This is a genomic window from Pseudomonas sp. WJP1, assembly GCF_028471945.1.
Taxonomy (GTDB): Bacteria; Pseudomonadota; Gammaproteobacteria; order Pseudomonadales; family Pseudomonadaceae; genus Aquipseudomonas.
In genome coordinates this window covers 4542506-4597299 of the sequence record NZ_CP110128.1, presented here as the reverse complement: position 1 = coordinate 4597299, position 54794 = coordinate 4542506, and the positions used below count along the sequence as shown (strand labels likewise).

The following is a 54794-nucleotide window of genomic DNA, read 5'->3' as shown; positions in this document are numbered from 1 at the left end:
CGACCTGGGTACGGCTGAAGGCGCGGAAAAATTGTTCGCCGCCGAACCCCGTGCCGACGTGCTGGTGAACAACCTCGGGATCTACAACGATGTGGACTTCTTCGAGACCCCGGACAGCGAGTGGACACGCTTCTACGAAGTCAACGTGATCTCCGGTGTGCGCCTGGCCCGGCATTACGTGCCGGACATGGTCAAGCAGGGCTGGGGCCGGGTGATTTTCCTGTCTTCGGAATCCGGCGTGGCGATCCCCGCCGAGATGATCAACTACGGCGTGACCAAAAGCGCCAACCTCGCCGTGTCCCATGGCCTGGCCAAGCGCCTGGCGGGCACCGGGGTGACCGTCAACTCGATCCTGCCGGGGCCGACCCTCACCGACGGAGTGGAGGAAATGCTCAAGGATGCCATCGCCGCTTCCGGACGCAGCGTTCGGGAAGAAGCCGATGCGTTCGTGCGCAAGGCCCGGCCGAGCTCGATCATCCAGCGCGTGGCGGATGTCGAGGAGGTGGCAAACCTGGTGGCGTACATCGCTTCGCCTTTATCCTCGGCCACCACCGGCGCCGCCCTGCGGGTCGACGGCGGCGTCGTCGACAGCCTGGCCATCTGAACCTTTTTCAATCTGGAGTCTATTTTTCATGGCAACAACCTCAGCATCCATCGACATCCCGGCCTCGGCCGATCAGGTCTGGCAATTGATCGGCGGTTTCAATTCGCTGCCGGACTGGCTGCCGTTCATTCCCAAGAGCGAGCTCAGCGAAGGCGGACGGGTGCGCAGCCTGCAGACGGCGGACGGGGCGGTGGTGATCGAGCGTCTGCAAGCGTTCGACAACGATGGCAAGACCTACAGCTACTCGATCCTGCAGGCGCCGTTTCCGGCCACTGATTATCTGGCGACGATCCGCGTTGAAGCGCAGGGGCAGGGCGCCCGGGTGACCTGGTCCGGTCGGTTTGAGCCGGTGGGGGTGAGCGACGAGGAAGTGGTGGCGTTGTTTACCGGGATTTATCAGGGTGGGCTTGAGGCCCTGCGGGCCAACTACCCAGCCTGACAACACCACAACCCCCCCTGTAGGAGCGAGCCTGCTCGCGATGGCGGAGTGTCAGGCGACTCATATTCGACTGCTAAACCGCTATCGCGAGCAGGCTCACTCCTACAGGGGGGGGCTTTGTCTGTGAGTCAGTGTCAGGTCTGAGGAATCAAACTTTCCTGGCAATCGAGCACCAACCGTGCCCCACCCAACTCACTCGTGCCCACCTCCAGCGCAAACCCGTGCAAGCTGACAATCGCCGCGACGATCGACAGCCCCAAGCCGAAACCGCTTTTCAGGTTTCCCGCCTCGGCGCGATAGAAACGCTGGAACACCGCCTCTCGTTCAGCGTCCGGAATGCCCGGGCCGCAGTCGTGCACTTCGATGCGGGTATGCCCGTTGTCCTCGACCCCGCGCAAAATCACCTGGCCACCCGGCGGGGTGAATTTGATCGAGTTGCTCAGCAGATTGGCCACCGCCTCGAACAGCAAGGCGCGATCGCCATTGAGCGAAGGCAACGATGCGGGCAGTTGCAGTTCGAACGTCAGGCCATCGTCCTCGGCCAACGGCAGATAGAACTCATGCAGTTCCTGCAGCAGCGACACCGGGTCGAGCTGCACGAAACCGGATCGGCGCTGGCGATCCTCCAGTTCGGAAATCCGCAGCAACCCGCGAAAACGCGCCATCAGGGTGTCGGCTTCGGCCAGCACCGCGTCCAGTTGTGTCGCTTGCGTCGACCCTTCGCCGGCCTGTTGCTGCATGCGATAAAGCTGCGCGCGCAGGCGGGTCAATGGGGTGCGCAAGTCATGGGCGATGTTGTCGCACACGCCCTTGACCTCGTTCATCAAGCGCTCGATGCGTTCGAGCATGGCGTTGACGATGGCAGCGAGCATGTCCAGTTCATCGCGGCGGTTGGACAGCGGCAGGCGCCGGGTCAGGTCACCGGCGACGATGGCTTCGGCGCTGCCCTGGATCGCGCGAATGCGCCGCAGCGGCCGGCGGCGCAACAGGTGCCAACCGACGATGCCCGGCAGGATGGTCAGGGTCACGCCCCAGAACAAGGCGTGGAGGATGATCCGGGTCACGGCAAACAACGAACCGTTGTCGCGCACCAGGATCAGCCAGCGGCCATCCTTGGTCTGGGTGGCCACGGCGTCGCAGCTGTCGATGGGCAGGGTCGGGTCGTCGGACTCGGCGCAGTCGTTGAGCATGTGAATCTTGCCGTCCAGCGGCAGGCCTTTCGGAATGTGGCGCAGGGCGCCGCTGAGGTAACGGTGCTGAGCATCGAACAGGCCGTAGGCGTCGATGCCGCGGATGTCGAAGGTCATGCTGACGGCGAGGGCGTCGGTCAGTTGATCGCCCTGGAAGTGCGAAAACAGATGCTGGCGTTGCATCAGCGAATGCTTGGCCAGGTTGTCGAGGTAAGCGGACACCTCGTAGTACATGACCCCCATGAGAATCCCGCTCCAGGCCACGAACAACGCACTGTACAGCGCCAGCAGGCGACTGGTGGAAGAGCGCCAGCCTTTAGACGGGTTCGGCAATGACATAACCCGAGCCTCGTACGGTTCGAATCAACGGGACATTGCCAGGTGGGTCGATTTTCTTGCGCAGGCGGCCGATGTGCACGTCGATCAAATTGGTGCCGGGGTCGAAGTGATAACCCCAGACCTCTTCGAAAATCATCATCCGCGAGAGGATTTGCCCGGTGTTGCGCATCAGGAATTCCAGCAGTTTGTATTCGGTGGGCAGCAGCGTGAGCAATTCGCCGTTACGGCTGGCTTCGTGGCTGATCAGGTTCAGCTCCAGGTCCGCCACCCGCAACGTAGTGGCCTGGGCCGTCACGTTGTTCTGCCGACGCAGCAGCACTTCGACCCGGGCGGCCATTTCATCGGTGGCGAAGGGTTTGGTCAGGTAATCGTCACCCCCGGCACGCAAGCCGCGCACGCGCTCGTCGACATCGGAGAGGGCGCTGATCATCAGGATAGGCGTGGCCACGCCCATGGTGCGCAACGTGGTGACAATCGCCAGGCCGTCGAGCTCGGGCAGCATGCGGTCAAGGGTAATCAGGTCATAGTGGCCGCTGACCGCACGTTCCAGCCCCTCGCGCCCGTTGTCGACCCAGTCGACGTCGAGGCCGTGGCTGCTCAGTTCAGCGACAATTTCCCGGGCGGTCACGGCGTCGTCTTCGATGGTCAAGATGCGGGTCATAAGGCTGGCCTGATTAATATTCACAACGTGGTGGGCCATTTTGCCAAGAAATGATCGCCCGCTTACTAAATAAAAGTTCATGGACAAATCCAGTGTTGGTCAATGCATAAAACCCGCTGCGACCAGCCTTTCGTTGCAAATTGCATGGACCTGGGAAGTTCAAACTTTCTAAGCCGCTGAAAGAACGGGATTTATTAAAAAACCGCGACTGGCACGCTGACTGCAATTGCTCCTTCGAGACTTGTAACACCATCTTTCTGCCTGGAGCGATAAAACAATGAATAGATCCTCTGAGGGTTTCTACCCCACCACGGATGAGTCGAGCACGGTGTCCGGCGTGTCCTGGGGTGCGATCTTCGCCGGGGCCGCGGCTGCGGCGGCGTTGTCGCTGATCCTGGTGCTGCTCGGATTCGGCCTGGGGTTCTCGGCGGTTTCGCCGTGGGCCAATGAAGGCATGAGCGCCAAGGGCCTGGGCATATCGACGATTGTCTGGCTGGCGGTTACACAGATCGTTGCTTCCGGGGCCGGTGGCTACATCGCCGGCCGGCTGCGGGTGAAGTGGGCGTATATGCATGGCGATGAAGTCTACTTTCGCGACACCGCCCACGGCTTTCTCGCCTGGTGCGTGGCGACGCTGGTGACGGCGACGCTGGTGGCCGGTTCGGTCAGCAGCATCGTCAGCGGTGGCGTCCAGGCCGGGGCGCAGGTTGCCGGTGGCGCCGCCACGGCCATGACAGCCGCGGCGGGCACCGCGGCAGCCAACACTGACAGCGATCAGTATGGCTACTACATCGACAGCCTGTTTCGCAACGACCAGCCGGCCGCCGTCAGCGATGACGCGGCTCGAGGCACGGTAACGCGCATTTTCGTGCGCTCCCTGAAAGACGGCCAGTTGTCCGCTGAAGACCGCACCTACCTGGCACAACTGGTGGCGCAGCGGACCAACATGACGCAAGCGGACGCGGAGCGTCGTGTCGACGAGGTGTATGCCCGTACGCAAAAAGCCGTGGCCGACGCCAAGCTGGCGGCGCAACAAGCGGCCGATACCGCCGCCAAAGTCGCCGCCTGGACCACCTTGTGGATGTTCGTCGCGCTACTGGCCGGCGCGTTCTTCGCCAGCCTTGCCGCCACCTTCGGCGGTCGTCGCCGGGATGCCGTGGTGTATCTGGAAACCGACACCTACGTCACCACCGCTGCGATTCGCTAACCCAGGAGAATCATCATGCGTTCATTACTGTTGTTCTTTCTCGGCGTACCAATCCCGATCATCATCCTGATCGCCTTGTTCATGCATTGATCTTGCGGGGCTTGTGCCTCTGCCGCTTCTGTCTTCTTTGGCAGGAGCGGCGTTTTTGTTTTGTGGGATAGCCAATTAAATCGATGTTGAATGTCGCTCCCTCTTCGCGAGCAAGTCGAATCGTCGCACCGCCGCTCCCACATTTGGAATGCATACCCCTGTGGGAGCGAGCCTGCTCGCGATGAGGCCAGACCAGGCGCAATAAACTCATCCGTCAATCGGAGTACTTACGAACGCCTCAAGCCCCTCGGCATACGCGGTAAATGCAGCGATCCGCGGAAACTGCGCGACATCAACCTGATACGGCACCACCAGATTGGTAAAGCTCCAAGCCACGGCCAGCGTGATGCCATCCTGAGCGATCGAACCATCGGTTTTCAGCGGCTGTTTTTCCAGCTCCTGTTCCAGCGCCGAATAGGCGGCCGCCAATTGCCCCTCGACTCGCTCGACCCAGGGCTGGAACTGGATCTCTGCCGGGCGCAGGTTGCGCTCATAATAAAGCTGCACCGACTTTTCGCTGGCGGCCAACGCCAGGCCAATCAGGCGCAATGAGCGCAGGCGATGTTCGATACCCTCGGGCATCAGGCTGCGTTCCGGGCCGGCCAGCGCCTCCAGGTAATCGATGATCAGCGTCGAATCCATCAACACTTCACCTTCATCCAGGATCAGGGTAGGCGCCTTGACCACCGGGTTGATCTGCCGAAATTGTTCGAAAGTCCTGAACACCGACACCGATTCGTGCTCCAGGGCAATGCCCAGGCGCTTGGCAGAAATGGCGACGCGTCGCACGTAAGGTGAATCCAGCATGCCGATCAGCTTCATATAACCGCTCCTTGAGATAGCCATTTCGCGAGGGACAACCTTAGCTGAGCCCGGTCGACCTGCAAACCGGGGCATGCAGCTCAGCGGTTTGTCTTCCATATAAGCTTCGCAGGATTGAATTTCTTGCTATAAACGCACTCCGATATGCGCCTGGATGCCTGTCTTAGAGCATTTTCGAGGCTTTGTCGGACAAATTCGCTGTCTTTTCAGTTGCTGAGGCCTCAAGTCGGCCTTAGACTGCCGCCCCTCGTAAATTGAGTGCCGGGTGGCGCTTGGTATAAACGGCGCCTTTGCGATGACCTTCGATGGTCCGCCGCAACGCTCCCTAATTCGCCTTAATGCACGTTTTTTTATAGAGATATCAATGACAAAGGACAAGTTGCTGGCCATGCCGGCGGATGACTACATGAATGCCGAGCAACATGCTTTTTTCTCCGAGCTGTTGCAGAACATGAAAGTCGAAACCCATGAGCGCATCGAACAGAACCGCATCGCCATCGAAAGCCTGGACACCCCGGCCGACCCGGCTGACGCCGCTTCCGTCGAAGAAGAGCGCACTTGGCTCGTGAACGCGATCGATCGTGATCAGCGCATGCTGCCGCAGTTGGAGCAAGCCCTGGAACGCATCAAGGAAGACAGCTTTGGCTGGTGCGATGACAGCGGCGAGCCAATCGGCCTCAAGCGCCTGCTGATCAGCCCGACCACCAAGTACTGCATCGAAGCTCAAGAACGTCACGAGCAGATCGACAAGCACCAGCGTCAGGCCTGATTCTGTCGGGTAGCCCATTTAACCGGGGCTGCCTGGAAAAGATCGCAGCCTGCGGCAGCTCCTACGGGTTCAAGTGAACTCATGTAGGAGCTGCCGCAGGCTGCGATCTTTGCTTTTCGACGTCTACACAATCCCCCCGAACTTCTATTGATCTGCTGCAACGTCCCCGACTAAAGGCTCATGGATAATGGCCTTATGCTGGCGTTTAATGCGAAGACAACAAATAGAAATTGGCGGGGTGAAAAAGATGACGAGAGACGGATCTCGGGTGGCGGCAGTGCCTGCACCCGTGCTTTTGCCGAACAACCGCTGGTTGACGCCGACACTGCAAAGCATCGCCGTGGTGCTGTTGTTGTGTGGCATGACCCTGGGCGGCTGGTCGCTTTACCTTGGCCTGCCGATGGCCGTGCTGATCATCTGGCTGCCGCGCCTGCGCTCGCGCGCAATACCCGCAGCTGTGCCTGTCGATACGTCCAGCGCGCTCTCGGCGTTAACCCGCGAACTGTCCTACACCACCAGTCATAACGCCTTGTCCGCCGCGGGCGTGGCCTACTCGGTCAAGCAACTGGCCGACAAGTTGCAATCGCAACTGGGTGCGGCAGCGCAAATCGTCGGCAATGCCGACGTCATGATCGCCACGGAGCAGGCCACCTCGACCCTCAGTCGCCAGGCCCTGAGTGCCGCGAGTGAAGCGCATCAAAGCGGCGTGGCAGGGCGTACCGAGTTGATCGAGTCCATTGCGCGCATGCACCAGCTCAGCCAGCGGGCCAACAACAGCCGTGAGCTGATCGAAGCCCTGAGCCTGCGCAGCGACGAGATTCAGCGGGTCACGCTGGTGATCCAGTCCATCGCCAGCCAGACCAACTTGCTGGCCTTGAACGCGGCCATCGAAGCGGCGCGGGCTGGAGAGCACGGTCGTGGCTTCGCGGTGGTGGCCGATGAGGTGCGCGGGCTTGCCGCGCGCACCGCCACGGCCACCGGAGAAGTCGGCGACATGGTGGCCGATATCCAGCAACGCACCGCGCAAGTGGTCGAGCAGATCCGCCAGTTGTCCAGTGACCTCGACACTGGCGTCGGCCAGGTCGAACAGACCGGCCAGCACCTGGAAAACATTGCCCGCCTGGCCGCCGGTGTCGAAAGCCAGGTCGGAGAAATCGCCCGCGGTGCCGAAACCAACCGTGAACAACTCGATAGCCTGTTTCACGCCATCGAGCAGATGCGCAGCGACCTCGCGATCAGTGACCAACAGACCCAGCGCCTGGCCCTGGCAGCGGTGCAGATGGAAGGCCAGGCCGAGACCATCAGCGAGCGCCTCGCCGAAGTCGGGCTGGATGACTACCACCAGCGGATCTACGACCTGGCCCGGGAAGGCGCGAGCCAGATTGCGGCGCGTTTCGAGGCGGACATCGATGCGGGGCACATCAGCCTCGAAGACCTGTTCGACCGCCAGTACCAGCCGATCCCCGATACCCAACCGGCCAAATACCGGACGCGTTTCGATCGTTACACCGATCAGGTCTTGCCGGCAATCCAGGAGCCGCTACTGCCACGCCACGAAGGCCTGGTGTTCGCCATCGCCTGCACCCAGCAGGGTTATGTGCCGACGCATAACAAAACGTTCAGCCAGCCACTGACCGGCGACGTACAACGCGATACCCTGAACAACCGCAGCAAACGCAAGTTCACCGACCGAACGGGGATCCGCTGTGGCAGCCATCAGCAGGCCGTGCTGTTGCAAACCTACACTCGTGACACCGGTGAGCTGATGCACGACCTGTCAGTGCCGATCATGCTCAAGGGGCGTCATTGGGGTGGTTTGCGCTTGGGCTACAAGCCGGAAAACCCTCGATGATGGACGCAATGCTGTTCACTTAAGCATGGGTTGAAATAGGGACTGGGGGGCATATCCATTGCTGCGGTAACGGCGACTTATGGTTTCGCCCTTACGGCGACTCACTTTTCCAAGCGCCGAAAAGTAAGCAAAAGGCTTTGCCCCACCACTTGGTGCCTCGCTGTGGCTCGGCATGCCCTCACTCCGGCATTGCTCCGTGGGTCGCCGCGATGGGCCATCCTTGGCCCAGCGCGGCTAAACCGGCGTCCTGCCGGTTTGCCCACTGCGCAATGCCTGCGTTCGGCCATCGTGGTTAACGGGGCACCCAGATCCAAAGCAAAAGCGAGGCGGCCTTAAAGCCGACCTGATCGGGAGGCGTACGCGTTACCCCTGTAGGAGCGAGCATGCTCGCGATGGTCGTCAACGATGACGCTGGGCACCTGACACCCCTCGGAGCTCTCAGGTTCATCGCGAGCATGCTCGCTCCTACAGTAAGGGCGAAACCCTAAGTGGCACCGCAGCAACGGATATACACCCAATTCAAATACGCTCCTGCAGCACCCACCTAAAACCAACACCGTTACGATGACGGACGGCGATTGTTACAATTCTGGTAACTAAGCTGTACAAAGTCGATATTGTTTCCCCGCCCGCGGAGTCGTTACCATACCTCTATTAGTTAGGTTGCTAACGGAATTCGAGGCGCAACATGCACAGTAAGGTTGATGTCGCGGTCATGATCGGCAGTGGAGTACCCGCCAATCTGCGGGCGTTGGGGCAAAGCATCTGCTGGGTGGTGCTGCTCAATGGCGAACGCCGTGGCACGGCGTACTCCAGTCGCAATGAAGCCGAAGAGTGCAAGGCTGCCTGGCTGGCGCAATTGCGCGCCGAAACGCCAGGCAACCTGCACTGTGCCTGAGGCTAGTGACGCTGATGCATGCGCAGGTTCAGGTCGTCGACCACCCGCGCCCAATCGGCATCTTCACGCAGTTGTTCCTTGAGGAAGCCTGCCTGTTGGGAGGTCCAGAACTCGGCATCGATGAGTTTTTTGTCGTTGGGCAGGGGGGAATGGCTGGCAATGAAATCGTCAATGGCGTTCTGGCTGGAGTCCAGGCCGAGCTGGTCGAACAAGCCTTTCAAGTCGTGGGTCGGTGATTCCATCTTGATCTCCTGGCAGCTCTAGGTCGCGTCGAATGAGAGAGATGAAGGACGCCTCCGTTACATCTGAGGGAGCCGTGCTTCAGTAAGTTCGAAAACGATGTGCAAACGCAGCAGTGAGCATAGACCGCAAATCCGCGTGTCAGGTTTTCAAGGCACCTGCATCGACGGCGGCTTTCAGTTCTTTGGCCGATTCCTGTGCGGCGAGGGCGGCGATGTCGGAGGACTTGAACCAGCGATCTTTCTCGACCTGATGATAGGTCACGGTTTTCAGCGGCGGCTTGGCGCGCATCACGATCACGGCCTGGAACTCGCCATCGATCTCCCTGGCTTCGCCCCGGATGAAAAACTCGCCGATATCAAATTCCGTCACGTTGCGGCCATCCCATGAAAAATATTGTTGTTTAACGCGCCCGCCACGGGGAGGCGCGTTTGATTGGTCGGGCAGTATGGCAGCAGTTGCCTGCTTGCGGCTGAGTAAAGTCGCAGGCCTGGCGAAACCTGCCAGGGAAAACGGGACGAAAGTGTCACATACGTGACTCAAGCGCGCGGGCGAGGGCGCAGGCCTGGTTATGATCGCCGCGGAAACCTCTTACGTGCCCCGTGGAAGTTTCCTTGATATGAAAGAACGCGTTGCCTGCCAGGACTACGTGAAATCGTGGCGGCTTAGGGGCACGGGGGGCGGCCTCGGCAGCAAGAAACACTGCGGGGTGCAGGGAAGCCGGGATGTTGGAGTAAGATGCCTGGGGATGGGCAAAGTGTGTCAGTGTGCACATATGAAGTCCTTTTCTTGGGTTTGCCGACGTAATGTACGTCGTCATGGGTAGTCTCGGTGAGCATCGCTGCTCTAGAATCAGCGTCACTGGTGGGTGGACAAGGCTTATCTAAAGCAATTTCTGGCTGGCGATATGTAAGAAAAGTGCTTTTTTTTAAGAGTTTTTTCCCTAAAGTTGATAGTCCGTATTTCTCTGACCGTTCCAAGGGCGTTTTCCTTCAGCCTTTGTCGAACGCCGGGCGAGACGATGTGAGCGGCATCCAGTAATCTGCTCAAGCTTCGAGAGGGATGAGCGCTCTGCGCATCCAGGATCTCAACCCGGGTTATCTGGCTTCACCTCGGCATTGCCGCTTTTTTGGCCGTGCGCTTTTTTCGCGTGCGGCGTCATTTTCAGATGTGGGGATGGTTCCTTGGCAGTAAGTAATCTCGATATGCATGCTTTGTTCGTGCTGGGTGATTTGCGCGCAAAGCTGGTTAAACAGTTTCAGTCACGTTTCGTTTACATTACCGAACAGAATGCTGAAGGCATTTACATTGCCGAGATCGACACCGAATCAGCGCTGGTGGTGGACGATAAACCGGGGCTCAAGCTCAAGGTCGGCGATCATTTCAGCGCGTCGGTGTTGCCCAGCCGCGAAGGCGGCAAACTGGAAATCAAGTTCCGCGACATCAAACTGACCGTCTACGGCCTGGGCGACTACGCTTTCGTGACCACCGCTGACGGCCAGGCCATCCTGTTCAAGGAAGGCCACAACGTGGTGACGGTGTTCGCCGCCCACCAGCAGCTGCAGGAAGGCCTGACCAAGACCCTCAAGGCCGTGACCGGCAAGGCCGTCAAATGGCGCAAGGGTGAACTGGTGACGTTCAAGGCCAGTGAGTAGTGGACCTGCCCCGCGCCGATTTCCACCAGCAGCATCAGGCCAGTGCGCAAGCCGAGGCCCTGCGTCTGTTTGAGCAAAAGGCTGTTTTGCAGGGTGCCTGGCTGAACTGGGTGGCCTCGCAAATCTACGCGTTGCAACCTGCGGCGTACGCCAGCATGGTCAGGAGAGAGCTGGCCCGCCTGCAGCAAACGTGTGAAAACTGATCCACCTCCCTCGAAAGCAGGAACCTCTACTACAGTCAGTTGACTGAGTATTCAGAGGCTTCGCGGTCGTCGCAAGGCCATCCTGCTATTGCTGTGAACAGCACGAGGTGCACAAGCATGAAAGGCATTCGCCGGTTGCTGGCCGCTGTCGTGGCCACGTTCGGATTGTTGGCGTCACCCGTTGCGGTGCTGGCTGCCAGCACACCGATCCACTTCGCCGACCTCAACTGGGAAAGCGGCAGCCTGATCACCGATGTCCTGCGGATCATTGTCGAAAAGGGCTACGGGCTGCCGACCGACACCTTGCCGGGCACCACCATCACGCTGGAGACCGCACTGGCCAACAATGACATCCAGGTCATTGGCGAAGAGTGGGCGGGGCGCAGCCCGGTCTGGGTCAAGGCGGAGGCCGAAGGCAAGGTCGTAAGCCTGGGCGACACGGTCAAGGGCGCCACCGAAGGTTGGTGGGTGCCGGAGTACGTGATCAAGGGCGACCCGGCCAAGGGCATCAAGGCGCTGGCACCGGACTTGCGCAGTGTCGCGGACCTGCCCAGGTACAAGGACGTGTTCAAGGACCCGGAAGCCCCGAACAAGGGACGCTTCCTAAACAGCCCCATCGGCTGGACCTCGGAAGTGGTGAACAAGCAGAAGCTCAAGGCCTATGGGCTCGATGACAGCTTTGTGAACTTTCGCAGCGGTTCAGGCGCGGCGCTGGATGCAGAGATCAGCTCGTCGATCCGCCGGGGCAAACCGGTGCTGTTCTATTACTGGTCGCCCACGCCGCTGCTCGGTCGCTTCAAGTTGATCCAGCTGGAGGAGCCGCCCTTCGATGCGCAGGCCTGGAAAACCCTGACCGACGCCGACAACCCGAATCCGCAACCGACCCGATCGCTGCCTTCGAAGCTGTCCATCGGCGTGTCCACGCCGTTCCAGAAGCAGTACCCGCAGATTGCCGAGTTCTTCGCCAAGGTCGATTTCCCCATCGATCCGTTGAACCGCGCGCTGGCCGACATGAGTGAAAAACACACGCCACCGCGTCAGGCCGCCGAAGCGTTCATGAAGGCGCACCCAGAAGTCTGGAAGGCCTGGTTGCCCAAGGAGATCGCGGACAAGGTGTCTGCCGCCCTGTAGATGCCGGAGGCAAAAATGGCCCATGTGTTGCGTTGGTCGGGTCGCTGGCGTCGTGGCGTGCAAGGCAAAAAAAGCCGACTAGGATGAGTCTGTTCAAATCCCTTTCAAGGATTTCAGACCATGACCTTCGTGTTGGCTCAATGGCTGGCGACGGTAATTTCGGCGATCGCTCTGGTACACGTGTATTGGGCGTTGGGTGGTGAATGGGCCGCCGTGGCGGTGGTGCCGCAGGTGCCGGTTGAGGGCGGTGCACGGTTGCAGCCGGCCTTCAATCCCCGTGGCTGGATGACGATGCTGGTGGCGGCGGGGTTGCTGATTATTGCCCTGTTGGTGTGCTTGCGGGTCGGCTGGTGGCTGCCGCAGGTGGATCATCGGGGGTTGCAGTGGGTGATCAGCGCCATTGCGCTTTTGTTGTTTGCCCGAGCGATTGGTGATTCGGAGTTGGTGGGGTTTTTCAAGGAGGTCAAGGGGTCGCGGTTTGCCTACTGGGACACTTGGGTTTATTCGCCTTTGTGTGTGGTACTGGGAGCGGGGTTGTTGGCGGTGGCCTGGATTTAAGATCAGCTTTGCTTCACGTTGACGTCTCGGTGCGGGCGGATATCCCCGATCTACTGTAGGAGCCAGCGGTGCGGCGATCCGACTTGCCGGCGAAGGCGTCCTGACAGCCGATGATTATCTTTCAGGTGTACATATCCATTCCTGCGGTAACGGCCACTTATGGTTTCGCCCTTACGGCGAGTCACTTGGAAAAGCCCCAAGTAACCAAGGGCTCTTGCCCCTGGCGTTCGGCCCCTCGCTAAGGCTCGGGGTACCCTCGCTCCGGTCCTGCTCCGTGGGTCGCCGCGATGGGCCATCCTTGGCCCAGCGCGGCTAAACCGGCATCCATGCCGGTTTACCCACTGCGCAGAACCTCCACTCGGCCTCTCGAGGGGGCAAGAAAATCAAAAGCCAGATCAAGATCAAACGCCAAAGCAAGGCGGCCTTACAGCCGACCTGATTGCAGGTCTGTCCACATTCCCCTGTGGGAGCCAGCCTGCTGGCGATGGACTTCCAGGCAACGCGTTCATCCAGACAGGGCGCGTTATCGTTGACGTCCATCGCCAGCAGGCTGGCTCCCACAGGGGATCAAGTACACCCGTAAAAGTCAGGTCGGCTTTAAGGCCGCCTCGCTTTGTTTTTTTGATCTGGGCGCCCCGTTAACCACGATGGCCGGAGAGAGGGCATGCCGAGCCTAAGCGAGGCACCGAGTGGTGGGGCAAAGCCTTTTGCTTCCTTTTTGGCGTTTGAAAAAGGGAGTCGCCGTAAGGGCGAAACCATAAGTGGCCGTTACCGCAGCAATGGATATGTACACCAAAGCTCTTTTAATCAGCCCCCACTCTCCGTACGCCGACTCGAAACCTCCGCCGGCACATCATCCCCAGCCATGCGTTTGCGAAACAAAGCCGCCCGAGCCAGCAACAAGGTAGTTACCGGTACGGTAATTGCCAGCAGGATCGGTATCAGCCAGGCATGCAGCACCGGGCCGGACTTGAGGGCTGAAAAGAAGACGATCGAGGCCAGGGCCACGCACCATGCACCCAAAGTCGAGGCCAGGGCCGGGGGGTGCATGCGCTGGAAGTAATCCTTCATCCGCAACAGACCAGTGGCGCCAATGAGGGCAAACAGGCTGCCGAGCACCAGCAGGATGGCCACGGGTATTTCCACCCACAGGGACAATGGCGCACTCATTCGATCACCTCGCCGCGCAGGAGGAATTTAGCCAGGGCGAACGAGCCGACGAAACCGAACAGCGCGATCAGCAGCGCGGCCTCGAAGTAAGTGTCACTGGCATAGCGAATGCCCAGCGTCAGCATCATCAGCATCGCCACGATGTACAGGTAGTCCAGGGCCAGGACCCGGTCCTGGGCCGATGGGCCCTTGAACAGGCGGATCAGGGTCAGGATCATCGCCACGCAAAACAGGAACAGGCTCAGCAGGATGGCGTTGGACAGCAGGCTGCTCATTCGAAAATCTCCATCAGGGGGCGCTCGTAGGTCGCCTTGAAGTGCTGGATGAACAGCGCTTCGTCATCCAGGTCGAAGACGTGCAGCAGCAGGATGCTGCGGTCCAGCGCCAGTTCCGACCAGACCGTGCCGGGGACCACCGTGCAGATCATCGCCAGCGCGGCCAGGCCGTTGGCGTCGCGCAGGTCCAGCGGTACCTTGATGAACCCTGAGCGCGGCGGCCGGCGGCCGGCATTGAGCACGCCGAAGGCAACCGCCAGGTTGGACACCAGCACATCGCGCCCGACCAGCAGGAACAGGCGCAGGATCACCCCGGGCCGGCGAATGCGGATCGGCAGCGGGCGCAGCTTGCGCATCATCAAGGGCGCGCAAAACCCCAGCAGGGCGCCCAGCAGCAGGTTGCCGGGGCTGAGTGACAGGTTCAGCAGCAACCACAACAGCCACAGGGCCAGCGACAGCCAGGGCGCAGGCAGCAGGCGCTTCATGGTTGCACCTCCAGCAGCGCCGCACTGGTTTGCGGGCCTGGCACCACGCGGGTGCCGAGCACGGCCATCACGTACTGCTGCGGGTTATTCAAGGCGTTGGCGGCCGCTTGCGTATAGCGCAGCAGCGGTTCGGCCTTGAGCGTGAGCAGGATGCACAAGCCCAGCAACGCGAAAATCGGCACGCACTCCAGGCGCCGGAGCACGGGCGAGGGGCGTTCTGCCGGCGTCCAGAAACGCTGGATGCCCAGGCGGGAAAAGGCGATCAATGAGGCCAGGCCCGAGAGGATCAGCAGCGCCAGCAAGCCCCACGCGGCATTCGATACCGGCGCGTCGCCAGCGTTACCCAGGCCCATCGGGTTGAGCAGGGCGCTGAGCAGGCTGAGCTTGCCGATGAACCCGGAAAGCGGTGGCATGCCGATGATTAACAGGGCGCAGGCGATGAAGCTCAAGCCGAGGAACGCCATGGTCCAGGGAATCACCTGGCCAACCACGGCTTTCTGGTCGTCGTCGAGGTTGATGCCTTTGACCGGATGCAACGATTCCAGCGGCCGTGGCAGCATTTCGTTTTCATCCTCCAGGGGCATTTCGTTGGCCGAGCGCGAGCGTTCGATCAGCTCCGCCAGCAGGAACAGCGCGCTCAGTGCCAGGGTCGAGCTGACCACATAGAACAGGGCCGCACCGATCAGGTTGGGTTGGCCGAAGCCGATCGCCGCCAGCAGGATCCCCGCCGACACCAGGATGCTCAGGCTGGCCATGCGTTCCAGGCGTTGGGCCGCGAGGATCGCCACTGCCGCGCCGACGATGGTGGCCATGCCGCCGTAGATCAGCCAGTCGCCACCGAAGTACGCCGAGGCGCCGGCCTGGCCGGAAAACAGCAGGGTCCACAGGCGTAGCAAGGTGTAGATGCCCACCTTGGTCATGATCGCGAACATCGCCGCCACCGGCGCGCTGGCCGAGGAGTACGCCGGCACCAGCCAGAAGTTCAGCGGCCACATCCCGGCCTTGGCCAGGAACGCCACCGCCAGAATGCCCGCGCCCGCGTGCAGCAGGCCGCGATCGGCCTCGGGAACCAGCGGGATCTTCAGCGCCAAGTCGGCCATGTTCAGGGTGCCGGTGACCCCGTAGATCAGCGCCGCGCCAATCAGGAACAGGGTCGAGGCCAGCAGGTTGATCGAGATGTAATGCAGCCCCGACGACACCCGCGCCCGGCCCGACCCGTGCAGCATCAGGCCGTAGGACGCGGCCAGCAGCACTTCGAAAAACACGAACAGGTTGAACAGGTCCGCCGTCAGGAAGGCGCCGTAGAGGCCCATCAACTGGATCTGGAACAGCGCGTGGAAGCTCGAACCGGCACTGTCCCAACGCGCCATGGCGAACAGCAGCGCACAGACGCCGATAATGCCGGTCAGCACCAGCATCAGCGCCGACAGGCGATCGACCACCAGCACCAGGCCGAACGGCACTTGCCAGTTGCCCGGCAGGTACACGCCAATGGAGCCGGGGACGTCGGTGGTTTGCGTTCATTGCAACAGCAAGACTGAAATCCCCAGCCCCAGCAGGCTGGAGAACAGGTTGATTTTGGCTTTCAGCGGGCGATGTTTCTCCCCAAGCATCAGCATGATCGCGGCGGTCAGCAGCGGCAGCAGGATGGGCGCGGCGATCAGGTGCGACATCGGATTCATTCTTTAGGCTCCCGGCCATCCACATGGTCGGTGCCGGTCAGGCCGCGCGAAGCCAGCAAGACCACCAGGAACAACGCGGTCATGGCGAAGCTGATGACGATGGCGGTCAGTACCAGCGCTTGCGGCAGCGGGTCGGTGTAGTGCAACAGGTCCTGGGGCACGCCGTCCTTGATGATCGGCTCCTTGCCGATGAACAGGCTGCCCATGCTGAAGATGAACAGGTTGACGCCATACGACAGCAGGCACAGCCCCATGACCACCTGGAACGTCCGCGGACGCAGGATCAACCAGACGCCGGACGCGGCCAGGACGCCGATGGCGATGGCGATGACTTCTTCCATCAGACAGCCTCCTTGATGACGGCAAGTTTGGGCTGGGCCGCGGTCTTGTGACCCCGCACCGATTGGTGGGCGAGGGCGGTGAGGATCAACAGCGTCGAACCGACCACCACGGCGTATACGCCGACGTCAAAGAACAGCGCACTGGCCAGGTGAATGTCGCCCAGCAGCGGCAGGTTGAAATGCCAGGTGTGGGTGGTCAGGAACGGGTAGCCGACGACCATCGCACCCAGGCCGGTGAAGGTGGCGAACAGCAGGCCGACGCTCATCCAGCGCAGCGGACGCAGGCTCATTTGCGCCTCGACCCACTGGGTGCCGGCGACCATGTATTGCAGGATGAACGCCACCGACATCACCAGGCCCGCGACAAAGCCACCGCCCGGCTGGTTGTGCCCGCGCATGAACAGGTAGAACGACACCACCAGGGCAATCGGCAGCAGCAGGCGCACCAGCACCGCCGGGACCATCATGAAGCCCAGCGCGGTGTCGCTGGCGTGACGCGGGTTGACCAGGTCGGTGACCACGTCGGGCGCGAGCAGGCGCTGCTGGGCCGGCAACTGCAGGCTTTCCTTCGGCGGGCGGAAACGTCGCAGCAGGGCGAACACGGTCAGGGCCACCGCCACCAGCACGGTGATTTCACCCAGGGTGTCGAAGCCGCGGAAGTCCACGAGCATCACGTTGACCACGTTGCTACCGCCGCCTTCGGGCAGGGCGCGGCTCAGGTAGAACGAGGAAATGTCGTTCGGCGTCTGCCGGGTCAACATCGCATAGGCCAGCAAGGCCATGCCGCCGCCGACCACGGCCGACAGCAGCAAGTCGCGGATACGGCGGATGCGCGCCTTGCGCAGGCTGCTCGGCAGCGGCGAAACCTCTTCGATCCGCCGAGGCAGCCAGCGCAGGCCCAGCAGGATCAGCACCGTGGTCACCACTTCGACCACCAGTTGCGTCAATGCCAGGTCCGGGGCCGAGAACCAGACGAAGGTCACGCAGGTCATCAGGCCGCAGACGCTGACCATGGTCAGGGCGGCCAGACGATGATACTTGGCCTGGTACGCGGCGCCGAGGGCGCAGGCAATCGCCAACAGCCAGAGGATGACGAACACGATCGAGCCCGGAATCTTCGGTCGGTCGCCCCAGTGCAGGCTGCTATGCAGCATCGGGATCAACCCGGCCAGGACCGCGGCGAGCACCATCAGGAACAATTGCATCTGCAGGCGCCGGGTGCTGATCAGCGGTTCCAGGCGTCGGGCCAGGCGCATCATCAGCACCAGGCTGCGTTCGAACAGGCGCTTGCCGTTGAAGCGGCCAATCAGCGGCGGGTAGTGGAAGCGCCCGCGCTTGAGCTGCTTGCGCAGCAGCAGGTACAGCAGGATGCCGCCGGACATGGCGATCAGGCTCATGATCATCGGCGCGTTCAAGCCGTGCCAGATCGCCAGGCTGTACTCGGGCAAGGTGCCGCCCACCACCGGTTGCGCGGCCGCGGCGAGCAACGGGCCGACCACTTGCGCCGGGAAGATCCCCACCACCAGGCAGGCGAACACCAGCAACTCGACCGGCGCGCGCATCCAGCGCGGCGGCTCGTGCGGGGTGTGGGGCAGGTCGGTGGCGGTCGGGCCGTAGAACACGTCAACGGTGAAACGCAGGGAATAGGCGACACTGAAGGTCCCGGCGATGGTCGCGACGATCGGCAGGGTGGCTTCGATCCAGGCTGTGGCGTTGATGAACACGGTCTCGGCGAAGAACATCTCCTTGGACAGGAAGCCGTTGAGCAGCGGTACGCCGGCCATGGAGGCACTGGCGACCATGGCCAGGGTGGCGGTGAACGGCATCAGCTTGTACAGGCCGCTCAGCTTGCGGATGTCGCGGGTGCCACTTTCGTGGTCGATGATGCCGGCGGCCATGAACAGCGAGGCCTTGAACGTGGCGTGGTTGAGGATGTGGAACACGGCGGCCACGGCGGCCAGCGGGCTGTTCAGGCCCAGCAGCAGGGTGATCAGGCCCAGGTGGCTGATGGTCGAGTACGCCAGCAGGCCCTTGAGGTCGTTCTGGAACATCGCGCAATAAGCGCCGAGCAACAGCGTGGCGGCGCCGGCGCCGCTGACGATGTAGAACCATTCTTCACTGCCCGAGAGCGACGGCCATAGCCGGGCCAGCAGGAATACCCCGGCCTTGACCATGGTCGCCGAGTGCAGATAGGCCGAAACCGGTGTCGGCGCGGCCATGGCGTGGGGCAGCCAGAAGTGGAAGGGGAATTGCGCGCTTTTGCTCAGCGCGCCGATCAGGATCAGGGGTAAAAGGATGGGGTAGAGGGCATGTGCGCGAATCAGGTCGCCGGCGGCCAGGACCTTGTCCAGGTCATAGCTGCCCACCACATGGCCTAGCAGCATGACCCCCGCCAGCAGGCACAGGCCGCCCGCGCCGGTGACCATCAGCGCCATGTAGGCGCCGCGCCGGGCGTCGGCGCGGTGGTGCCAATAGCCGATCAGCAGGAACGAGAAGAGGCTGGTCAGCTCCCAGAAAAACACGATCTGGATCAGGTTGCCGGAGATTACCAGCCCGAGCATGGCGCCCATGAACGCCAGGAAAAACGCGAAGAAACGCGGCACCGGATCGTCCGGCGACATGTAGTAGCGGGCGTACAGCGACACCAGGGTGCCGATGCCCAGCACCAGCATCGAGAACAGCCAGGCGAAGCCATCCATGCGCAGGACGAAGTTCAGGCCAAGGCTGGGCAGCCAGAAAAATTCTTCGCGGATGACGCCGCCATGGGCGATTTGCGGGTACAGGAGGGCGACCTGGACAGTGCCGATCAAGGCAACCAGGCCAGCCAGAAGTGATTCGGTATTTCGCGCGTTGTGTGGCAACACCGCTGCCAGACAGCTGCCTATGAAAGGCAGAAGCAGTAGAACTATCAGGGACATAGGCTTCTAATCTGCGGAAGTTTGTGAAGCATCATACGTGCCAGCTCCCGGATCACCAAACGCCAAGCTGTCGCAGAATCCTACAAGGTAGACGGAAAAGTCTTGTTTAACATTGTTTCAGCGGCCTGTGTTAAGCAGGTCTGGTCCCTTCGCGGGCAAGCCTCGCTCCTACAGAGGAACGCATTCCCATGTAGGAGTGAGCCTGCTCGCGATAGCTATCTATCAAACGCAGCAAATATTGCGGCTCAACCCTGGGTTTCCCGCTCCAACGCTTCCTCAGCCTCAGCCGCCTTACCCTTGGTCTTCAACTCACTGACAATCACCGCCGCCACGATCAACCCCGCCCCCACCAACGCAATCGCCGGCAAACGCTCCCCGGCGATCCGCCCGACAATCCCCGCCCACACCGGCTCACCGGCGTAGATCAATGTGGCCCGGGTCGGCGAAACACTCTTCTGCGCCCAGTTCATCGCCACCTGGATCGCCGCACTCGCTGCGCCCAACCCCAGGGCGCTGCACAACAGCAACCAGGAGAAACCAGGAATCTGCTCCTGGGTCGGCACCACCATCAGGAACGACAGCAGCGAGGTGACCGCCAATTGCACCACGGTCACCCGCTTCACATCGACCTGCCCGGCAAAGTTGCTGATCAGAATGATCTCCGCGGCAATGGCAATGGCGCTGATCAATGTAGCGATTTCGCCGGGGCTGAAGTTCAACGCCGCGCCGGAAGGCCCCGACAGCAGCATCAATCCGGTAAACGCCAGCATGATCCCGATGCTGGGCATCAAGCCCGGACGACGGCCCAACACCAGCCACTGCAGCAACGGCACGAAGGGCACGTACAACGCGGTAATGAACGCCGACTGACTGCTGGGAATGCTCTGCAACCCCACCGTCTGCAAGCCGTAGCCGAGCATGATCGCCACGCCGATGAAGGCGCCGGCCTTGAGTTCGAACACGGTCAATTGCCGCAGGCTGCGCCAGGAGAACAAGGCGACGATGATCGCGGCGGCGGCAAAGCGCAGGCCGACGAAAAACATCGGGCCGCTGACGGTCATCGCATGCTGGACCAGCAAAAAGGTCCCGCCCCAGACCATGGTGATCAACACCAGCACGCACTCGGCCTTGCTGAGCCGCAGGAAACGGGAGGGGGCCTGGGAGGAGTTCGCCGACGTCATGATCTTGCACACTATTTGAGGGGGACGCACAATGCGCCCGAAGTTGGGCAGTATACTGCGCAACACCATCAAGTGAGCAATATAGTGCACAAAGATTCCTCGCCCCGGGCTTCGGTCCTGCAGCACGTCAGCCAGAATATTCGGCGTTTGCGCCATGCCGCCGATATGAGCCAGACCGCGTTGGCGGAAAAATCCGGTGTCAGTCGCCGGATGCTGGTGGCGATCGAGGCCGGCGAAAAGAACGTCAGCCTGACCACCCTCGACCGTGTGGCCGAAGCGCTGGACGTGGCCTTCAGCGACCTGATCCAGGCCCCCGATGTGCGCGACCACAGCCGCATCAACGAGCTGGCCTGGGCCGGTACCATCCCCGGCAGCAAGGCGGTGCTGCTGGCCAAGGCCAATGCCACCCGTGAAGTCGAACTCTGGGAATGGCGCCTGGAACCGGGTGAACATTACCCGTCGGAGCCGGACGCCGAAGGCTGGAGCGAACAGTTCTACGTCTTCGAAGGTTGCCTGACGCTGATGGTCGGCGACGTGCCGCACAGGATCGCCGCCGGCGAGTTCTTCATGTTCGCCAGCAACCAGCCTCATTCCTATCGCAACGAGGGAGACGTGGCGGTGCGCTTTGTACGCAATGTGGTGATCTGAACTGTTGGCCGATCAACACTGGATAAATACTTTGCTGTTCTAAAACTGAAAGTTTTTCTCTAATAATTCGTTAACTAACTGAAAAATAACGAATTTAATTTCAGGCACGACTCCTGCAAAAGCTCTGGTGCATTCACCCAGAACCCGGAGTCGGCCCATGACAGCCACAGCCCAATTCCCCCGCTCGGCCAATGTGAGCCCTGCCCATGTGATCCGCTCGGATGCGGAAGCGATTGCCGTCGCCCACAAGCTCGCGGCGCGTTTCGCCGTCGACGCCAGCGTGCGCGATCGCGAGCGCCGCCTGCCGGTTGCCGAGCTTGACGAGTTCTCCGCCAGCGGCCTGTGGGGCATCACCGTGCCTAAAGCCTACGGTGGCGCCGGAGTGTCTTATGTGACCGTCGCCGAAGTGATCAAGATCATTTCCGCTGCCGACTCGTCCCTGGGCCAGATCCCGCAAAATCACCTCGGCGTGCTCGACATCCTGGTGCAAACCGCCAGCGAAGAGCAGAAGCGCTACTACTTCGACAAAGTCCTGCAGGGTTACCGCTTTGGCAACGCCTTCTCGGAATCGAAAAGCAAGAACGCCGGGGCTTTCGAAACCCGCATCCGCTTCAACGACGACAGCGCGCAAATCGATGGCGAGAAGTTCTACTGCACCGGCGCCCTGTTCGCGCACATCGTGCCGGCGGTGGCGGTCAATGAACAGAACCAGGCCTTCATCGCCTTCATCGAGCGCGACAATCCCGGTTTGACCGTGATCGACAGTTGGGACGGTTTCGGCCAGCGCACCACCGCCAGCGGTGGCGTGACCCTGAACGCGGTGAAGGTCCCGCTCAGCGCGGTGATCCCGGCCCACAAAGCCTTCGATGAGCCGACCGCCGACGGCCCGATCTCGCAGATCATCCAGGCCGCCGTAGACACCGGTATCGCCGTGGGGGCCCTGGAGGAAACTAAACGTTACGCCCGTGAAGCCCGGCCATGGATCGACAGCGGGCAGGATCACGGCTGGCAGGACCCGTTCAGCATTGCCGCCATCGGCGACCTCGAATGGCGTGTGCATGGCACCGAAGCGATCCTGAAAAAGGCCGGCCAGGCCATCGACGCCGCGCTGCTCGACGCCAATGAAGACACGGTGGCCCACGCCTCGGTGGTGGTCGCCCAGGCCAAAGTGCTGTCCGCCGAAATCGCCTTGCTCACCAGCAGCAAGCTCTTCGAACTGGCCGGTACCCGCTCGGTGCTCGGCAAATACAACCTCGACCGTCACTGGCGCAACGCGCGCACCCACACCCTGCACGACCCGGCGCGCTGGAAATTCCACCTGATCGGCAACTACCTGCTCAACGGCGTGAAGCCTGCGCGCCACGCCTGGAACTGAGGAGCCCACCATGAACGCCTTGACCCAACCAATCGCCGCTGAACAACCTTTGGCCAACAGCCGGCACGATCTGCAAAACGCCCGCAGCTTGTTCGATGCGACCTTGGGTTTCGTCCGCCAGCACACTCAGGTAGCTGACGATCCCTTGGTCATCAGCCGTTTTGGCGATGTGCACATCCGCATCGAAGTCGCCGCTGCGCTGCTGGAGCGCGCCGAAGAATTCCTCGCCAGTGGCACCGACGACATCGAAGTCAGCATCGCCGTCGCCGAATCCCGCCTGGCCAGCGCCGAGGCATTGAGCACTGCCAGCAATGCCGAATTCGAACTCACGGGCCAGCGCACCGCGTTGCCCGGTTCACTCCACGACCCGCTGCGCGGCAAGCTCCAGCTCATCGGCAACTTTCGCCTCAACGGCATTCACCCACCCAGCTTGCACACATCAACCAAGGGAGCCGTTTGATGGCCCGTGAAATTCGTCTCAATGCTTTCGACATGAACTGCGTCGGCCATCAGTCGCCGGGGTTGTGGGCGCATCCGCGGGATCGTTCGTGGCAGTACAAGGACCTGGAATACTGGACCGACCTGGCGAAAATCCTCGAACGCGGCAAGTTTGACGGGCTGTTCATCGCTGATGTACTCGGCATCTATGACGTCTACAACGGCAACGGCGATGCGGCGATCCGCCAGGCGGCCCAGGTGCCGGTCAACGATCCGCTGCAACTGATCCCGCCGATGGCGCTGGTGACCGAACACCTGGGCTTTGGCCTGACCGCGTCGCTGTCGTTCGAGCATCCGTACCCGTTCGCCCGACGCCTGTCGACCCTCGATCACCTGACCAAGGGCCGCGCCGGCTGGAACATCGTGACCTCCTATCTGGAGAGCGGCGCGAAGAACCTCGGGCAGAAAACCCAGACCGAACACGACGCCCGCTACGACTTCGCCGAGGAGTACCTGGAGGTTTGCTACAAGCTGTGGGAAGGCAGCTGGGAAGAGGGCGCCATCCTGCGTGATCGCGAGCGACGGATCTTCAGTGACCCGAGCAAAATCCACGAGATCCAGCATGTCGGCAAACACTTCCAGGTGCCCGGGATTCATCTCTGCGAGCCCTCGCCGCAACGTACCCCGGTGTTGTATCAGGCCGGCGCGTCGAGTCGCGGCAAGCAGTTCGCGGCCGAGCATGCCGAGTGCGTGTTCGTCGCCGCACCGTCGAAAGTGCTGCTGAAGAAAACCGTGGCCGATATCCGCAGGCGTGCGGCGCAGGCGGGGCGTGACCCGTCGAAGATCCTGATTTTCAACCTGCAGACGGTAATCCTCGGCGAGACCGACGCCAAGGCCAAGGCCAAGTTCGAGGAATACAAGAGCTGGGTCAGCTATGAAGGCGCGATGGCGCTGATTTCCGGCTGGACCGGCATCGACTTCAGCCAGTTCAAACCGGATGAACCGCTCAAGCATGTGCACACCAACGCAATTCAATCGGCGGTGGAGGCGTTTTCCACGGCGGATCCGAACAAGGTCTGGACCCCGAATGAACTGGCCGACTGGGTGGGCATCGGTGGCTTTGGCCCGTTGTTTGTGGGCAGCCCGGAAACTGTCGCCGACCTGTTGCAGGAGTGGGTCGAGGAGACGGATGTGGATGGCTTCAACCTGGCTTATGCGCTGACCCACGAGACTTTCATCGACGCCGTAGAACTGCTGGTGCCTGAGTTGCAGAAACGCGGGGTGTACAAGACCGAATACGCGCCGGGGACCTTGCGCGAGAAGCTGTTTGGGGAAGGGGCGCGATTGCCACAGATTCATCCGGGCAGCGGGTATCGCGATTTGGCGGCGTTGCGGCAGCAGGAGAAGAAGGTGGTGTCGGCCTAGACGCCATCGCGAGCAGGCTCGCTCCTACAGGTTGTTGTGTCGCTCACAAATTCTGTGGTCACCGCAAACCCCCTGTAGGAGTGAGCCTGCTCGCGATGAGGCCGGCACATCCAACATCAATGTCGCCAGTTGCCCATGAACAGGAGGTCAACCCATGAGCGTGCACGAACTCAAGCGTCCGCCGATTGCGGATACCAGGGAATGGCTGGTCAGCGCGCCCAAGGCGCTGGAGCAGTTGCGCCATTGGGCGCAAGTCAGCCCATTGCAGCCGGCATTGCGCCACAAGCGTCACGGGCAATGGTTTGCCTGGCGCTGGATCGATGTGTTGCGCGATGTCGAGCGCCTGGCCGATGGCTTGCGCCAGCAGGGTTTCAGCGAAACGTCGCGCCTGGCCGTCAGTGGCGCCTTCGAACCGAACCTGTTGCTGCTGGCCCTGGCCGCGCAACAGATCGGCGGGGAGCTGCTGGCCATCGCCGACAACCTCGATGCTCCCGCCTTGCACCACGCCCTGTGGCGCAGCGGTCCTACCCACGCCTTTGTGCAGGGCCGGCAGGCACGGCAACTGTGGCAGGACCAAGGCCAGTCGCTGCTCGACTTCGCCGAACTGCTGGGCCCGACAGAGCATCCGCAACGCTTGCGCCTGGGGCTGTCCGGCGAACAGTTGTGGAGTGAAGAGGGCACCCAGTGGCGCGATGGCCTGACGGTGTTGTTCGAACAATGGCTCGGTGGCGGGCAAACCCTGGCCTTCCCGGAAAGCCCTGGCAGCGCCAGTCGTGATCGCCGCGAAGTGGCGCCTTCGGGCCTGCTGCTTTCCGCCGAGCGCCTGCAACTGCTTGCCACGGAAATCGAAAGCCGCCTCGCGTCACCGGGCACCTGGCGCCGCCGCCTGTGTGACTGGGCCATCGCCCAACCGCAAAAGCCCCTGCAACGCCTGATCAAGAATCGCGTTCGCCGCCTGCTGGGCTTTCACAACCTGCACTTCATCTGGCAAGCCACGCGCACAGCGCAAGCACAACCCACTCCTGCCTGGCTCACCGAATTCAAACGGAACATCGCATGACCTCGACCGATTCCATCCTGCAAGTCAGCGATATTTCCCTGTCCTTCAAAGGCGTCAAGGCGATCAATGAACTGTCGTTCGAGGTGCGCCGTGGCGAGATCTGCGCGTTGATCGGCCCCAACGGCGCAGGCAAGAGTTCGTTGCTCAATGTGCTCAACGGCGTGTACCGCTTCGATGCAGGTGCGATCGTGTTCGAGCAACAGTCCTTCAAACGCATCGATCCCTTGAGCGCCGCGCGCCGGGGCATTGGCCGCACGTTCCAGAACAACGCGCTGTTCAAGAAAATGAGCGTGATCGACAACCTGCTCACCGGCCTGTCGCGGCACCTGCGCAGCAGCTTCATCGAACAGGCACTGGGTTTTCCCCGTGCCCGGCGTGAAGCACAAGCCTTTCGCCAGCAGGCCCAGGGCATTCTCGAATTCCTCGAGCTGCAAGCCCAGCGCGATGTGCCGGTGGGCAATCTCTCCTATGGCCTGCAAAAGCGCGTCGAACTGGGCCGCGCCCTGATCGCCGGCCCGAGCCTGTTGCTGCTCGATGAGCCGATGGCCGGGATGAATGCCGAGGAAAAACAGGAAATGGCCCGGTTCATCACCCACATCAACCGCGACCTCGGCACCACGGTGGTGTTGATCGAGCATGACATGAGCGTGGTGATGGGCCTGTCCGACCATGTGGTGGTGCTCGATTACGGACGCAAGGTCGGCGACGGCACGCCTGCCCAGGTGCAGGCCAACCCCGAGGTAATCGCGGCGTATCTGGGAGTGGTGCACTGATGACGTTTTTCTTCGAAACCCTGCTCGGCGGCTTGCTCGCCGGGACCATGTATTCGCTGGTCGCCATCGGCTTCGTGCTGATCTACAAGGCCAGCGGTGTATTCAATTTCGCCCAGGGCGCGATGCTGCTGTTTGCCGCGCTGACCTTCGTCAGCCTGCACGACCAGGGGGTGCCGTTTGCACTGGCGCTGCTGCTGACGGTGCTGGTGATGATCATCGGCGCGCTGCTGATCGAACGGCTGGTGCTGCGGCCATTGGTCAATCGCTCGCAGATCACCCTGTTCATGGCCACCCTCGGCCTGTCCTTCATCATCGAAGGCCTGGCGCAAGGCCTGATGGGCTCGCAAGTGCGGGCGCTGGACCTGGGCATCGACGACGTGCCGCTGTTCATCGGCGCGATGATGGTCAGCCAGTTCGACCTGATTGCCGCCGCTGCGGCCATCGTGCTGGTGACGGTGCTGGCACTGCTGTTCAACAAGACCCGCATCGGCATCTCGTTGCGGGCGGTGGCGGATGACACCACCGCCGCGCTGTCCATCGGCATCAACCTCAACCGCATCTGGCAGATCGTCTGGGCCGTGGCCGGGGTGGTCGGGCTGGTGGCCGGGTTGCTCTGGGGCGCGCGGCAAGGGGTGCAGTTTTCCCTGTCGCTGGTGGTGCTCAAGGCGTTGCCGGTGTTGATCATCGGCGGCTTCACCTCGATTGGCGGGGCGATTGTCGGCGGGTTGATCGTCGGTGCGGCGGAGAACCTCGCCGAGGTCTACATCGGCCCGCTGATCGGCGGTGGCATCACGCCGTGGTTCGCTTATGTCCTGGCCCTTGCCTTCCTCTACATCCGTCCCGCCGGCCTGTTCGGCGAGCGCGCCATCGAGCGAGTCTGAACCCATGTCGATTTCCCTTACCCGCGAAACCGCACCGGCGGTAATGCTCCAGCGCCGCGTACCGTTTGGTCTGGTCGGCTTGTTGCTGATCGCCTTTGTCGTCGTGCCACTGACCGGTAACGACTATTGGCTGAACGCCATTTTGATTCCGTTCCTGGTGCTGTCCCTGGCCGGGCTCGGGTTGAACCTGCTCACCGGCTACACCGGCCAGACCTCGGTCGGCGCGGCAGGGTTCATGGCGGTCGGGGCGTTTGCCACGTACGGCTTTCTGTTGCGCTTGCCTGAACTGGGTCTGCCGGTGGCGTTGCTTGGCGGCGGCTTGATCAGCGCGGTGGTGGGCTTTGTCTTCGGGCTGCCCAGTTCGCGGATCAAGGGCTTTTACCTGATGGTCACCACCCTGGCGGCGCAGTTTTTCCTGGAGTGGTTGTTCGTCAAATTCCCCTGGTTCTACAACTACGGCTCGTCCGGGACCATTACCGCGCCAAAACTGGCGCTGTTCGGCCATGACCTGAACACACCGCTGGGCCGCTATTGGCTGACCCTGATCACCGTGCTGCTGTTGACCTGGGTCGCGGTAAACCTGGTGAAAAGCCAGATCGGCCGCAACTGGATGGCGATCCGCGACATGGACACCGCCGCTGCCGTGATCGGCATTCCCGTGGCGCGCTACAAGCACCTGGCATTCGCCGTCAGCTCGTTCTACCTGGGCATCGCCGGCGCCTTGTGGGCCTTTGCCTACCTGGGTACCGCCAGTGCCAGCAGCTTCGATATCAATCGATCGTTCCAGATCCTGTTCATCATCATTATCGGCGGCATGGGCAGCATCGCCGGCAACTTCGTCGGCGCGGCGTTCATCAGCCTGTTGCCGATCCTGCTCAGCCACGCAGGCCAAGCCCTGCTCGGTGGCGCGGTGGATGCCGGGCAGCTGCAAAACCTGCAAAAAATCATCTTCGGCGTGCTGATCATCCTGTTCCTGATCAAGGAACCGGAAGGCTTGATCCGCCTGCTGGGCAATCTTCGTGAACGGCTGGGCCACTGGCCGCTGCGCTTCTGAATTCTTCCTCCTATCAGAGAGACAACATGCGTGCATCCTTGAAACGTTCCCTGCTCGGCGCCGCGTTGGCGCTGGCAGTTTTCGGCAGCGCAGTACCGCTGGCCCAGGCCTCGGCGGACCAGCAGTTTTTCCCCCTGGCCACTTACCGGGTCGGCGCCTACGCCTCCAGCGGCGTGCAAGTCTGGGCCGGCATGCTCGACTACCTGAACTACATCAACGAGGTGGAGGGCGGGATCAACGGGGTGAAACTGGTCTGGCAGGAATGCGAAACCGAGTGGACGGCGGAGAAGGGCATCGAGTGCTACGAGCGCTTCAAGAAAGGCCTGGATGGTGCGCCGGTGGCGATCTATTCACCCAACGGCGCACCCGCGGCCTATGCGCTGAGCGAACGCGCGGAAGTCGACAAGATCCCGCTGATCACCCTCGGCTACGGCCGCACCGAAGCCACCGACGGCACGGTGTTTCCGTACAACTTCCCGGTGATGCTGACCTTCTACAGCGAGGCCTCCAGCCTGATCAACTACATCGCTCAGCGTGAAGGCGGCTTCGACAAACTCAAGGGCAAGAAGATCGCCACGGTCTACCACGACTCGGCGTACGGCCGCGAAACCCTGGGTCCCCTGAAGCTGCTGGCCGAGAAGTACGGCTTCGAGAACATCCAGATTCCGGTGGCCGATCCGGGCAACGAGCAATCGGCGCAATGGCGTCAAATCCGCCAGCTGAACCCGGACTGGGTGTTCCTGCGTACGTGGGGTGTGTCGACCCCGGTGGCGGTCAAGACTGCGGCGCGCTTTGGCTTCCCGGTGGACCACATCGTCGGCGACATTTGGGCCAGTTCCAGCGAAGACGTATTGCCCGCAGGTATAGCCGCCAAGGGCTATCTGGCGCTGACGCCGTACCCGGCCGGCAGTGATTTCGAGATCCACAAGCGCCTCAAGCAATACATCCTCGACAAGGGCAAGAGCGACCTCAAGGACCTGAAGAATTTCGGCAGCGTCTATTACAACTCCGGGCTGGTGAATGCCGCCGTGGCGGTGGAAGCGATTCGCACCGCCCAGGGCAAATTCGGCAAGCGCCCGCTCAACGGTGAGGAAGGACGCTGGGGCCTGGAGCATTTGAACATCGACGATGCGCGGCTCAAGGACATGGGCTACTTCGGCCTGATGCAGAACCTCAAGCTGTCCTGCAAGGATCACGAGGGCGGCGGTTCGGCGCGGGTGCAGCAGTGGGACGGCGCCAACTGGACGCTGATCAGCGACTGGATCGCCGCCGACCGTGCATTGTTGCGGCCGTTGATCGACGAGAAATCCGCCGCGTTCGCCAAGGAAAAAGGCCTGACGCCGCGCACCTGCACCGGAGATGAATAAGCCATGAGCCAAGCCGCCAGTGACATTGCCGCGAGCGATCTGTTGCGGGTCAATGACATCGAAGTGATCTACGACGGCGCGATCCTGGCCGTGGCCGGCGTGTCGCTGACGGTGCCCAAGGGCGGCATCGTCGCGTTGCTCGGGGCCAACGGCGCGGGAAAAAGCACCACGCTCAAGGCGATTTCCGGGCTGGTGCGGGCCGAACGGGCCGAGGTCAGCCGCGGCAGCATCGAGTTCCTGGGGCGCGATACCGCAGGGGTCGATCCGAGCCTGCGGGTGCGCCAGGGGATGGTTCACGTACTGGAGGGCCGGCACGTCTTTGCGCAACTGACGGTGGAAGACAACCTGCGCAGTGGCGGTTTCGTCCGCGGTTTGAGCCGCCAGGACATGGCCCGGGACCTGGAACGCATCTATGCCTGGTTCCCGCGCCTGAAAACCAAGCGCAAAACCCAGGCCGGGCTCACCTCCGGAGGCGAGCAGCAGATGGTCGCCATCGGCCGCGCGTTGATGACGCGTCCTACTTTGGTACTGCTCGATGAACCTTCCATGGGTTTGGCGCCTATTATCGTCCAGGAAATTTTCGAGATCGTCGCCCAGCTCAACCGCGAGGCACAGGTGAGCTTCCTGATTGCCGAGCAAAATATTAATGTGGCGCTCAAGTACGCTTCCACGGCCTACGTCCTCGACACCGGCCGTGTGGTGTTGTCCGGCAGCGCCAGCGCGTTGCTGGCCCGGGGCGATCTGCATGACTTCTATCTAGGTAAACACTGAGCAGTGAGAACGGCATGAGTGAAACCCAAAACGGACAGGCGACCGACGTCATCCGTCACGCGGACATCCTGATCATCGGCGGCGGCCTCAGCGGCGCGATGCTGGCGGCGCAACTGTTGCGCCTGCCGGGCAAGCGCCAGGTGCTGGTGATCGAACCGCGCGCCGAGCTGGGGCGTGGCGAGGCCTACAGCGCCGTGGAGCTGGGGCATACGCTCAACGGCAACGCGGCGCGCATGAGTGTCGATCCGGACAACGCCGATGACCTCACCCAATGGCTGACCGACTACATCGCGGCCGGCGGCTGGCCGGAGTCGGATGAGCAGCATGTACCGATCAGCGAGCTGTTCCCGCCCCGGGGGATTTTCGGCCTGTACGTGCAGCAGCGCCTGGCCGAGGCGCAAGCCGTGGGGGCGTTGAACGGCTCAACGGTCGAGCATATACAAGCCGAGGTGGTTGACCTGCAAACCGATGCGCAGTCGGTGCGTTTGAGCTTGAGCGACGGCCAGCGACTGCAGGGTGCTTTTGCCGTGCTCGCCACGGGGATGTTCCCGGCCGCGCGCACGCCGCAGACCGAATCCAGCGGCTTGAACGCGGCGGCGCTTGACCCGTGGGACGTGGCGGCGATGCGTCAGCTCGATCCGCAGTCGACGGTGTTGATCATCGGCTCGGGGCTGACCATGGTCGATGCCGTGGTGTCGCTGGAACAGGCCGGGCATCGCGGGCCGATCGAAGTGTTTTCCCGGCACGGCCTGCTGCCCCATGTGCGGCGCCAACCCCCGGCCTGGGTGGATTTTTTGGCCGAGGATCAGAGCATTCGCACGCCACGCCAGCTGGTGCGTGAATTGCGCCGGCATTGCCGCAACGCCATCGCCCAAGGCATTGACTGGCAGGCACCGCTGGACACGGTACGGGCGCACATCGGGCGCTTGTGGAATCAGGCCAGCGACGTACAGCGCCGACAGTTCGTGCGCCATGTACGGCCGTGGTGGGAAAGTCATCATCACCGCTCACCGCCGTTGAGCGCCGAACTGGTGGCACGCCTGCACGGGGAAGGGCGGTTGCGCATTCAGGCGGCGTCGTTCAAAGGGCTGGAGCCTGCTTCGGGCAATGAAGTGAGGATTCGTATCCGCCGGCGAGGTGAAACGCAAACGGTTGTCGTCAGTGGCGCGGCATTGATCAACTCCAGCGGTATCGAATACGACTGGCGGCGGGTGGCGCGACCGTTGCCCCGGCAATTGCTGGCGCGGGGGCTGATCCGCCCGGGACACCTGGCGCTGGGGATTGCGGCCGAGGTCGACGGTGCGGTGCTGGATGCCGACGGCCAGGCTGCCAGCCGCCTGTTTGCCATGGGCCCACCGTTGCGCGGGATGTGGTGGGAAAGCACCGCCGTGACGGACGTGGCCAGTCAGGCCAAGGCGTTGGCCGCGCGCCTGGCAACAGCCTGAGCGTCGCACAAATGAAGAAACCCCGCACTGGCGGGGTTTCTTGTTTCAGGCAGCCCAAGGCCGTTGATCAATAGCGCTGATATTTGGAGCCAAACTCAGGACGGTTTTCCGCGACGTAGAGTTTGTCTTTCTGGTCCGCGCTGACGGTGTTCACGTTCAGTGTGGCCGGTTGGCTGACTTTTGCCGCTGCAACAACTGGCGCAGTGGCGTGAGGGGCGGCGATGGCGCTGGTGGCGCCAAGAACCGAAAGGGCGAAGCCGAGACCGATGAGGCTTTTCATGATGTTGCTCCAGAGCGTGGGGAGAAGATGTGGCCACTGTAGTGCTGGAGCATCGCGATGAAAAAACACCCTTGCGCATAGTCGTTATCGAGCGTGTCGATCTTCGTAGGCGGGCGCGTGCCATTCAGGCCTGTGCGTCGAGCATTTCCACCGGGTAGGAGAACACGTAGCCCTCGCTGCGCACGGTCTTGATGTAGGTCGATTCCCGTGAGTCGTCCTTGAGCCGTTGGCGCAGGCGGCTGACCAGCAAATCGATCGAGCGGTCGAACAGGTCGGCGTCACGGCCCTGGGTCAGGTTGAGCAACTGGTCGCGACTGAGCACCCGTTGCGGGTGATCGAGGAACACCCGCAGCAGGCGGTATTCGGCGCCACTGAGGGCCACCAGGGTACCGTCCTGGTCCAGCAGGTGACGGGCAGTGGTGTCCAGGCGCCAGCGGCCGAAACCGAGCATCCGCCCGCTTTCGCTGATCAGCAGGTTGGGTGGCAGCATGCGGGTGCGGCGCAATACGGCGTTGATCCGCGCCAGCAGTTCGCGGGCGGCGAAGGGTTTGGTCAGGTAGTCGTCGGCGCCCATTTCCAGGCCGAGGATACGGTCGGTTTCGTCGTTGCGGGCGGTGAGCATCAGGATCGGCGTGGCTTTGTGCTTGCCTGCACGCAGTTCGCGGCACAGGACCAGGCCGTCGTCGCCGGGCAACATGATGTCGAGCACGATCAGGTCGACCTGGTTGGCTTCGAGGAAGCTGCGCATGTGCCGGCCGTCGGCGACCACTGTGGTGCGCAGGCCGTTTTTCTTCAGGTAGTTGCCGACCAGTTCGCGGATTTCGCGATCATCGTCGACGATCAGGATGTGGTTGACGTGGTCCATTGGTCGATCCTCTTTTGTGCAACGATACATTTTGTAGGCGCTGGCTTGCCAGCGAAGACGGTCTCACAGGCGACCGGTCGCCGGCGGAAGTACTCGATCGATCCACTGTAGGAGCCAGGCTTGCCGGCGAATGCGGCCTGACAGACGATGATTGTCTTTCAGGTGTACATATCCGTTCCTGCGGTAACGGCCACTTATGGTTTCGCTTTTACAGCGAGTCACTTGGAAAAGCCCCAAGTAACCAAGGGCTCTTGCCCCTGGCGTTCGGCCCCTCGCTGAGGCTCGGGGTACCCTCGCTCCGGTCCTGCTCCGTGGGCCCGCCGCGATGGGCCATCCTTGGCCCAGCGCGGCTAAACCGGCATCCATGCCGGTTTACCCACTGCGCAGAACCTCCACTCGGCCTCTCGATGGGGCAAGAAAATCAAAAGCCAAATCAACAGCCAAAGCGAGGCGGCCTGACAGCCGACCTGATCGGGAGCCGAACGCGTTCCCCTTGGAGCCAGGCTTGCCGGCGAACCAGGCGCTGCGGTGTGCCTGTTCTACCGCGTTATCGTTCTTCGCCGGCAAGCCTGGCTCCTACGGGGGGGTACACCCGCAAAATCAGGTCGGCTTTCAGGCCGCCTCGCTTTGGCTTTTGATCTGGGTGCCCCGTTAACCACGATGGCCGGAAAGAGGGCATGCCGAGCCCTAGCGAGGCACCGAGTGGTGGGGCATGCCTTTTGGTTCCTTTTTGGCGTTTGAAAAAGGGACTCGCCGTAAGGGCGAAACCATAAGCCGCCGTTACCGCAGCAATGGATATGTACTCATACAACAATCCCCCACAGGCTTTGACGCGGCATGGTTCAACGTTGTTAGAGGCGCCGCTAGTGCGATCTGATTCACCTCTCCCAGAAAGCAGCAAGCCGAAGCATTGGCTTCGGCTCGCGGCTAACAATTTACATTAACGAGATTACGCAACCACTTGATAACACGGCACATAAGCTGCGCCACCCGGCAGTTTCATCCGGTGCTGGGCGACGAAGGCCTTGAGCAGTTGATCCAGCGGTTGCATGACGGCCGCATCGCCACGGATCTGGTACGGCCCGTGTTTTTCGATCAGGCGGATGCCCTTGTCCTTGACGTTGCCGGCGACGATGCCGGAGAACGCACGGCGCAGGTTGGCGGCCAGTTCGTGGGGTGGCAGGTCGCGGCTCAGCTTGAGGTTGGCCATGTTTTCGTGGGTCGGGTCGAACGGGCGCTGGAAGCCTTCGTCGATCTTCAGCAGCCAGTTGAAATGGAAGGCGTCGTTGCGCTCGCGACGGAACTGCTTGACCGCCTTGAGGCCCTGGGTCATGTGTCGGGCGACTTCAGCCGGGTCGTCGATGATGATCTCGTAGTGCTTCTTGGCGTCTGCGCCGAGGGTAGCGCCGACGAACGCGTCCAGTTGCTCAAGGTAAGGCGCGGCATGTTTCGGGCCGGTGAGGACGACCGGGAAGGGCAGGCCTGCGTTGTCCGGGTGCATCAGGATGCCGAGCAGGTACAGGAACTCTTCGGCGGTACCGGCGCCACCCGGGAAGATGATGATGCCGTGGCCGACGCGGACAAAAGCTTCCAGGCGCTTCTCGATGTCCGGCAGGATCACCAGTTCGTTGACGATCGGGTTCGGCGCCTCGGCGGCGATGATCCCGGGCTCGGTCAGGCCCAGGTAGCGACCGCCGTGGATGCGCTGTTTGGCATGGGCGATAGTGGCGCCTTTCATCGGGCCTTTCATCACGCCGGGGCCGCAACCGGTGCACACGTCCAGGCTGCGCAGGCCTAGTTCGTGACCGACTTTCTTGGTGTATTTGTATTCTTCGGTATTGATCGAGTGACCGCCCCAGCACACCACGATCTTCGGCTCGACGCCGGGGCGCAGGGTGCGGGCGTTGCGCAGCAGGTGGAAGACATAGTCGCTGATACCCTGGGAGGTGCTCAGGTCGATGCGTTGGCTGTCGAGTTCGTTTTCGGTGTAGACGATGTCGCGCAGGGCGCTGAACAGCATTTCACGGGTGCTGGCAATCATTTCGCCGTCGACGAAGGCGTCGGCCGGTGCGTTCAGCAGTTCCAGGCGTACGCCGCGGTCTTGCTGGTGGATGCGGATTTCGAAGTCCTTGTAGGCTTCGAGGATGGTCTTGGCGTTATCGACGTGGGCGCCGGTGTTGAGGATGGCCAGGGCGCACTGGCGGAAGATGTCGTAGGTACTGCCGGATCCGGCTTCGCTCAGTTGCTGGACTTCCCGTTGGGAGAGTGTTTCCAGGCTGCCTTTCGGGCTGACCGATGCATTGATTACTTGTCGTTGGGTCATTCAATGATCCTTAAAACGATGTCATTCACGCGCAAACAACGAATGGCATCCGAATAGAGAGTATCCATGAAAGAAGATGGCACGAACTGCGCGGTGTCGCCATGTCCTCCTTTTGATGATGTATAGATGAAAAGGAGCCCCAGCATAGCTAAATCCGTCGCAGAGGCGATAATGGCCCGCGGTCTTTTTACCCTGAGACCCTTTTTTTGCCATTGAAGCCAAGGAATCCCGACGTCATGTTCGAAATCCAGCCGATGAACGCCGACGACTATCGGCAACGGACGCGGCGCAGCACGTTGATGATCGCGCTGATCTTCCTCGCGCTGGCGATGGCCCTGTCCACCGCGGCGGTGACGTTGTTCGGCGAGCCGGGAGGGGACAATCTACGCTTTAATATCGGCGGGGTGTTTGCCGCCGTCCTGGTCATGGCCGCGTTGATGCGCAAGCTGTTCTGGCACCAGGAATGGATGGCGCCGGCGGTCTACAGCTGGCAACTCAAGCGCAGCCTGATGAGCATCACCAACGTCATGCACCACCTCAAGGCGGGCGTGGAAGCGGGGGATCCCAACGCCATGAAGCTGTTGCGCTTCTATCACCTGGGATTGAGCCAGATGCACCAACTGGACGGTAACTCCAGCGATGATGCGCAATTGCACCGGGAAATGGAGCAACATCAGGCGCGGATGCAGGCGCTGGGCATCGACATTCGACAGACGCGACTGGACCCGGCCTGGCTGGACGCGCTGAAGCAGGCAGCACGCTAGACCCATGGAGCAGCAAGGGCCTTTTCATTCGATTCAAGGAGCGAACGTCATGGGGCAGCCGTCCATTCACGACCCTGTGGAACAACACCGGCAGGGTATCGCCCGGCTCAAGACCCGCTCTGCCGTGACCCTCTTGATTGCCGTCTGCCTGTCGATGGCGGTGATCGTGATCTGGGAAACCTGGAGCTCGCGCCAGTACCATCTGCATGACAAGGAAGTGGCCATGTCCAACCTTGCGCAGACCCTGGCCTCGCAGGCCCAGGCGGCGATAAAACAAGCCGACACGCTGCTGTTCACCCTGGTCGACCGCCTGGAGAACGAGGGTATCGAGCCGGGCCGGCTCAATCGCCTGCAACGCCTGCTCGGCGCCCAGCGCGGTGAGCTGAGCCAGGTCCACGGGCTGTTCGTCTATGACGAAACCGGCAAATGGATCGCCAACTCCAACGGTGCCGAGGTGGGGGTTGCCAACAATTCCGACCGCGAATACTTCATCTATCACCGCGATCATCCCGACCGCGGACCGCACATCGGCCCTTCGATCAAGAGCCGCTCCAGCGGTGAATGGATCATGACGGTGTCGCGCCGGATCAACCACCCCGACGGCCGTTTCGCCGGCGTGGCGCTGGCCACCCTCTACCTCAGCCATTTCCTGCAGCTGTACGATGGCATCGATATGGGCCGCAACGGCGTGATCAACCTGATCGCCGACGATGCCAGCATTATCGTGCGCCGGCCGTTTCACGAGGCCGACATCGGCACCAGCCTGGCCAAGAGTCCGTTGTTCACCAAGCTCCTGCCACAGGCCAGTTCGGGCACGGCTACCGTGCGGTCCATCCTGGATGGCGTGGAGCGGGTCGTGGGCTATCGCCGGGTCGAGGGTTATCCGCTGATCGTCTTTGCCGCACTCAACAAGGACGAGGTGCTGGCGGGCTGGCGCCAGGAGTCCTTGCTCAGTGCGGGGATCGTCGCGCTGCTGCTCGGGGTGCTGGGGGTACTCGGCTATCGCCTGATCAAGTTGATGAAGAAGCAGGACCGCATCCAGGGCGAGTTGCTTGGCACTCAGGAACGGCTGCTCGAGCTCAATCGCAACCTTGAGTTGCTGGCCCTGGAAGATGCGCTCACGGGCCTGGCCAACCGGCGCCAGTTCGACCTGTTCATCCAGGCGGAAATGGGCCGCGCCCGGCACAACTCGACGGGCCTGGCCCTGCTGATGATCGATGTCGACCACTTCAAGCCGTTCAACGATCGCTACGGCCATCTGGCCGGCGATGAGTGCCTGCGCAAGATCGCGGCGCTCATCACCGACCACATCAGGCGTCCTGGGGATCTGGCTGCGCGCTTTGGCGGCGAGGAGTTTGCCGTGGTGCTGCCGGGGACTGACTACGTCGGGGCATTCCTGCTGGCGGAAAAAATCCGCCATGCGGTCCAGGCTGCCAGCCTGCCACACACTGAAAGCCCTGATGGCAAGGTGACGGTCAGCGTGGGTGTGTGCGGTTATGATCCGGCGTCGAAGGCCCAGACCAGCGAGCTGATCGGGGCGGCCGACAAGGCGCTGTACGTGGCCAAGGCCAGCGGGCGCAATATGAGCGTGATTGCCAACTGAGGCTCAGGCAAACCGGTCGCTGCCCTGTACCAGCCGGGTGCAGAGGTAGGGTTGCTTGAGCTTCTCCAGCCACCAGCCCAACGCCCGCCCGTCGTGATCGCCGCGCCAGCCGGCATACAGGATGTTCGGCTCGCGGGGGTCGGCCATCTGTTTTTCCACCAGCGTGCCATTGTCCAGTAACGAGGCGACCCGATGCCTGGGCAGCCAGCCCACGCCGAGGCCGTCGCACTGGGCGAGGATTTTCGCGCGCATGGTCGGCACCGCCAGCACCGATTGGCCACCGGAGACACCGTAGGTACTGCCTTCGCTGGCCCGGGAGGAGTCCGCCACGACAATCGCGCGGTGCTGCGCCACCATGGCGCGGGTGATCGGTTCGGGGGCCTTGGCCAGCGGATGCCTGGGCGAGACGGCGAACACCCACTGCATTTCCCCCAATTGCATCCAGCGCAGGGACGCGATGGCCGGTGGCTCGTTGGTGGCGCCGATGATCAGGTCCGCGCGGCCTTCACGCAGGGCCTCCCAGACACCCCGGAGCACTTCCTGGGTGATGCGCAGCGGTACGCCGGAACCCAGCGCATCGAACTCGTGGATCACCGGGATCAGGGTTTCGAATTCCAGCAGTTCGTCGGTGACGATCCACAGGCGACTTTCCCAGCCATTGGCCACTTGCTGCACCCGTTGGGTCAGGCGCGAGACGTCCTGCATCAGTCGCGCCGCTTCGTTGACCAGCAATTCACCGGCCGGGGTGAGTTGCAGGCGGTAGCGCCGACGATCGAACAGCAAGGCATCGAAGCGTTCTTCAAGTTGCCGCGCGGCGTAAGACACCGTAGAGGGCGCCTTGCCGAGGTAGGCCGCGGCCCGCGACAGACTGCCGGTCTCGCGGATCGCTTGCAGCAGCGTCAGGTCTTCAGTCGACAGCATGGGCCGCACCCTCGTGTTTGACGGTTACGATAGACGCCGCCGTTTCCTGTGCCAGAACAATCGAAGATAGACCAGTACATTCACTAGCAGTACCGCGCTGCCCAGCCCCAGTTGAATGGCCGGTGTCAGCCCGGCCGGGTAGATGATCGGCCACACGTAATGTTCGATAAAGCCACCGCCGTAACCGGTTTGCCCCGCCCCCTGGCGCATCAGGTTTTCCCAGTGCGTCAGCGGGCAAGGCAGGTGGAACAGCTCCACCGCCACGCCCCAGATGGCGGCGGGCAGGTGCCACAGGATCAGGCGTGGCCATTTGAGCACCAGCAGTCCGCCGAACACGACGAACACAATGAACGCCAGGTGAAACAGCACCAGCCCATCGGCGGCGATTCGGTAGAGCATGTCGACCTCCGATCGCGTCAGTCGAATCGCCCCATGGTACTCGGGCGGGTGCCTGGCGCTCTATCGATTGTCGCTGTCCAGTGCGCCGAGCACCGCCTTTAAACGTCCCACCATGGCATCGCTGCTGCGTTGCATCGGTGCGCGCAGTTCATCAGTGATCAAGCCTTGCAGGGCCAGCGCGGTTTTCACCGGCGCCGGGTTGGGTTCGATGAACAGGCTCTGGATCAGCGGCAGTAGCTGGAAGAAGGTTGCCCGGCCGGCCGCCAGCTGGTTATCGCGAATCTGCCGGTACAGCGCCACGAAACGTTGCGGGTGGACATGGGCCGACGCGGCAATCGCGCCTTTGGCGCCCAGGCACAGGGCATTGAAAATCTGGTTGTCTTCACCGCACAGCACATCGACCTTGCCGCTGGCCAGCAATGCCAGGGTGTTACCCAGGTTGCCGCCACAGTCCTTGATCGCGACGATCCGCTCATGGGCGACGATGTTCAGCAGGGTTGCCTGGTCGAAGGTCACGCCGGTGCGGTAGGGGATGTCGTACAGGATCAGCGGCACACTGGACGCGTTGGCCACCGTTTGGAAAAACGCTTCCAGCCCGGCCTGGGACGGCCGGATGTAATACGGCGGCGGCACCAGCAGGCCGGCCACCGGGCGCTTGAGGATTTCCTGCTGAAAGTGCAGCAGCTCGATCAGGTTGTTGCCGGCCAGGCCCATGACGACCTGCCGGGCCGGCACTTGCTCCAGCACCGCATCCAGCACCGCCAGCTGTTCTTGTTTGCCCATGGCCGCCGGTTCGCCGGTGGTGCCACAGACAATCAGGCCGTCGACGCCTTGTTCCAGCAGATGGCTGACCAGCCGGCGCAACCCGACGAAATCGATAGCGCCATTGTGGAACGGCGTGACGAGGGGAACCCAGATACCTTGAAACGATGACATGCACTTTCTCCTGATGGTTGACCGATTTCGTCACCGTCAGAAGCGTAGAAGGAAGTAAGCAAGGGGAGGGTGGTCCGTCGCGCTCAATGTCCTGTCAGCTCATCTGACGGGACAGCGCGCCCCGATCACATGAGCGACTGTTTCTTCGATTTGAGGGCGTGCGCAACGCAACCTTGGGCCTTGGCAGTCAAGCCAATGACACAAGCGTCGAGATTGAAGGTTGCGGACATCTTTGGTTACACCCTGAATGAGACGCCCAGTTTTAAAAGCCGGCGCGTTGTTTGTCAATCACGAATATCAGGAAAATGCGCCGCCAGCCTGTGAGCGGCCCAAGTGCGCAAGATTGTTCAAGCCATCGACCGCGACTGCTGGCACAGTCTCAGGTCTTTCCCTGGTTGCAGAGCGTTATGTCCAATTCACTCTTGCCGCGCAGCGCATTCTTGCGTGGCGCCGTGGCGATCATGCCGTTATCCCTGGCGACGGCACCCTGGGGCCTGCTGGCGGGTTCCATGGCCATCGAAGCCAACCTCACGCCCCTGCAAGGCCAGGGCTTGTCGAGCATCGTGTTTGCCGGCGCCGCGCAGCTGGTGGCCATCGGCATGCTCAAGGGCGGGGCCGGGATTTTTTCGATCCTGCTGACCACCTTGTTGCTGACCTCCCAGCATCTGCTCTACGGGATGAGCATGCGTTCGGTGATCTCGCCGTTGCCGGGTCGCTGGCGAGCGGGGCTGGGCTTTTTGCTCACCGATGAACTGTTCGCCCTGACCAGCCAGCACGACAAGCAACAGTTCGATCGCTGGTACGCCCTGGGTGTCGGCCTGACGTTCTACGTGGCCTGGAACCTCTTCACCCTGGCGGGCATCGTGCTGGGCAGTAGCATTCCGGGCCTGGAACACCTGGGGCTGGACTTCTCCATCGCCGCCACCTTCATCGCCCTGATCACCCCGGTGGTGCGCAATGTGCCGACGGTGGTCTGTGTCGCGGTCTCGCTGTTCTGCTCGGTGCTGTTCAGCTACTGGCAATGGGGCTCGGCCCTGGTGCTGTCGGGACTTGCCGGCATGACCGCCGGGTTTATCTGCAACAAATTCCAGGGAGCGCGCACATGATGGTCTGGGCAGTGATTATCGGCATGGGCGTCCTGGTGTTTCTCAACCGCTATGTATTCCTGGAACCGCGCCTGCCGCTGCGCTTGAGCAGCAATGCCCGGCAGTTCCTCGGATTTGCCGTGCCGGGCATGTTGACGGCGATCTGCGGACCGATCGTGTTCATGCCGGACAAGCAGCTGAACCTGCAATGGGACAATCCCTACCTGATCAGTTCGCTGGTGGCCGTTGGGCTGGTGCTGTACACCCGCAATACCTTGCTCAGCATGCTGTTGAGCATGGGCTTTTTCTTTTTGCTGCGTTGGTGGCTGTGAGCCGGGCAGGGGAAATTGTTCTACGCTTAAAGTTGATGACCGATCCCTTCAGGAAGAGAGGTGAACCCATGGCAACAGAGCAAAAGCCGCTGGATCTCGAAGAAGATGAGGATGAACCGACGGAAGAAGAAATCGAAGAGCAAAAACATTCGGAGCAGACGTGGAAGCATGACGACAGCAGAGAGTTGTCGGAGCCTGACCGCAAGTTCTGAGTGACATATTTGGATTGGGTGTATATCCGTTGCTGCGGTAACGGCCACTTAGGGTTTCGCCCTTACGGCGAGTCACTTGGAAGAGCCCCAAGTAACCAAGGGCTCTTGCCCCTGGCGTTCGGTGCCTCGCTAATGCTCGGCATACCCTCGCTCCGGTCCTGCTCCGTGGGCCCGCCGCGCTGGGCCATCCCTGGCCCAGCGCGGCTAAACCGGCGTCCTGCCGGTTTACCCACTGCGCAGAACCTCCACTCGGCCTCTCGATGGGGCAAGAAAATAAAAAGCCAGATCAAGATCAAACGCAAAAGCGAGGCGGCCTTAAAGCCGACCTGATCGGGAGCCGTACGCGTTCCCCCCTGTAGGAGCCAGGCTTGCCGGCGAAGAACGATAATGCGGTACAACAGATACACCGCAGCGTCTGGTTCGCCGGCAAGTCGGATCGCCGCACCGCTGGCTCCTACAGGGGATTAGGGTATCTGCAAAAGTCAGGTCGGCTGTCAGGCCGCCTCGCTTTTGTTTTTGATCTGGGTGCCCCGTTAACCACGCTGGCCGAACGCAGGCATTGCGCAGTGGGGAAACCGGCAGGACGCCGGTTTAGCCGCGCTGGGCCATGGATGGCCCATCGCGGCGACCCACGGAGCAATGCCGGAGAGAGGGCATGCCGAGCCCTAGCGAGGCACCGAGTGGTGGGGCAAAGCCTTTTGCTTACTTTTTGGCGTTTGAAAAAGTGAGTCGCCGTAAGGGCGAAACCCTAAGTGGCCGTTACCGCAGCAATGGATATGCCCCCCCTTCCAATCCCTATTCAACCCCCATGCCTAAGTGAACAGCATTGCGCATCGAGCGGGGGCTTCGAGCTTATTCCAGCAACTGCGAAAAGTCGGGATGAGTAGCCCGATAACCCAGGTTCCTGTCGATCCACGCGTTCAACTCATTAACCATGACCGGGGCTTTGCCTGGATAGCGTTCGAGGATTGAACCCAGCACCTGTTTGATATCGGGAATTGAAAGCAGATTACGCGATTGTATGTACTGCCCAATGAAATGGTCGAGTTGGTAGTGCTCTGTCTTTGTAAGATAAATGCACACCAGACTTGCGACTTGATTATTTGTAAAATCGTCGCGCAATTGAGTTCTCTGCAAGGTTTGTTGTATGGAGTTTCCTTAGTTGCTGACTCTTTGGTCAACTGGGGATGCCGCTGGAAAATACGGCGCGAATCCTAGCCTCGACACTGACAATTGTATGTAAGTGCCTGATGTCGTCTGACAAGCGGTGGGAGCATCAAAATGCCATGTTTCTATACATGTTTTATGCCTTCAAAGTGTCAATCAACCCAGCCCCCTGATTCCTGACATTGCCCACGGCCTTATCGACCCGGTACCACTCGAAAGCATCACTGTCTTCCCCCTGCAGCAGCACCATTTGCTCGGCACGTTCCCTGGGCGTCGCCGGGTCCAGCCATTCGCGTGCCAGTTCTGCGCTGAACACCACCGGTCGGCGGTCATGCACGTCCAGCATGCCGCCCGCGCTATCGGCGGTGATGATGACAAAGCCGTCATCGTCCCTGGGGGCTGCGCCGCCCACCGGGAATTGCCCGATCGCCGCGCAGAAGACCGGCCCCTGGTCACGTCGGCGAATCAGCCAGGGTAGTCGCGTGCCATCCCCGGCATCGACCCATTCGAACCAGTTGTCCACCGGGCAGATGGCGCGATGGGGCCAGATGGCTCTAAAGAACGGGCCGTGGGCGACTTTCTCGACGCGCGCATTGATCGGCGCCGCACGATCCTTCGCCCAGTGCGGTCGCCAGCCCCAGCGCTGCGGGTCGGCGTGCAGGCCATCGCTCTCCAGGTGCAACAGCGCGAGCTGGGTGGTGGGCGCGGCGTTATAGCGGCCCAGTGGCTGATCGCCGACGTGGTTGATCAAGGCGTCGGGAATGCTCAGCACCGCCACGAAATCGTGAATGCCCCTGTATTGCGACAAGCGTCCGCACATCGATCGAACCCTCCGTTTGGAGTGTTCAGCATAGAGGTTTGAACCCAGGGGCGGGTGTCCGGCAGAACGCACTCTGTCGAGTCGTTGTTGCTGCGCAAACACTGTGTGCAACGGGTCATGAGCTTATGCGAAAAGGGTATTTAAAATTATTTATTAAGGCCTTTATGGTCTAAATAAATGAACCTCAAGGAGCCCCGGATGAACCTGTCCCGATTGCTGCGCGGTCTGTTGACCAGCGCCCTGTTTGCCGCGCCACTGGCCTACGCCAGCGAACCTGTCGTCCTGCATGTCGGCGATCAGAACTACTACAACATTCGTGCCTCGGTCGAAGCGTCCGGTGTGTTGAAAGGCGCGCCCTATACCGTCGACTGGAAACACTTCCAGGCTGCCGCGCCGCTGGCCGAAGCCTTGAGTACCGGTGCATTGGACCTGGGCTTTCTGGGCGATTCGGGCTTTCTGTTCCTGGCCGCCAAACAGGCGCCGGTCAAGCTGATCGGGGTGTCGCGGCAGAACCCGGACACCATCGCCTTGCTGGTGCCCAAGGACTCGCCGGTGAAAACCATCGCTGATCTCAAGGGCAAGAAAGTCGCCTATTGGCCGGGTGCCTGGAGCCAGCAACTGACCTTGCGCGCCTTGGAACAGGCCAACCTCCCGCAGGACTATGTCGATTTCATCAAGCTGATGCCGATCGATGCGGCCGCTGCGTTGCCCCAGGGCAGTATCGACGCCTTCCCGGTCTGGGAACCGTACATTTCCCAGCAGATCCTGTTCTCCGGCGCGCGGCCCATCCTCACCGCAAAGAACCTGATGCCCGGCCTGAGTGCCATCGCCGCCTCTACCCCTTCGATCGACAGCAAGCGCGAAGCCATTGCCGACTTCCTCGGGCGTCTGAAAAAGGCCCGGGCCTGGGTCGATAACCACACTGACGAATACGCTGACCTGTGGGCGAAGAAGGCCAATCTCGACCAGAACGTGTCCCGCCACTGGTTGCGCCAGGCCCACCTGACCGTCGGCCCGGTGGACGCCCAGGCAGCCGGGGATCTGCAGCACACCGCCGACTTCCTGTTCAAGGTCAAGGCGCTGCCGGCCGAGCTTGCCACCGCACCGATCATCGATCATTCGTTCCAGCAGGCACTGGCGAACTGAACCGCTGCCTTGGCGAGCGCCGGAACCAAACACTGTGTACCTTATCCAACCTCGGCCCGCGGCTGCGCGGATCACGGTCTGGTGCAAGGCAAAACATGAAACAGTTGTTCAAGGTTCTATCGGTGTTCGCCATGGCAGTCGGCCTGCTGGGCTGCATCGCCGCCCCCATTGAAATGACCGCGCAAACCGAACAGGCTTTGCGCACGCAACCACCGGTCCGCTTTTTGCTGACCTTCGACGATGGCCCCAGCGCCTCGAGTTTCTGGAACCCGACCGAAACCGTGCTCGACAGCCTGGCGATCAATCCCGTGCAACCCGGCATCAAGGCAGTGTTTTTCGTGCAGACCCGGGCCCCGCGGGCCGGCAACAGTGAAATCGGGCGGGCGGTCATGCACCGCGAGCGCGATGCCGGGCACATCCTGGCCTTCCACACGGCCACGCCTTCGCACACTAATCATCGCTCGCTGGACGCGCAGGAACTGGAACAGGCGCTCACCGATGGGTGTGCCGACATTGCCGCGATCACCGGCGCGCCGCCGACCCTGCTGCGCCCGCCATTCTGGAGCTACGACAAGCGCACCTTCGCCGCTTACCAGCAGCATGGCCTGCATGTGCTGCTGACCGACCTGAGCGCCAATGACGGCAAGATCTGGGGCTTCAACGCCAGCCCCCGGCGCCGCGCCCATATGCTGCGATCGATGTCCGAAGTGCGCGAACGCATTGCCCGGGGCGAGCTGCCAGTGGTGGACGGGGTGATTCCGGTGGTGGTGACGTTCCATGACCTCAATCGCTACACCGCGCGGCACACTCGCGAATACCTGCAGATCCTTCTCGACAGCGCCCGGGCGACGGGTGTCAGGACCGCGCCATTGGCGTTTTATGACGATACTGCCGCGCTGCAACGGGCCGCCATGGCCCGCACGCTGCGCGACAGCTCACAGCCGGCGCAGTTGCCGGGGATCTGGAACTGGATCTGGAAAGACAATAGCCATTGAGCAAAGGCTGCAAATGCGAGGCAGTTAACAGTTTTGACTGGCGCAGAATCGGCAAATGGCGTCTATTCTCACCGGATCCATTCCGTTTCACTGCCACGGAGGCGTCGGTCATGGTTCCCATTTCAGTCCTTTGCAACATTGTAGAGTCCGGTTTTGAGCCCCTGTCTTGCGACTGCACGGAGAGCGGCGGGCTGCTGCGGATCGAGGTCTATGAACCCGCCAGCGGGCAAGTCAAGCTGCTTATCGCCGGTGTATCAACCGAGCAGTTGACCAGCGTGCGTGCCATTTCCGACTTTATCGGTGAATTGCGCACCGAGATGAGCGCCGGACGCCGGGCATTCGCGGGCTGAACACCGCTCCTACACGGGCAAGATCGCCTGTGGCAGCAGCTCGTCGATCATCCGCAAACAATGGTTCAACCCCGGTGACACATCGCCCACCCGCCGACTGAGAATGATCGGTGAGGTGGCGTTGTCTTCCAGCAGCGGAGTGAATCCAATGTCGTCGCGGTGCAGCAACTGCACCGAGGCCGGCACCAGCGTGATCCCTATCCCGGCACCCACCAGCCCGATCGCCGTCTGCAGCTCGTTGGTCCATTGCGCGATATGGATGCTCACCCCATAGGATTCGAACAGCGCGATCACGTGGTCGGCATAGCTGGGGCGCGGGTTACCGGGGTACAGCACGAACGGCTCTTTGGCCAGGTCGCGCAGGCTCACGGGCCCGGCCAACAGCGGGTGACCGGCGGGCAGGGCGGCCACCAGGCGGTCTTCAGTGAGCACGGTCTGGACGATGGCCGGGTCGTCGATGCGGATGCGGCCGAAGCCAACGTCGATGCGCCCGGCCTTGAGCGCCTGCACCTGCTGCAGCGTGGTCATCTCCGACAGCCCGAGTTCCAGTTCCAGCGGTTCGCCACTGCGCAAGCGGCGAATCAGTTGCGGCAACACGCCGTAGAGCGTCGAGGGCGCAAAGCCAATGCCCAGCCAGGTCTTTTCCCCGAGGCCAATGCGCCGCGTGTTGTCGCAGACCTTGTGCAACTGGTCGAGCAGGGCGGTGGAGTGCTCATGGAAGAAGCGTCCGGCGTCGGTCAGCTTCAACGGTCGGCCACGCTCGAGCAGCATCACCCCCAGTTCATCTTCCAGCTGCTGGATTTGTCGGCTCAGGGGCGGCTGGGCGATGTGCAGCCGTTCGGCGGCGCGGGTGAAATTGAGGGTTTGAGCCAACACCTGAAAGTAACGCAGGTGACGCAGTTCCATGGGGCCTCCGGATATCGAGCGCTTGCATACCTTCAGGGTATCAAGCCAGACCAATTCTATATTGGCCGCCCGGAAAAAGCCGTATGAGAATCAGGTCCAGAACTTCAAGAACCTGACGGGTATCGAAATGCTTGCTACAGCCATTGAATCGATCGAGACGATCATCGTCGATCTGCCGACCATCCGCCCGCACAAGCTGGCGATGCACACCATGCAGAACCAGACCCTGGTGGTCATTCGCGTGCGCTGCGCCGATGGCATCGAAGGCATCGGCGAAGCCACCACCATCGGTGGCCTGGCCTATGGCAACGAAAGCCCTGACAGCATCAAGACCAACATCGACAAGCACTTCGCACCGTTGTTGATCGGCCAGGACAGCGGCAACGTCAATGCCGCGATGTTGCGCCTGGAACGCAGCATCCGTGGCAACACCTTCGCCAAGTCCGGCATCGAAACCGCACTGCTGGATGCACAGGGCAAGCGTCTTGGCCTGCCGGTCAGCGAATTGCTCGGCGGGCGCGTACGTGACTCGCTGCCCGTGGCCTGGACCCTGGCCAGCGGCGACACCGAAAAGGACATCGCCGAAGCGGAAAAAATGCTCGACCTGCGCCGCCACCGCATCTTCAAGCTGAAAATCGGTGCCGGCGAAGTCAATCGCGACCTCGCCCACGTGATTGCGATCAAGAAAGCCCTCGGCGATCGCGCCAGCGTGCGGGTCGACGTCAACCAGGCCTGGGACGAAGCCGTCGCCTTGCGCGCCTGCCGCATCCTCGGCACCAACGGCATCGACCTGATCGAACAGCCGATCTCGCGCAACAACCGCGCTGGCATGACCCGCCTGAATGCCATGAGCCCGGCACCGATCATGGCCGACGAGTCCATCGAGTGCGTGGAAGATGCATTCAACCTGGCGCGCGAAGGCGCGGCCACGGTGTTTGCCCTGAAGATCGCCAAGAATGGCGGCCCGCGCGCTGTGCTGCGCACCGCCTCCATTGCCGAAGCGGCCGGTATCGCCCTGTACGGCGGCACCATGCTCGAAGGCGGCATCGGCACCATGGCTTCAGCCCATGCCTTTGTCACCCTGAATAAACTGGCGTGGGACACCGAACTGTTCGGCCCGCTGCTGCTGACCGAAGACATTCTCAGCGAACCGCTGGTTTACCGCGATTTCGAGTTGCATGTGCCCAAGACCCCGGGTCTGGGCCTGAACCTGGACGAAGAACGCCTGGCGTTTTTCCGTCGCGACAAGACATCCACCATTCATCAAGCCTGAGGAGAGCATTATGCTGTTCCACGTAAAGATGACCGTGAATTTGCCGGTCGACATGAACCCTGAACGCGCCGCGCAGCTCAAGGCCGACGAAAAAGCCCTGGCCCAGCGCCTGCAGGACCAAGGCAAGTGGCGTCACCTGTGGCGCATCGCCGGGCTCTACGCCAACTACAGCGTGTTCGATGTCGACAGCGTCCAGGAATTGCACGATTTGCTCATGCAACTGCCGCTGTATCCGTACATGGCAATCGAAGTCACCGCGATGTGCCGGCATCCTTCGTCGATTCGCGAGGATGACCGCTGAACCCAGCCTGTTCAGTTCGCCATGCCAATAATTACAAGATGAGGAACCTGTAAAATGAACGTCAAGATTTCCCACACTGCCGAAGTCCAGAAATTTCTCGAAGAAGCCAGCGGCCTGCATAACGATGCCGGTGATGCGCGCACCAAAGCCCTGATCTACCGCATTCTGCGCGATTCGGTGAACATCATCGAAGACCTCGCCGTCACCCCGGAAGAGTTCTGGAAAGCGGTCAACTACCTGAACGTGCTGGGTGCACGCCAGGAAGCCGGGCTGGTGGTGGCCGGCCTGGGCCTGGAGCACTACCTCGACCTGCTGATGGACGCGGAAGACGAGCAGGCCGGTAAATCCGGTGGCACCCCGCGCACCATCGAAGGCCCGCTGTACGTGGCCGGTGCACCGCTGTCCCAAGGCGAAGCACGCCTGGATGACGGCGTCGATCCAGGTGTGACCCTGTTCATGCAAGGCCGTGTGTTCAACACCGCTGGCGAACCTTTGACTGGCGCCATCGTGGACGTGTGGCACGCCAACACTGGCGGCACCTACTCGTACTTCGATGCTTCCCAGTCGGAATTCAACCTGCGTCGCCGCATCGTCACCGACGCCGAAGGCCGCTACCGTTTCCGCAGCATCGTGCCGTCGGGCTACGGCTGCCCACCGGACGGTCCGACCCAGCAACTGCTCGATCAACTGGGCCGTCACGGCCAGCGTCCGGCGCACGTGCACTTCTTCATCTCCGCACCGGACCATCGTCACCTGACCACCCAGATCAACCTGGATGGCGAGAAGTACCTGCACGACGATTTCGCCTACGCCACCCGCGACGAGCTGATCGCCAAGATCACCTTCAGCGATGACCAGGCGCGTGCAGCGCAGTACGGTGTCAGCGGTCGCTTTGCGGAAATCGAGTTCGACTTCACCCTGCAATCGTCCGCCCAGCCTGAAGAGCAGCAGCGCCACGAGCGGGTGCGTGCGCTGGAGGACTGATTGTCCTGATTCACTGTGGGAGCGAGCCTGCTCGCGATGGACGTCAACGATGACGCTGGGTGCCTGATGCCCCGCGGCGTCCTCAAGTCCATCGCGAGCATGCTCGCTCCTACAGGTTACATTGTGAAATGACCCACAGGTCAGTCCACTGATACACCACTGCCAGTACTGCCCTAGAATGACCTGATGCACCCTATAACAACAACGAGAGTGACCCGATGATGCAAGCGCAACTGTTGAGTCAGCGCAGCACCGTATTCGACCATGCCGACCCGTACGCGGTGTCGGGCTACGTCAATCAGCATGTCGGGAACCATTGCATCCTGATGCCTCGCGCCGGGCACCCCCTGGCCAGCCTCAATCATCGCAAATTCGCCAGCCTGGACCTGTGCCGTATCAGCTACGGCGGCAGCGTTCGCGTCACCTCGGGCGCGCTGGAAACCATCTATCACCTGCAAGTCTTGTTGCGCGGCAATTGCCTGTGGCGCGGCCATGGCCAGGAACACTACTTTGCCCCCGGTGAGCTGCTGCTGATCAATCCGGACGATCCGGTCGACTTGACCTACTCCGACGATTGCGAAAAATTCATCCTCAAGGTCCCCACGTCCCTGTTCGAGTCCGTCTGCAACGAGCAGCGCTGGCGCTATCCGGGGCAAGGCGTGCGGTTTCTCGAGAACCGCTACCAGCTCAATGAGCTGGAAGGCTTCGTCAACCTGCTGGCGATGATTTGCCAGGAGGCCGAGGCCACCGAGCAGATTCCCCGGGTGCAGGAACATTACGCGCAGATCATCGTGAGCAAGATGCTCAGCCTGATGAAGACCAACGTCAGCCGCCTCGAACTCGGCTCCCAGGCCGCCACGTTCGAAGCGATTGCCGATTACATCGCCAGGAATCTCAAGCAGGACATCGACAGCGAAGAGCTGGCGCGCCAGGCCAGCATGAGCCTGCGCTCGTTATATGGCCTGTTCGAACGCAACGCGAGCACCACGCCAAAAAACTACATCCGCCAGAAACGCCTGGAACGCGTCAACGCCTGCCTCAGCGACCCGACCTGCAACGTACGCAACGTCACGGAGATCGCGATGGACTACGGCTTCCTGCACCTGGGACGCTTCTCCGACAGCTATCGCAAGCAGTTCGGCGAGTTACCATCGGATACCCTCAAGCGCCGGCACTGAAACCTTCAGGCTTGATGTTGCCTGGTCTGGCCCCATCGCGAGCAAGCTCGCTCCCACATTGGATCGCGTTACCCTGTGGGAGCGAGCTTGCTCGCGATGGGGCCGGCACATTCACCATTGATGTCGCCTGACACAACACCATCTCCCTGCACAAAACGGATAAACCTCTGCACCCCGCGGATAGTCCCTCCCATTGCCCCGTCCTAGCATGAGCCTTGCCTGAACAATAACAATGGAGGCGGCGGCCATGACCCTGCGACCTGAATACCTTGAGTCCCTGCTTGAAGACGATCCAGAGCAGGGCATCTATCGCTGCAAGCGCGAGATGTTTACCGATCCGCGCCTGTTCGATCTGGAGATGGAACACATCTTCGAAGGCAACTGGCTGTATCTGGCACACGAAAGCCAGATCCCCAACATCAACGATTTCTACACCACCACCATGGGGCGCCAGTCGATCTTCATCGCGCGCAACAAGGAGGGTGTGCTCAACGCCTTCATCAACGCCTGCAGTCATCGCGGCGCGACCCTGTGCCGGCACAAGTCCGGCAACAAAAGCTCCTACACCTGCCCGTTCCACGGCTGGACCTTCAACAACTCCGGCAAGCTGCTCAAGGTCAAGGACCCGGCCAACGCCGGTTACCCGTCGAGCTTCAACTGCGAAGGCTCCCACGACCTGACCAAAGTGGCGCGCTTCGAGTCCTATCGCGGTTTCCTGTTCGGCAGCCTCAAGGCTGACGTGGTGCCGCTGGTCGAGCACCTGGGCGAATCGGCGAAGATCATCGACATGATCGTCGACCAGTCCACCGATGGCCTGGAAGTGCTGCGCGGTTCTTCCAGCTACATCTACGAAGGCAACTGGAAACTCACCGCCGAAAACGGCGCCGACGGTTACCACGTCAGCTCCGTGCACTGGAACTACGCCGCCACCCAGAACCAGCGCAAACAGCGCGAAGCCGGTGACGAGAACCCGACCATGAGCGCCGGCAGCTGGGCCAAGCAGGGCGGTGGTTTCTATTCCTTCGACAAGGGCCACATGCTGCTCTGGACCCGCTGGGCCAACCCCGAGGACCGTCCGCTGTACGAACGTCGCGACGAACTCGCCCAGGACTTCGGCAAGGCCCGCGCCGACTGGATGATCGAGAACTCGCGCAACCTGTGCCTGTACCCCAACGTGTACCTGATGGACCAGTTCAGTTCGCAGATCCGTATCGCCCGGCCGATCTCGGTCAACCGCACGGAAATCACCATCTATTGCATCGCCCCCAAAGGCGAAAGCGACCACGCGCGATCGAGCCGGATTCGTCAGTACGAAGACTTCTTCAACGTCAGCGGCATGGCCACGCCGGACGATCTGGAAGAGTTCCGCTCCTGCCAGACCAGCTACCAGGGCAGCGTCACCACCTGGAACGACATGTCCCGTGGCGCCGAACACTGGATTGAAGGCGCCGACGAGGCGGCAAAGGAAATCGACCTGCATCCATTGCTCAGCGGCGTGCGTACCGAGGACGAAGGCCTGTTCGTGCTGCAACACAAATACTGGCAGCAGACCATGCTCAAGGCCCTGGCGGCCGAGCAGTCGAAACTGATCGCCGTGGAGGACGTGCAATGACCATTTCCTATGAAACCGTGCGCGATTTTCTCTTCCGCGAAGCGCGCTACCTCGACGACCGCCAGTGGGACGAGTGGCTGGAGCTGTACGCCCCCGACGCGACGTACTGGATGCCGTCCTGGGACGACAACGATGAGCTGACCGAAGATCCGCAGCGGGAAATCTCGCTGATCTGGTACGGCAACCGCACCGGCCTTGAAGACCGCATCTTCCGCATCAAGACCGAGCGTTCCAGCGCCAGCGTGCCGGACACCCGCACGTCCCACAACATCAGCAACATCGAGCTGCTCGAGCAAGCCGACGGCCTGTGCAAGGTGCGCTTCAACTGGCACACCCTGAGCTTTCGCTACAAGACCGTCGACAGCTATTTCGGCAGCAGTTTCTACACCCTCGATGTGCGCGGTGAAAACCCGTTGATCAAGGCCAAGAAAGTGATCCTGAAGAACGACTACGTTCGCCAGGTCATCGATGTTTACCACTTGTGAGGCAGCCGTCATGACCCATTCCATTGCGTTCAATTTCGAAGACGGCGTCACCCGGTTCATCGACGCCAATGCCGGCGAGACCGTGGCCGATGCCGCGTACCGCCAGGGCATCAATATCCCGCTGGACTGCCGCGATGGCGCCTGCGGCACCTGCAAGTGCTTTGCCGAAGCGGGCAGCTACGATCTGGGCGAGGAATACATCGAAGACGCCCTCAGCCCTGAAGAGGCCGCGCAGGGTTTTGTCCTGACCTGCCAGATGCGCGCCAAGAGCGATTGCGTGGTGCGGGTGCCGACGTCATCGGAAGTCTGCCGCACCCGTCAGGCCAGCTACGACGCCACCATCAGCGCGGTGCGCCAGTTGTCCGACAGCACCATCGCCCTGTCGATCAAGGGCGAGTCCTTGAGCAAACTGGCGTTCCTGCCAGGCCAGTATGTGAACCTGGGCATTCCCGGCAGCGAGCAGACCCGCGCCTATTCGTTCAGCTCGCTGCAACGCGACGGTGAAGTCAGCTTCCTGATCCGCAACGTGCCTGGCGGCCTGATGAGCAGCTTCCTCACCGGCATGGCCAAGGCCGGCGACAGCATGAGCCTGGCAGGTCCCCTGGGCAGTTTCTATCTGCGCGACATCCGTCGGCCTTTGTTGCTGTTGGCGGGCGGCACCGGGCTGGCGCCGTTCACCGCGATGCTGGAGAAGATCGCCGAGCAGGGCAGTGAACACCCGCTGCACCTGATCTACGGTGTGACCAACGATTTCGACCTGGTGGAACTCGACCGCCTGGAAGCCTTCGCCGCACGCATCCCCAACTTCACCTACAGCGCCTGCGTGGCCAGCCCCGACAGCCAGCACCCGCTCAAGGGCTACGTGACCCAGCATATCGCACCCAAGCATCTGAACGATGGCGACGTCGACGTGTACCTGTGCGGCCCACCGCCGATGGTCGAGGCGGTCAGCAAGTACATCGGCGAGCAAGGCATCAAGCCGGCGAATTTCTACTACGAAAAATTTGCTGCCAGCGCGGCGTGAGGTTTTCTCTCCATGAACAGATTCCACGAAAAAGTCGCGCTGATCACCGGCGCGGCCCAGGGCATCGGTCGGCGTGTTGCAGAACGTATGGCGGCGGAAGGGGCGAAGCTGATCCTGGTCGATCGCTCCGAGCTGGTGTTCGAAGTGCAGCAACAACTGGCCGCGCATAGCCAGGTCCTGGCCCTGACCGCCGACCTTGAGCAGTACGAGGAGTGCAACCGGGTCATGCAAACCGCCGTCGAGCGTTTCGGTCGACTCGACGTGCTGGTCAACAACGTTGGTGGAACCATCTGGACCAAGCCCTTCGAGCATTACGAGGCGTCGCAGATCGAGGCTGAGGTTCGCCGTTCGCTGTTTCCGACCTTGTGGTGCTGCCATGCCGCCTTGCCGTTCATGCTGGAGCAGGGCAGTGGAGCGATCGTCAACGTTTCGTCGATCGCCACCCGCAGCGTCAACCGTGTGCCCTACGGCGCAGCGAAGGGCGGGGTGAATGCGCTGACCGCCTGCCTGGCGTTCGAAACCGCCGGTCGCGGTGTTCGGGTCAACGCCACGGCGCCCGGCGGCACCGAAGCGCCGCCACGGGCCATTCCGCGCAACAGTGCCGAGCAGAGTGAGCAAGAGAAGGTCTGGTACCAGCAGATCGTCGATCAGACCCTCGACAGCAGTTTGATGAAGCGCTACGGCACGCTGGATGAGCAGGCCGGCGCCATCCTGTTCCTGGCCAGCGACGAGGCCTCCTACATCACTGGCATGGTGATGCCGGTGGGCGGTGGCGACCAGGGCTGAAATGCGCTGGTTACAGGCGACGCTGAAACGCTCTGAGGATTTGCAGCGTGGCGTCGCTGGGGTTCAGGTTGTGCACCGAGTCCAGCGGGTACCAGAGGCA

The 54794-nt window shown here is 61.7% G+C and carries 59 protein-coding genes and 2 pseudogenes (2 of these 61 running past the window's edge); 38 read left to right on the top strand and 23 right to left on the bottom strand.

Translation table 11 applies throughout. The features are described from left to right. Both OH720_RS20585 and OH720_RS20580 read left to right on the top strand, forming a co-directional pair. Positions 1–604, top strand: the 3' portion of a protein-coding gene (locus OH720_RS20585; protein ID WP_033044549.1) for an SDR family NAD(P)-dependent oxidoreductase. 194 nt of this gene lie to the left of the window's left edge; the window shows 604 of its 798 coding nt (coding positions 195–798); its start codon lies off the left edge, out of view; its stop codon occupies positions 602–604. Between the two features lie 28 nt (positions 605–632). Continuing rightward, positions 633–1043, top strand: coding sequence for an SRPBCC family protein (locus OH720_RS20580; protein ID WP_272602689.1), 411 nt, complete (start codon positions 633–635; stop codon positions 1041–1043). A 134-nt stretch (positions 1044–1177) separates the two neighbouring features. On the opposite strand, the gene OH720_RS20575 is transcribed toward OH720_RS20580, so the two are convergent. Both OH720_RS20575 and OH720_RS20570 read right to left on the bottom strand, forming a co-directional pair. Further along, positions 1178–2572, bottom strand: a complete 1395-nt coding sequence (locus OH720_RS20575) for a sensor histidine kinase (protein WP_272602688.1) — start codon at positions 2570–2572, stop codon at positions 1178–1180. Beyond that, positions 2550–3233, bottom strand: coding sequence for a response regulator transcription factor (locus OH720_RS20570; protein WP_008065329.1), 684 nt, complete (start codon positions 3231–3233; stop codon positions 2550–2552). Before OH720_RS20570 ends, OH720_RS20575 begins: the two co-directional genes overlap by 23 nt. 277 nt (positions 3234–3510) lie before the next feature. Here OH720_RS20570 and OH720_RS20565 point away from each other — a divergent pair, with 277 nt between their 5' ends. Then, a complete protein-coding gene (locus OH720_RS20565) occupies positions 3511–4440 on the top strand; it encodes a hypothetical protein (protein ID WP_272602687.1) in 930 nt (309 codons plus the stop codon). A 297-nt stretch (positions 4441–4737) separates the two neighbouring features. Here the strand turns inward: OH720_RS20565 and OH720_RS20560 are convergent, their stop codons facing one another. After that, a complete protein-coding gene (locus OH720_RS20560) occupies positions 4738–5352 on the bottom strand; it encodes a glutathione S-transferase (protein WP_272602686.1) in 615 nt (204 codons plus the stop codon). A 364-nt stretch (positions 5353–5716) separates the two neighbouring features. Here OH720_RS20560 and OH720_RS20555 point away from each other — a divergent pair, with 364 nt between their 5' ends. From OH720_RS20555 to OH720_RS20545, 4 genes and pseudogenes are all read left to right on the top strand, one after another. Beyond that, positions 5717–6121 (top strand): TraR/DksA family transcriptional regulator, encoded by a 405-nt coding sequence (locus OH720_RS20555; protein ID WP_007935965.1) that lies wholly within the window; start codon positions 5717–5719, stop codon positions 6119–6121. Between the two features lie 187 nt (positions 6122–6308). Continuing rightward, on the top strand, positions 6309–7973 hold the full coding sequence (locus tag OH720_RS20550) for a methyl-accepting chemotaxis protein (RefSeq protein WP_442967211.1): 1665 nt from the start codon (positions 6309–6311) through the stop codon (positions 7971–7973). A gap of 383 nt (positions 7974–8356) precedes the next feature. Further along, positions 8357–8446 (top strand): annotated as a pseudogene (locus OH720_RS31710) (outer membrane lipoprotein carrier protein LolA); the annotation flags it as partial. A 215-nt stretch (positions 8447–8661) separates the two neighbouring features. Next, positions 8662–8871 carry a hypothetical protein gene (locus OH720_RS20545; protein WP_008064245.1) on the top strand — a complete coding sequence of 70 codons (210 nt, stop codon included), beginning with the start codon at positions 8662–8664 and terminating at the stop codon, positions 8869–8871. Positions 8872–8873: 2 nt separating this feature from the next. Here OH720_RS20545 and OH720_RS20540 read toward each other — a convergent pair whose 3' ends face one another. The 3 genes from OH720_RS20540 to OH720_RS20530 all read right to left on the bottom strand — a co-directional run bounded on the left by OH720_RS20540 (position 8874) and on the right by OH720_RS20530 (position 9886). Next, entirely contained in the window at positions 8874–9113 is a 240-nt protein-coding gene (locus OH720_RS20540) for a DUF2789 domain-containing protein (protein ID WP_272602684.1), read from the bottom strand. 139 nt (positions 9114–9252) lie between these two features. Next, on the bottom strand, positions 9253–9483 hold the full coding sequence (locus OH720_RS20535; protein WP_008064250.1) for a hypothetical protein: 231 nt from the start codon (positions 9481–9483) through the stop codon (positions 9253–9255). Between the two features lie 154 nt (positions 9484–9637). Beyond that, entirely contained in the window at positions 9638–9886 is a 249-nt protein-coding gene (locus OH720_RS20530) for a hypothetical protein (RefSeq protein ID WP_272606496.1), read from the bottom strand. 409 nt (positions 9887–10295) lie between these two features. Between OH720_RS20530 and OH720_RS20525 the strand changes: the two genes are divergently transcribed. The 4 genes from OH720_RS20525 to OH720_RS20510 all read left to right on the top strand — a co-directional run bounded on the left by OH720_RS20525 (position 10296) and on the right by OH720_RS20510 (position 12658). Continuing rightward, on the top strand, positions 10296–10766 hold the full coding sequence (locus OH720_RS20525) for a hypothetical protein (protein ID WP_336299054.1): 471 nt from the start codon (positions 10296–10298) through the stop codon (positions 10764–10766). Further along, positions 10766–10969 (top strand): hypothetical protein, encoded by a 204-nt coding sequence (locus OH720_RS20520; RefSeq protein ID WP_272602682.1) that lies wholly within the window; start codon positions 10766–10768, stop codon positions 10967–10969. Before OH720_RS20525 ends, OH720_RS20520 begins: the two co-directional genes overlap by 1 nt. 117 nt (positions 10970–11086) lie before the next feature. Continuing rightward, a complete protein-coding gene (locus OH720_RS20515) occupies positions 11087–12100 on the top strand; it encodes an ABC transporter substrate-binding protein (protein ID WP_272602681.1) in 1014 nt (337 codons plus the stop codon). Between the two features lie 120 nt (positions 12101–12220). Then, complete coding sequence (locus tag OH720_RS20510; protein ID WP_272602680.1) at positions 12221–12658, top strand: DUF3995 domain-containing protein; 438 nt, start codon at positions 12221–12223, stop codon at positions 12656–12658. Positions 12659–13465: 807 nt separating this feature from the next. On the opposite strand, the gene OH720_RS20505 is transcribed toward OH720_RS20510, so the two are convergent. From OH720_RS20505 to OH720_RS20475, 7 genes and pseudogenes are all read right to left on the bottom strand, one after another. Then, on the bottom strand, positions 13466–13828 hold the full coding sequence (locus tag OH720_RS20505) for a Na+/H+ antiporter subunit G (RefSeq protein ID WP_272602679.1): 363 nt from the start codon (positions 13826–13828) through the stop codon (positions 13466–13468). Then, complete coding sequence (locus tag OH720_RS20500) at positions 13825–14103, bottom strand: K+/H+ antiporter subunit F (RefSeq protein WP_008063386.1); 279 nt, start codon at positions 14101–14103, stop codon at positions 13825–13827. Before OH720_RS20500 ends, OH720_RS20505 begins: the two co-directional genes overlap by 4 nt. Then, positions 14100–14588, bottom strand: a complete 489-nt coding sequence (locus OH720_RS20495) for a Na+/H+ antiporter subunit E (RefSeq protein ID WP_180204171.1) — start codon at positions 14586–14588, stop codon at positions 14100–14102. The genes OH720_RS20500 and OH720_RS20495 overlap by 4 nt, the downstream gene beginning before the upstream one ends. Further along, positions 14585–16270, bottom strand: a pseudogene (locus OH720_RS20490) (monovalent cation/H+ antiporter subunit D). The gene OH720_RS20495 and the pseudogene OH720_RS20490 overlap by 4 nt, the downstream one beginning before the upstream one ends. Then, complete coding sequence (locus OH720_RS20485; protein WP_007986256.1) at positions 16267–16611, bottom strand: Na+/H+ antiporter subunit C; 345 nt, start codon at positions 16609–16611, stop codon at positions 16267–16269. Before OH720_RS20485 ends, OH720_RS20490 begins: the two are co-directional and overlap by 4 nt. Then, entirely contained in the window at positions 16611–19529 is a 2919-nt protein-coding gene (locus OH720_RS20480) for a monovalent cation/H+ antiporter subunit A (protein WP_272602678.1), read from the bottom strand. Before OH720_RS20480 ends, OH720_RS20485 begins: the two co-directional genes overlap by 1 nt. 245 nt (positions 19530–19774) lie before the next feature. Continuing rightward, positions 19775–20779, bottom strand: a complete 1005-nt coding sequence (locus OH720_RS20475; RefSeq protein ID WP_272602677.1) for a DMT family transporter — start codon at positions 20777–20779, stop codon at positions 19775–19777. A gap of 15 nt (positions 20780–20794) precedes the next feature. Between OH720_RS20475 and OH720_RS20470 the strand changes: the two genes are divergently transcribed. The 11 genes from OH720_RS20470 (at position 20795) to OH720_RS20420 (ending at position 31947) form a co-directional block, all read left to right on the top strand. Beyond that, the gene (locus OH720_RS20470) at positions 20795–21358 is read left to right on the top strand and encodes a helix-turn-helix domain-containing protein (protein ID WP_180204175.1); all 564 of its coding nucleotides are present in this window, start codon (positions 20795–20797) and stop codon (positions 21356–21358) included. A gap of 157 nt (positions 21359–21515) precedes the next feature. Beyond that, complete coding sequence (locus tag OH720_RS20465) at positions 21516–22733, top strand: SfnB family sulfur acquisition oxidoreductase (RefSeq protein ID WP_272602676.1); 1218 nt, start codon at positions 21516–21518, stop codon at positions 22731–22733. Positions 22734–22743: 10 nt separating this feature from the next. After that, a complete protein-coding gene (locus tag OH720_RS20460) occupies positions 22744–23193 on the top strand; it encodes an acyl-CoA dehydrogenase (RefSeq protein WP_272602675.1) in 450 nt (149 codons plus the stop codon). Further along, positions 23193–24596, top strand: a complete 1404-nt coding sequence (locus OH720_RS20455; RefSeq protein ID WP_272602674.1) for an LLM class flavin-dependent oxidoreductase — start codon at positions 23193–23195, stop codon at positions 24594–24596. Before OH720_RS20460 ends, OH720_RS20455 begins: the two co-directional genes overlap by 1 nt. Before the next feature lie 154 nt (positions 24597–24750). Next, complete coding sequence (locus OH720_RS20450) at positions 24751–25656, top strand: AMP-binding protein (RefSeq protein WP_272602673.1); 906 nt, start codon at positions 24751–24753, stop codon at positions 25654–25656. Then, the gene (locus OH720_RS20445; RefSeq protein WP_272602672.1) at positions 25653–26429 is read left to right on the top strand and encodes an ABC transporter ATP-binding protein; all 777 of its coding nucleotides are present in this window, start codon (positions 25653–25655) and stop codon (positions 26427–26429) included. Before OH720_RS20450 ends, OH720_RS20445 begins: the two co-directional genes overlap by 4 nt. After that, positions 26429–27310 carry a branched-chain amino acid ABC transporter permease gene (locus OH720_RS20440; protein WP_272602671.1) on the top strand — a complete coding sequence of 294 codons (882 nt, stop codon included), beginning with the start codon at positions 26429–26431 and terminating at the stop codon, positions 27308–27310. The genes OH720_RS20445 and OH720_RS20440 overlap by 1 nt, the downstream gene beginning before the upstream one ends. 4 nt (positions 27311–27314) lie before the next feature. After that, complete coding sequence (locus OH720_RS20435) at positions 27315–28364, top strand: branched-chain amino acid ABC transporter permease (protein WP_272602670.1); 1050 nt, start codon at positions 27315–27317, stop codon at positions 28362–28364. 26 nt (positions 28365–28390) lie between these two features. Further along, a complete protein-coding gene (locus tag OH720_RS20430) occupies positions 28391–29731 on the top strand; it encodes an ABC transporter substrate-binding protein (protein ID WP_272602669.1) in 1341 nt (446 codons plus the stop codon). A 3-nt stretch (positions 29732–29734) separates the two neighbouring features. Then, positions 29735–30502, top strand: coding sequence for an ABC transporter ATP-binding protein (locus OH720_RS20425; protein ID WP_272602668.1), 768 nt, complete (start codon positions 29735–29737; stop codon positions 30500–30502). Positions 30503–30516: 14 nt separating this feature from the next. Continuing rightward, complete coding sequence (locus tag OH720_RS20420) at positions 30517–31947, top strand: FAD/NAD(P)-binding protein (protein WP_272602667.1); 1431 nt, start codon at positions 30517–30519, stop codon at positions 31945–31947. 67 nt (positions 31948–32014) lie between these two features. Here the strand turns inward: OH720_RS20420 and OH720_RS20415 are convergent, their stop codons facing one another. The 3 genes from OH720_RS20415 to ppnN all read right to left on the bottom strand — a co-directional run bounded on the left by OH720_RS20415 (position 32015) and on the right by ppnN (position 35415). Continuing rightward, positions 32015–32227 (bottom strand): hypothetical protein, encoded by a 213-nt coding sequence (locus OH720_RS20415; protein ID WP_008063340.1) that lies wholly within the window; start codon positions 32225–32227, stop codon positions 32015–32017. A gap of 124 nt (positions 32228–32351) precedes the next feature. Continuing rightward, positions 32352–33092 (bottom strand): response regulator, encoded by a 741-nt coding sequence (locus OH720_RS20410; protein WP_272602666.1) that lies wholly within the window; start codon positions 33090–33092, stop codon positions 32352–32354. Between the two features lie 949 nt (positions 33093–34041). After that, a complete protein-coding gene (gene ppnN / locus OH720_RS20405) occupies positions 34042–35415 on the bottom strand; it encodes a nucleotide 5'-monophosphate nucleosidase PpnN (protein ID WP_008063842.1) in 1374 nt (457 codons plus the stop codon). A gap of 236 nt (positions 35416–35651) precedes the next feature. On the opposite strand from ppnN, the gene OH720_RS20400 reads away from it, so the two are divergent. Together OH720_RS20400 and OH720_RS20395 are read left to right on the top strand one after the other, a co-directional pair. Beyond that, entirely contained in the window at positions 35652–36179 is a 528-nt protein-coding gene (locus OH720_RS20400; protein ID WP_272602665.1) for a DUF3087 domain-containing protein, read from the top strand. A gap of 49 nt (positions 36180–36228) precedes the next feature. Beyond that, positions 36229–37782 (top strand): sensor domain-containing diguanylate cyclase, encoded by a 1554-nt coding sequence (locus tag OH720_RS20395; protein ID WP_272602664.1) that lies wholly within the window; start codon positions 36229–36231, stop codon positions 37780–37782. A gap of 3 nt (positions 37783–37785) precedes the next feature. On the opposite strand, the gene OH720_RS20390 is transcribed toward OH720_RS20395, so the two are convergent. From OH720_RS20390 to dapA, 3 genes are read right to left on the bottom strand one after another with little or no spacing between them, the layout of a single operon-like run. Beyond that, positions 37786–38703: a LysR family transcriptional regulator gene (locus OH720_RS20390; protein WP_272602663.1), complete on the bottom strand. Its 918-nt coding sequence runs from the start codon at positions 38701–38703 to the stop codon at positions 37786–37788. A gap of 24 nt (positions 38704–38727) precedes the next feature. After that, the gene (locus OH720_RS20385) at positions 38728–39102 is read right to left on the bottom strand and encodes a DUF2784 domain-containing protein (RefSeq protein ID WP_272602662.1); all 375 of its coding nucleotides are present in this window, start codon (positions 39100–39102) and stop codon (positions 38728–38730) included. Positions 39103–39162: 60 nt separating this feature from the next. Then, positions 39163–40038, bottom strand: a complete 876-nt coding sequence (dapA, locus tag OH720_RS20380; protein WP_272602661.1) for a 4-hydroxy-tetrahydrodipicolinate synthase — start codon at positions 40036–40038, stop codon at positions 39163–39165. 407 nt (positions 40039–40445) lie between these two features. On the opposite strand from dapA, the gene OH720_RS20375 reads away from it, so the two are divergent. The 3 genes from OH720_RS20375 (at position 40446) to OH720_RS20365 (ending at position 41667) form a co-directional block, all read left to right on the top strand. Next, on the top strand, positions 40446–41144 hold the full coding sequence (locus OH720_RS20375) for an AzlC family ABC transporter permease (protein ID WP_008063853.1): 699 nt from the start codon (positions 40446–40448) through the stop codon (positions 41142–41144). Beyond that, complete coding sequence (locus tag OH720_RS20370) at positions 41144–41455, top strand: AzlD domain-containing protein (protein WP_010455066.1); 312 nt, start codon at positions 41144–41146, stop codon at positions 41453–41455. The genes OH720_RS20375 and OH720_RS20370 overlap by 1 nt, the downstream gene beginning before the upstream one ends. 68 nt (positions 41456–41523) lie before the next feature. After that, complete coding sequence (locus OH720_RS20365; protein WP_272602660.1) at positions 41524–41667, top strand: hypothetical protein; 144 nt, start codon at positions 41524–41526, stop codon at positions 41665–41667. A gap of 852 nt (positions 41668–42519) precedes the next feature. On the opposite strand, the gene OH720_RS20360 is transcribed toward OH720_RS20365, so the two are convergent. Both OH720_RS20360 and OH720_RS20355 read right to left on the bottom strand, forming a co-directional pair. Further along, positions 42520–42789 carry a hypothetical protein gene (locus tag OH720_RS20360; RefSeq protein ID WP_272602659.1) on the bottom strand — a complete coding sequence of 90 codons (270 nt, stop codon included), beginning with the start codon at positions 42787–42789 and terminating at the stop codon, positions 42520–42522. Positions 42790–42970: 181 nt separating this feature from the next. Continuing rightward, positions 42971–43654: an SOS response-associated peptidase family protein gene (locus OH720_RS20355; protein ID WP_272602658.1), complete on the bottom strand. Its 684-nt coding sequence runs from the start codon at positions 43652–43654 to the stop codon at positions 42971–42973. A gap of 198 nt (positions 43655–43852) precedes the next feature. Here OH720_RS20355 and OH720_RS20350 point away from each other — a divergent pair, with 198 nt between their 5' ends. The 3 genes from OH720_RS20350 to OH720_RS20340 all read left to right on the top strand — a co-directional run bounded on the left by OH720_RS20350 (position 43853) and on the right by OH720_RS20340 (position 46145). Continuing rightward, positions 43853–44800 carry an ABC transporter substrate-binding protein gene (locus OH720_RS20350; RefSeq protein ID WP_110750755.1) on the top strand — a complete coding sequence of 316 codons (948 nt, stop codon included), beginning with the start codon at positions 43853–43855 and terminating at the stop codon, positions 44798–44800. A 95-nt stretch (positions 44801–44895) separates the two neighbouring features. Continuing rightward, positions 44896–45795: a polysaccharide deacetylase family protein gene (locus OH720_RS20345; protein ID WP_272602657.1), complete on the top strand. Its 900-nt coding sequence runs from the start codon at positions 44896–44898 to the stop codon at positions 45793–45795. A gap of 110 nt (positions 45796–45905) precedes the next feature. After that, positions 45906–46145 (top strand): DUF1652 domain-containing protein, encoded by a 240-nt coding sequence (locus OH720_RS20340; RefSeq protein ID WP_272602656.1) that lies wholly within the window; start codon positions 45906–45908, stop codon positions 46143–46145. Between the two features lie 9 nt (positions 46146–46154). Here the strand turns inward: OH720_RS20340 and OH720_RS20335 are convergent, their stop codons facing one another. Then, entirely contained in the window at positions 46155–47051 is an 897-nt protein-coding gene (locus OH720_RS20335; RefSeq protein WP_272602655.1) for a LysR family transcriptional regulator, read from the bottom strand. A gap of 127 nt (positions 47052–47178) precedes the next feature. Here OH720_RS20335 and OH720_RS20330 point away from each other — a divergent pair, with 127 nt between their 5' ends. From OH720_RS20330 to OH720_RS20295, 8 genes are all read left to right on the top strand, one after another. Continuing rightward, on the top strand, positions 47179–48324 hold the full coding sequence (locus OH720_RS20330; protein ID WP_272606495.1) for a muconate cycloisomerase family protein: 1146 nt from the start codon (positions 47179–47181) through the stop codon (positions 48322–48324). 10 nt (positions 48325–48334) lie between these two features. Continuing rightward, positions 48335–48625 (top strand): muconolactone Delta-isomerase, encoded by a 291-nt coding sequence (gene catC / locus OH720_RS20325; protein WP_008029082.1) that lies wholly within the window; start codon positions 48335–48337, stop codon positions 48623–48625. Positions 48626–48679: 54 nt separating this feature from the next. Continuing rightward, a complete protein-coding gene (gene catA / locus OH720_RS20320; protein WP_272602654.1) occupies positions 48680–49609 on the top strand; it encodes a catechol 1,2-dioxygenase in 930 nt (309 codons plus the stop codon). Between the two features lie 218 nt (positions 49610–49827). After that, positions 49828–50787, top strand: a complete 960-nt coding sequence (locus OH720_RS20315; protein WP_272602653.1) for an AraC family transcriptional regulator — start codon at positions 49828–49830, stop codon at positions 50785–50787. A gap of 247 nt (positions 50788–51034) precedes the next feature. Next, positions 51035–52399 carry a benzoate 1,2-dioxygenase large subunit gene (gene benA, locus OH720_RS20310; RefSeq protein WP_272602652.1) on the top strand — a complete coding sequence of 455 codons (1365 nt, stop codon included), beginning with the start codon at positions 51035–51037 and terminating at the stop codon, positions 52397–52399. Next, positions 52396–52884: a benzoate 1,2-dioxygenase small subunit gene (gene benB, locus OH720_RS20305; RefSeq protein ID WP_272602651.1), complete on the top strand. Its 489-nt coding sequence runs from the start codon at positions 52396–52398 to the stop codon at positions 52882–52884. The genes benA and benB overlap by 4 nt, the downstream gene beginning before the upstream one ends. 10 nt (positions 52885–52894) lie before the next feature. Further along, on the top strand, positions 52895–53908 hold the full coding sequence (gene benC / locus OH720_RS20300; protein ID WP_008055870.1) for a benzoate 1,2-dioxygenase electron transfer component BenC: 1014 nt from the start codon (positions 52895–52897) through the stop codon (positions 53906–53908). Between the two features lie 12 nt (positions 53909–53920). Continuing rightward, entirely contained in the window at positions 53921–54694 is a 774-nt protein-coding gene (locus OH720_RS20295; RefSeq protein WP_272602650.1) for a 1,6-dihydroxycyclohexa-2,4-diene-1-carboxylate dehydrogenase, read from the top strand. A 10-nt stretch (positions 54695–54704) separates the two neighbouring features. Here the strand turns inward: OH720_RS20295 and OH720_RS20290 are convergent, their stop codons facing one another. Then, positions 54705–54794: the final stretch of an NUDIX hydrolase gene (locus OH720_RS20290; RefSeq protein ID WP_272602649.1), read on the bottom strand. Its footprint extends 273 nt past the window's final position; 90 of the gene's 363 nt are visible here — the last part of the coding sequence; its start codon lies beyond the right edge, outside the window; its stop codon occupies positions 54705–54707.

Excerpts from the sequence above, each read along its gene's own strand:
- OH720_RS20430 (WP_272602669.1), top strand. The coding sequence starts at position 28,391 with ATGCGTGCATCCTTGAAACGTTCCCTGCTCGGCGCCGCGTTGGCGCTG.
- OH720_RS20370 (WP_010455066.1), top strand. The coding sequence starts at position 41,144 with ATGGTCTGGGCAGTGATTATCGGCATGGGCGTCCTGGTGTTTCTCAAC.
- OH720_RS20515 (WP_272602681.1), top strand. The coding sequence starts at position 11,087 with ATGAAAGGCATTCGCCGGTTGCTGGCCGCTGTCGTGGCCACGTTCGGA.
- OH720_RS20355 (WP_272602658.1), bottom strand. The coding sequence starts at position 43,654 with ATGTGCGGACGCTTGTCGCAATACAGGGGCATTCACGATTTCGTGGCG.
- OH720_RS20550 (WP_442967211.1), top strand. The coding sequence starts at position 6,309 with ATGGCCTTATGCTGGCGTTTAATGCGAAGACAACAAATAGAAATTGGC.
- catC (WP_008029082.1), top strand. The coding sequence starts at position 48,335 with ATGCTGTTCCACGTAAAGATGACCGTGAATTTGCCGGTCGACATGAAC.
- dapA (WP_272602661.1), bottom strand. The coding sequence starts at position 40,038 with ATGTCATCGTTTCAAGGTATCTGGGTTCCCCTCGTCACGCCGTTCCAC.
- OH720_RS20495 (WP_180204171.1), bottom strand. The coding sequence starts at position 14,588 with ATGAAGCGCCTGCTGCCTGCGCCCTGGCTGTCGCTGGCCCTGTGGCTG.
- OH720_RS20335 (WP_272602655.1), bottom strand. The coding sequence starts at position 47,051 with ATGGAACTGCGTCACCTGCGTTACTTTCAGGTGTTGGCTCAAACCCTC.
- OH720_RS20425 (WP_272602668.1), top strand. The coding sequence starts at position 29,735 with ATGAGCCAAGCCGCCAGTGACATTGCCGCGAGCGATCTGTTGCGGGTC.
- OH720_RS20505 (WP_272602679.1), bottom strand. The coding sequence starts at position 13,828 with ATGAGTGCGCCATTGTCCCTGTGGGTGGAAATACCCGTGGCCATCCTG.
- OH720_RS20390 (WP_272602663.1), bottom strand. The coding sequence starts at position 38,703 with ATGCTGTCGACTGAAGACCTGACGCTGCTGCAAGCGATCCGCGAGACC.
- OH720_RS20365 (WP_272602660.1), top strand. The coding sequence starts at position 41,524 with ATGGCAACAGAGCAAAAGCCGCTGGATCTCGAAGAAGATGAGGATGAA.
- OH720_RS20485 (WP_007986256.1), bottom strand. The coding sequence starts at position 16,611 with ATGGAAGAAGTCATCGCCATCGCCATCGGCGTCCTGGCCGCGTCCGGC.
- benA (WP_272602652.1), top strand. The coding sequence starts at position 51,035 with ATGACCCTGCGACCTGAATACCTTGAGTCCCTGCTTGAAGACGATCCA.
- catA (WP_272602654.1), top strand. The coding sequence starts at position 48,680 with ATGAACGTCAAGATTTCCCACACTGCCGAAGTCCAGAAATTTCTCGAA.
- OH720_RS20575 (WP_272602688.1), bottom strand. The coding sequence starts at position 2,572 with ATGTCATTGCCGAACCCGTCTAAAGGCTGGCGCTCTTCCACCAGTCGC.
- OH720_RS20580 (WP_272602689.1), top strand. The coding sequence starts at position 633 with ATGGCAACAACCTCAGCATCCATCGACATCCCGGCCTCGGCCGATCAG.
- OH720_RS20570 (WP_008065329.1), bottom strand. The coding sequence starts at position 3,233 with ATGACCCGCATCTTGACCATCGAAGACGACGCCGTGACCGCCCGGGAA.
- OH720_RS20395 (WP_272602664.1), top strand. The coding sequence starts at position 36,229 with ATGGGGCAGCCGTCCATTCACGACCCTGTGGAACAACACCGGCAGGGT.
- OH720_RS20465 (WP_272602676.1), top strand. The coding sequence starts at position 21,516 with ATGACAGCCACAGCCCAATTCCCCCGCTCGGCCAATGTGAGCCCTGCC.
- OH720_RS20345 (WP_272602657.1), top strand. The coding sequence starts at position 44,896 with ATGAAACAGTTGTTCAAGGTTCTATCGGTGTTCGCCATGGCAGTCGGC.
- OH720_RS20555 (WP_007935965.1), top strand. The coding sequence starts at position 5,717 with ATGACAAAGGACAAGTTGCTGGCCATGCCGGCGGATGACTACATGAAT.
- OH720_RS20420 (WP_272602667.1), top strand. The coding sequence starts at position 30,517 with ATGAGTGAAACCCAAAACGGACAGGCGACCGACGTCATCCGTCACGCG.
- OH720_RS20350 (WP_110750755.1), top strand. The coding sequence starts at position 43,853 with ATGAACCTGTCCCGATTGCTGCGCGGTCTGTTGACCAGCGCCCTGTTT.
- OH720_RS20530 (WP_272606496.1), bottom strand. The coding sequence starts at position 9,886 with ATGTGCACACTGACACACTTTGCCCATCCCCAGGCATCTTACTCCAAC.
- OH720_RS20510 (WP_272602680.1), top strand. The coding sequence starts at position 12,221 with ATGACCTTCGTGTTGGCTCAATGGCTGGCGACGGTAATTTCGGCGATC.
- benC (WP_008055870.1), top strand. The coding sequence starts at position 52,895 with ATGACCCATTCCATTGCGTTCAATTTCGAAGACGGCGTCACCCGGTTC.
- OH720_RS20440 (WP_272602671.1), top strand. The coding sequence starts at position 26,429 with ATGACGTTTTTCTTCGAAACCCTGCTCGGCGGCTTGCTCGCCGGGACC.
- OH720_RS20455 (WP_272602674.1), top strand. The coding sequence starts at position 23,193 with ATGGCCCGTGAAATTCGTCTCAATGCTTTCGACATGAACTGCGTCGGC.
- OH720_RS20460 (WP_272602675.1), top strand. The coding sequence starts at position 22,744 with ATGAACGCCTTGACCCAACCAATCGCCGCTGAACAACCTTTGGCCAAC.
- OH720_RS20295 (WP_272602650.1), top strand. The coding sequence starts at position 53,921 with ATGAACAGATTCCACGAAAAAGTCGCGCTGATCACCGGCGCGGCCCAG.
- OH720_RS20400 (WP_272602665.1), top strand. The coding sequence starts at position 35,652 with ATGTTCGAAATCCAGCCGATGAACGCCGACGACTATCGGCAACGGACG.
- OH720_RS20410 (WP_272602666.1), bottom strand. The coding sequence starts at position 33,092 with ATGGACCACGTCAACCACATCCTGATCGTCGACGATGATCGCGAAATC.
- OH720_RS20375 (WP_008063853.1), top strand. The coding sequence starts at position 40,446 with ATGTCCAATTCACTCTTGCCGCGCAGCGCATTCTTGCGTGGCGCCGTG.
- ppnN (WP_008063842.1), bottom strand. The coding sequence starts at position 35,415 with ATGACCCAACGACAAGTAATCAATGCATCGGTCAGCCCGAAAGGCAGC.
- OH720_RS20315 (WP_272602653.1), top strand. The coding sequence starts at position 49,828 with ATGATGCAAGCGCAACTGTTGAGTCAGCGCAGCACCGTATTCGACCAT.
- OH720_RS20415 (WP_008063340.1), bottom strand. The coding sequence starts at position 32,227 with ATGAAAAGCCTCATCGGTCTCGGCTTCGCCCTTTCGGTTCTTGGCGCC.
- OH720_RS20450 (WP_272602673.1), top strand. The coding sequence starts at position 24,751 with ATGAGCGTGCACGAACTCAAGCGTCCGCCGATTGCGGATACCAGGGAA.
- OH720_RS20435 (WP_272602670.1), top strand. The coding sequence starts at position 27,315 with ATGTCGATTTCCCTTACCCGCGAAACCGCACCGGCGGTAATGCTCCAG.
- OH720_RS20545 (WP_008064245.1), top strand. The coding sequence starts at position 8,662 with ATGCACAGTAAGGTTGATGTCGCGGTCATGATCGGCAGTGGAGTACCC.
- benB (WP_272602651.1), top strand. The coding sequence starts at position 52,396 with ATGACCATTTCCTATGAAACCGTGCGCGATTTTCTCTTCCGCGAAGCG.
- OH720_RS20340 (WP_272602656.1), top strand. The coding sequence starts at position 45,906 with ATGGTTCCCATTTCAGTCCTTTGCAACATTGTAGAGTCCGGTTTTGAG.
- OH720_RS20565 (WP_272602687.1), top strand. The coding sequence starts at position 3,511 with ATGAATAGATCCTCTGAGGGTTTCTACCCCACCACGGATGAGTCGAGC.
- OH720_RS20560 (WP_272602686.1), bottom strand. The coding sequence starts at position 5,352 with ATGAAGCTGATCGGCATGCTGGATTCACCTTACGTGCGACGCGTCGCC.
- OH720_RS20330 (WP_272606495.1), top strand. The coding sequence starts at position 47,179 with ATGCTTGCTACAGCCATTGAATCGATCGAGACGATCATCGTCGATCTG.
- OH720_RS20500 (WP_008063386.1), bottom strand. The coding sequence starts at position 14,103 with ATGAGCAGCCTGCTGTCCAACGCCATCCTGCTGAGCCTGTTCCTGTTT.
- OH720_RS20540 (WP_272602684.1), bottom strand. The coding sequence starts at position 9,113 with ATGGAATCACCGACCCACGACTTGAAAGGCTTGTTCGACCAGCTCGGC.
- OH720_RS20480 (WP_272602678.1), bottom strand. The coding sequence starts at position 19,529 with ATGTCCCTGATAGTTCTACTGCTTCTGCCTTTCATAGGCAGCTGTCTG.
- OH720_RS20385 (WP_272602662.1), bottom strand. The coding sequence starts at position 39,102 with ATGCTCTACCGAATCGCCGCCGATGGGCTGGTGCTGTTTCACCTGGCG.
- OH720_RS20445 (WP_272602672.1), top strand. The coding sequence starts at position 25,653 with ATGACCTCGACCGATTCCATCCTGCAAGTCAGCGATATTTCCCTGTCC.
- OH720_RS20475 (WP_272602677.1), bottom strand. The coding sequence starts at position 20,779 with ATGGTGTTGCGCAGTATACTGCCCAACTTCGGGCGCATTGTGCGTCCC.